Annotated in this window: 53 protein-coding genes and 1 riboswitch (1 of these 54 cut by a window edge); of the genes, 23 read left to right on the plus strand and 30 right to left on the minus strand. The window is 70.1% G+C overall.

Features of this window, described 5'->3' with window-relative positions; translation table 11 throughout:
* Nucleotides 1–695 precede the first annotated feature (695 nt).
* The 3 genes from ACIBO2_RS07545 to ACIBO2_RS07555 all read right to left on the minus strand — a co-directional run bounded on the left by ACIBO2_RS07545 (nt 696) and on the right by ACIBO2_RS07555 (nt 3,276).
* Nucleotides 696–1,142 carry an SAV_6107 family HEPN domain-containing protein gene (locus tag ACIBO2_RS07545; protein WP_358538370.1) on the minus strand — a complete coding sequence of 149 codons (447 nt, stop codon included), beginning with the start codon at nt 1,140–1,142 and terminating at the stop codon, nt 696–698.
* Between the two features lie 744 nt (nt 1,143–1,886).
* Entirely contained in the window at nt 1,887–2,081 is a 195-nt protein-coding gene (locus ACIBO2_RS07550; RefSeq protein ID WP_393472053.1) for a ferredoxin, read from the minus strand.
* Between the two features lie 4 nt (nt 2,082–2,085).
* On the minus strand, nt 2,086–3,276 hold the full coding sequence (locus ACIBO2_RS07555; protein ID WP_358538373.1) for a cytochrome P450: 1,191 nt from the start codon (nt 3,274–3,276) through the stop codon (nt 2,086–2,088).
* Nucleotides 3,277–3,376: 100 nt separating this feature from the next.
* On the opposite strand from ACIBO2_RS07555, the gene ACIBO2_RS07560 reads away from it, so the two are divergent.
* A complete protein-coding gene (locus ACIBO2_RS07560; RefSeq protein ID WP_397295872.1) occupies nt 3,377–3,979 on the plus strand; it encodes a TetR/AcrR family transcriptional regulator in 603 nt (200 codons plus the stop codon).
* Nucleotides 3,980–4,022: 43 nt separating this feature from the next.
* Here ACIBO2_RS07560 and ACIBO2_RS07565 read toward each other — a convergent pair whose 3' ends face one another.
* A complete protein-coding gene (locus tag ACIBO2_RS07565; RefSeq protein WP_397295874.1) occupies nt 4,023–6,083 on the minus strand; it encodes an alpha-galactosidase in 2,061 nt (686 codons plus the stop codon).
* A gap of 72 nt (nt 6,084–6,155) precedes the next feature.
* Between ACIBO2_RS07565 and ACIBO2_RS07570 the strand changes: the two genes are divergently transcribed.
* Entirely contained in the window at nt 6,156–7,322 is a 1,167-nt protein-coding gene (locus tag ACIBO2_RS07570) for an ROK family transcriptional regulator (protein WP_358538382.1), read from the plus strand.
* A 13-nt stretch (nt 7,323–7,335) separates the two neighbouring features.
* On the plus strand, nt 7,336–9,165 hold the full coding sequence (locus ACIBO2_RS07575) for a glycoside hydrolase family 36 protein (RefSeq protein ID WP_397295876.1): 1,830 nt from the start codon (nt 7,336–7,338) through the stop codon (nt 9,163–9,165).
* A gap of 499 nt (nt 9,166–9,664) precedes the next feature.
* Here the strand turns inward: ACIBO2_RS07575 and ACIBO2_RS07580 are convergent, their stop codons facing one another.
* The 3 genes from ACIBO2_RS07580 to ACIBO2_RS07590 are packed head-to-tail and all read right to left on the minus strand — an operon-like array spanning nt 9,665 to nt 13,463.
* Nucleotides 9,665–10,906, minus strand: a complete 1,242-nt coding sequence (locus tag ACIBO2_RS07580; protein WP_397295878.1) for a hypothetical protein — start codon at nt 10,904–10,906, stop codon at nt 9,665–9,667.
* A complete protein-coding gene (locus tag ACIBO2_RS07585; RefSeq protein WP_358538391.1) occupies nt 10,903–11,721 on the minus strand; it encodes a hypothetical protein in 819 nt (272 codons plus the stop codon). Before ACIBO2_RS07585 ends, ACIBO2_RS07580 begins: the two co-directional genes overlap by 4 nt.
* On the minus strand, nt 11,718–13,463 hold the full coding sequence (locus tag ACIBO2_RS07590) for a glycoside hydrolase family 97 catalytic domain-containing protein (protein ID WP_397295881.1): 1,746 nt from the start codon (nt 13,461–13,463) through the stop codon (nt 11,718–11,720). The genes ACIBO2_RS07585 and ACIBO2_RS07590 overlap by 4 nt, the downstream gene beginning before the upstream one ends.
* 307 nt (nt 13,464–13,770) lie before the next feature.
* Here ACIBO2_RS07590 and ACIBO2_RS07595 point away from each other — a divergent pair, with 307 nt between their 5' ends.
* The 5 genes from ACIBO2_RS07595 to ACIBO2_RS07615 are packed head-to-tail and all read left to right on the plus strand — an operon-like array spanning nt 13,771 to nt 18,910.
* Nucleotides 13,771–15,198 carry a sugar ABC transporter substrate-binding protein gene (locus ACIBO2_RS07595; RefSeq protein WP_358538395.1) on the plus strand — a complete coding sequence of 476 codons (1,428 nt, stop codon included), beginning with the start codon at nt 13,771–13,773 and terminating at the stop codon, nt 15,196–15,198.
* A complete protein-coding gene (locus tag ACIBO2_RS07600; protein ID WP_358538397.1) occupies nt 15,195–16,094 on the plus strand; it encodes a sugar ABC transporter permease in 900 nt (299 codons plus the stop codon). Before ACIBO2_RS07595 ends, ACIBO2_RS07600 begins: the two co-directional genes overlap by 4 nt.
* A 9-nt stretch (nt 16,095–16,103) precedes the next feature.
* Nucleotides 16,104–17,015 carry a carbohydrate ABC transporter permease gene (locus ACIBO2_RS07605; RefSeq protein ID WP_358538400.1) on the plus strand — a complete coding sequence of 304 codons (912 nt, stop codon included), beginning with the start codon at nt 16,104–16,106 and terminating at the stop codon, nt 17,013–17,015.
* 5 nt (nt 17,016–17,020) lie between these two features.
* Entirely contained in the window at nt 17,021–18,004 is a 984-nt protein-coding gene (locus tag ACIBO2_RS07610) for an aldo/keto reductase (RefSeq protein ID WP_358538402.1), read from the plus strand.
* A 21-nt stretch (nt 18,005–18,025) separates the two neighbouring features.
* Entirely contained in the window at nt 18,026–18,910 is an 885-nt protein-coding gene (locus ACIBO2_RS07615) for an aldo/keto reductase (protein ID WP_358538405.1), read from the plus strand.
* On the opposite strand, the gene ACIBO2_RS07620 is transcribed toward ACIBO2_RS07615, so the two are convergent.
* From ACIBO2_RS07620 to ACIBO2_RS07630, 3 genes are all read right to left on the minus strand, one after another.
* A complete protein-coding gene (locus tag ACIBO2_RS07620) occupies nt 18,903–19,499 on the minus strand; it encodes a class I SAM-dependent methyltransferase (protein ID WP_397295884.1) in 597 nt (198 codons plus the stop codon). The two genes, ACIBO2_RS07615 and ACIBO2_RS07620, sit on opposite strands and share 8 nt — an antisense overlap.
* An 11-nt stretch (nt 19,500–19,510) precedes the next feature.
* Nucleotides 19,511–21,856 (minus strand): penicillin acylase family protein, encoded by a 2,346-nt coding sequence (locus tag ACIBO2_RS07625; protein WP_397295886.1) that lies wholly within the window; start codon nt 21,854–21,856, stop codon nt 19,511–19,513.
* A gap of 140 nt (nt 21,857–21,996) precedes the next feature.
* Complete coding sequence (locus ACIBO2_RS07630) at nt 21,997–23,247, minus strand: alpha/beta hydrolase (protein ID WP_358538411.1); 1,251 nt, start codon at nt 23,245–23,247, stop codon at nt 21,997–21,999.
* Nucleotides 23,248–23,483: 236 nt separating this feature from the next.
* Between ACIBO2_RS07630 and ACIBO2_RS07635 the strand changes: the two genes are divergently transcribed.
* Nucleotides 23,484–24,788, plus strand: a complete 1,305-nt coding sequence (locus ACIBO2_RS07635) for a histidine kinase (protein ID WP_358538413.1) — start codon at nt 23,484–23,486, stop codon at nt 24,786–24,788.
* On the plus strand, nt 24,779–25,489 hold the full coding sequence (locus ACIBO2_RS07640) for a response regulator transcription factor (RefSeq protein WP_358538416.1): 711 nt from the start codon (nt 24,779–24,781) through the stop codon (nt 25,487–25,489). The genes ACIBO2_RS07635 and ACIBO2_RS07640 overlap by 10 nt, the downstream gene beginning before the upstream one ends.
* 127 nt (nt 25,490–25,616) lie before the next feature.
* Here ACIBO2_RS07640 and ACIBO2_RS07645 read toward each other — a convergent pair whose 3' ends face one another.
* A complete protein-coding gene (locus ACIBO2_RS07645) occupies nt 25,617–26,297 on the minus strand; it encodes a L,D-transpeptidase family protein (protein WP_358538419.1) in 681 nt (226 codons plus the stop codon).
* Between the two features lie 240 nt (nt 26,298–26,537).
* On the opposite strand from ACIBO2_RS07645, the gene ACIBO2_RS07650 reads away from it, so the two are divergent.
* The 3 genes from ACIBO2_RS07650 to ACIBO2_RS07660 all read left to right on the plus strand — a co-directional run bounded on the left by ACIBO2_RS07650 (nt 26,538) and on the right by ACIBO2_RS07660 (nt 28,302).
* Nucleotides 26,538–27,014, plus strand: coding sequence for a YbaK/EbsC family protein (locus tag ACIBO2_RS07650; RefSeq protein WP_358538422.1), 477 nt, complete (start codon nt 26,538–26,540; stop codon nt 27,012–27,014).
* A 10-nt stretch (nt 27,015–27,024) separates the two neighbouring features.
* Nucleotides 27,025–27,576 carry a GNAT family N-acetyltransferase gene (locus ACIBO2_RS07655; RefSeq protein ID WP_397295890.1) on the plus strand — a complete coding sequence of 184 codons (552 nt, stop codon included), beginning with the start codon at nt 27,025–27,027 and terminating at the stop codon, nt 27,574–27,576.
* Between the two features lie 213 nt (nt 27,577–27,789).
* Nucleotides 27,790–28,302: a hypothetical protein gene (locus tag ACIBO2_RS07660; protein WP_397295892.1), complete on the plus strand. Its 513-nt coding sequence runs from the start codon at nt 27,790–27,792 to the stop codon at nt 28,300–28,302.
* Between the two features lie 364 nt (nt 28,303–28,666).
* On the opposite strand, the gene metF is transcribed toward ACIBO2_RS07660, so the two are convergent.
* Complete coding sequence (gene metF, locus ACIBO2_RS07665; protein WP_358538431.1) at nt 28,667–29,590, minus strand: methylenetetrahydrofolate reductase [NAD(P)H]; 924 nt, start codon at nt 29,588–29,590, stop codon at nt 28,667–28,669.
* 104 nt (nt 29,591–29,694) lie between these two features.
* Between metF and ACIBO2_RS07670 the strand changes: the two genes are divergently transcribed.
* Nucleotides 29,695–30,762: a polyprenyl synthetase family protein gene (locus ACIBO2_RS07670; RefSeq protein WP_358538434.1), complete on the plus strand. Its 1,068-nt coding sequence runs from the start codon at nt 29,695–29,697 to the stop codon at nt 30,760–30,762.
* Between the two features lie 106 nt (nt 30,763–30,868).
* Here ACIBO2_RS07670 and thiE read toward each other — a convergent pair whose 3' ends face one another.
* The 3 genes from thiE to ACIBO2_RS07685 are packed head-to-tail and all read right to left on the minus strand — an operon-like array spanning nt 30,869 to nt 33,050.
* Nucleotides 30,869–31,504, minus strand: a complete 636-nt coding sequence (gene thiE, locus ACIBO2_RS07675) for a thiamine phosphate synthase (RefSeq protein ID WP_358538438.1) — start codon at nt 31,502–31,504, stop codon at nt 30,869–30,871.
* A complete protein-coding gene (locus ACIBO2_RS07680; RefSeq protein ID WP_225298599.1) occupies nt 31,482–31,856 on the minus strand; it encodes an Rv2175c family DNA-binding protein in 375 nt (124 codons plus the stop codon). Before ACIBO2_RS07680 ends, thiE begins: the two co-directional genes overlap by 23 nt.
* Nucleotides 31,857–31,886: 30 nt before the next feature.
* Nucleotides 31,887–33,050 carry an NAD(P)/FAD-dependent oxidoreductase gene (locus ACIBO2_RS07685; RefSeq protein ID WP_397295895.1) on the minus strand — a complete coding sequence of 388 codons (1,164 nt, stop codon included), beginning with the start codon at nt 33,048–33,050 and terminating at the stop codon, nt 31,887–31,889.
* Between the two features lie 58 nt (nt 33,051–33,108).
* A riboswitch (TPP riboswitch) is annotated at nt 33,109–33,225 on the plus strand.
* Between ACIBO2_RS07685 and ACIBO2_RS07690 the strand changes: the two genes are divergently transcribed.
* From ACIBO2_RS07690 to pknB, 4 genes are all read left to right on the plus strand, one after another.
* Nucleotides 33,215–34,435 carry an FAD-dependent oxidoreductase gene (locus ACIBO2_RS07690; RefSeq protein ID WP_358538444.1) on the plus strand — a complete coding sequence of 407 codons (1,221 nt, stop codon included), beginning with the start codon at nt 33,215–33,217 and terminating at the stop codon, nt 34,433–34,435. (Overlaps the previous riboswitch by 11 nt.)
* Entirely contained in the window at nt 34,432–34,632 is a 201-nt protein-coding gene (gene thiS / locus ACIBO2_RS07695) for a sulfur carrier protein ThiS (protein ID WP_225298594.1), read from the plus strand. Before ACIBO2_RS07690 ends, thiS begins: the two co-directional genes overlap by 4 nt.
* Nucleotides 34,625–35,380, plus strand: coding sequence for a thiazole synthase (locus ACIBO2_RS07700; protein WP_357945153.1), 756 nt, complete (start codon nt 34,625–34,627; stop codon nt 35,378–35,380). The genes thiS and ACIBO2_RS07700 overlap by 8 nt, the downstream gene beginning before the upstream one ends.
* A 255-nt stretch (nt 35,381–35,635) precedes the next feature.
* Entirely contained in the window at nt 35,636–37,567 is a 1,932-nt protein-coding gene (gene pknB, locus ACIBO2_RS07705; RefSeq protein ID WP_397295898.1) for a Stk1 family PASTA domain-containing Ser/Thr kinase, read from the plus strand.
* A 58-nt stretch (nt 37,568–37,625) separates the two neighbouring features.
* On the opposite strand, the gene alc is transcribed toward pknB, so the two are convergent.
* The 9 genes from alc to uraD form a co-directional block, all read right to left on the minus strand.
* Nucleotides 37,626–38,570 carry an allantoicase gene (alc, locus tag ACIBO2_RS07710; RefSeq protein WP_397295900.1) on the minus strand — a complete coding sequence of 315 codons (945 nt, stop codon included), beginning with the start codon at nt 38,568–38,570 and terminating at the stop codon, nt 37,626–37,628.
* Complete coding sequence (allB, locus tag ACIBO2_RS07715) at nt 38,571–39,881, minus strand: allantoinase AllB (RefSeq protein ID WP_397295902.1); 1,311 nt, start codon at nt 39,879–39,881, stop codon at nt 38,571–38,573. It lies immediately after the preceding gene.
* A gap of 11 nt (nt 39,882–39,892) precedes the next feature.
* Nucleotides 39,893–41,032 carry a glycerate kinase gene (locus ACIBO2_RS07720; RefSeq protein WP_358538453.1) on the minus strand — a complete coding sequence of 380 codons (1,140 nt, stop codon included), beginning with the start codon at nt 41,030–41,032 and terminating at the stop codon, nt 39,893–39,895.
* A 131-nt stretch (nt 41,033–41,163) separates the two neighbouring features.
* Entirely contained in the window at nt 41,164–42,573 is a 1,410-nt protein-coding gene (locus tag ACIBO2_RS07725; RefSeq protein WP_358538455.1) for an 8-oxoguanine deaminase, read from the minus strand.
* Complete coding sequence (locus ACIBO2_RS07730; protein WP_358538458.1) at nt 42,570–43,043, minus strand: (2Fe-2S)-binding protein; 474 nt, start codon at nt 43,041–43,043, stop codon at nt 42,570–42,572. Before ACIBO2_RS07730 ends, ACIBO2_RS07725 begins: the two co-directional genes overlap by 4 nt.
* Nucleotides 43,043–43,903, minus strand: a complete 861-nt coding sequence (locus tag ACIBO2_RS07735; protein ID WP_397295905.1) for an FAD binding domain-containing protein — start codon at nt 43,901–43,903, stop codon at nt 43,043–43,045. Before ACIBO2_RS07735 ends, ACIBO2_RS07730 begins: the two co-directional genes overlap by 1 nt.
* Nucleotides 43,904–43,907: 4 nt before the next feature.
* Nucleotides 43,908–44,780 carry a factor-independent urate hydroxylase gene (gene pucL, locus ACIBO2_RS07740; RefSeq protein ID WP_358538464.1) on the minus strand — a complete coding sequence of 291 codons (873 nt, stop codon included), beginning with the start codon at nt 44,778–44,780 and terminating at the stop codon, nt 43,908–43,910.
* 3 nt (nt 44,781–44,783) lie between these two features.
* Nucleotides 44,784–45,086, minus strand: coding sequence for a hydroxyisourate hydrolase (gene uraH / locus ACIBO2_RS07745; RefSeq protein ID WP_358538853.1), 303 nt, complete (start codon nt 45,084–45,086; stop codon nt 44,784–44,786).
* Nucleotides 45,083–45,568 (minus strand): 2-oxo-4-hydroxy-4-carboxy-5-ureidoimidazoline decarboxylase, encoded by a 486-nt coding sequence (uraD, locus tag ACIBO2_RS07750; RefSeq protein ID WP_397295907.1) that lies wholly within the window; start codon nt 45,566–45,568, stop codon nt 45,083–45,085. Before uraD ends, uraH begins: the two co-directional genes overlap by 4 nt.
* 155 nt (nt 45,569–45,723) lie before the next feature.
* Between uraD and ACIBO2_RS07755 the strand changes: the two genes are divergently transcribed.
* Entirely contained in the window at nt 45,724–46,566 is an 843-nt protein-coding gene (locus ACIBO2_RS07755; RefSeq protein WP_397295909.1) for a deoxyribonuclease IV, read from the plus strand.
* A gap of 615 nt (nt 46,567–47,181) precedes the next feature.
* Here ACIBO2_RS07755 and ACIBO2_RS07760 read toward each other — a convergent pair.
* The 3 genes from ACIBO2_RS07760 to ACIBO2_RS07770 form a co-directional block, all read right to left on the minus strand.
* On the minus strand, nt 47,182–47,922 hold the full coding sequence (locus tag ACIBO2_RS07760; protein ID WP_357946337.1) for a LytTR family DNA-binding domain-containing protein: 741 nt from the start codon (nt 47,920–47,922) through the stop codon (nt 47,182–47,184).
* Between the two features lie 66 nt (nt 47,923–47,988).
* Nucleotides 47,989–49,152: a histidine kinase gene (locus ACIBO2_RS07765; RefSeq protein WP_358538472.1), complete on the minus strand. Its 1,164-nt coding sequence runs from the start codon at nt 49,150–49,152 to the stop codon at nt 47,989–47,991.
* 44 nt (nt 49,153–49,196) lie between these two features.
* A complete protein-coding gene (locus ACIBO2_RS07770; RefSeq protein WP_358538475.1) occupies nt 49,197–49,793 on the minus strand; it encodes a sulfite oxidase-like oxidoreductase in 597 nt (198 codons plus the stop codon).
* A gap of 257 nt (nt 49,794–50,050) precedes the next feature.
* On the opposite strand from ACIBO2_RS07770, the gene aroF reads away from it, so the two are divergent.
* On the plus strand, nt 50,051–51,082 hold the full coding sequence (aroF, locus tag ACIBO2_RS07775; RefSeq protein ID WP_358538477.1) for a 3-deoxy-7-phosphoheptulonate synthase: 1,032 nt from the start codon (nt 50,051–50,053) through the stop codon (nt 51,080–51,082).
* Between the two features lie 112 nt (nt 51,083–51,194).
* The gene (locus ACIBO2_RS07780) at nt 51,195–51,485 is read left to right on the plus strand and encodes a YiaA/YiaB family inner membrane protein (RefSeq protein WP_357945114.1); all 291 of its coding nucleotides are present in this window, start codon (nt 51,195–51,197) and stop codon (nt 51,483–51,485) included.
* A gap of 155 nt (nt 51,486–51,640) precedes the next feature.
* On the opposite strand, the gene thiI is transcribed toward ACIBO2_RS07780, so the two are convergent.
* The 3 genes from thiI to macS form a co-directional block, all read right to left on the minus strand.
* A complete protein-coding gene (gene thiI / locus ACIBO2_RS07785) occupies nt 51,641–52,837 on the minus strand; it encodes a tRNA uracil 4-sulfurtransferase ThiI (protein WP_358538480.1) in 1,197 nt (398 codons plus the stop codon).
* Between the two features lie 58 nt (nt 52,838–52,895).
* The gene (locus ACIBO2_RS07790; RefSeq protein WP_358538482.1) at nt 52,896–53,537 is read right to left on the minus strand and encodes a response regulator transcription factor; all 642 of its coding nucleotides are present in this window, start codon (nt 53,535–53,537) and stop codon (nt 52,896–52,898) included.
* A 176-nt stretch (nt 53,538–53,713) separates the two neighbouring features.
* Nucleotides 53,714–54,817, minus strand: a complete 1,104-nt coding sequence (gene macS, locus ACIBO2_RS07795; protein WP_397295914.1) for a MacS family sensor histidine kinase — start codon at nt 54,815–54,817, stop codon at nt 53,714–53,716.
* A gap of 113 nt (nt 54,818–54,930) precedes the next feature.
* On the opposite strand from macS, the gene ACIBO2_RS07800 reads away from it, so the two are divergent.
* Entirely contained in the window at nt 54,931–55,986 is a 1,056-nt protein-coding gene (locus ACIBO2_RS07800) for an MHYT domain-containing protein (RefSeq protein WP_397295916.1), read from the plus strand.
* A 62-nt stretch (nt 55,987–56,048) separates the two neighbouring features.
* Nucleotides 56,049–56,424, plus strand: the start of a protein-coding gene (locus tag ACIBO2_RS07805; protein WP_397295918.1) for an MHYT domain-containing protein. 479 nt of this gene lie beyond the right edge of the window; 376 of the gene's 855 nt are visible here — the first part of the coding sequence; it begins with the start codon at nt 56,049–56,051; its stop codon lies beyond the right edge, outside the window.

The following is a 56,424-nucleotide window of genomic DNA, read 5'->3' on the forward strand; positions in this document are numbered from 1 at the left end:
CTCGGGACGAGCAGATCGCGCGGCGACGAAAGGCGGAACACCACTCGCCTTCGTCGCCGCGCGGTTGCGTCCGGCGCGTCCCCGCTGCAAGCCGCCGACATGGTCACACGTCCAGACGGTGCCGGTCGGCTCGGGGGCCGTGTGCCGGTCAGTTCGGGGGCCGTGTGCCGGTCAGCGCGAGGATCGTTCATGCCGTGGTGGGCACGGCGATGTTCTGCTCGTAAGCGGTGCCGCCGGGAAGGCGGAAGGCTTCATCGGGGCCGGGACTTCGCGTGTTTTCGGGGCGGGCCGTCTCGGCGGAGTCAGTCGTGAAAGGCTGTCAGCACCTGGCCTGGCTGTTGAGGAGAGCGACCAGAGGCAGCAGCGGAGTGGCGCTGGCCCAGGCCAGCAGCAGGGCGATCACCGTTGAGAGCTGGACGGCCTGACGTTCCCCTGCCGAGGGACCACATTGGCTTACCGTTCAATTCTGCGGAGATCCTCCTCGACCCCCTGTCCGCCCAAGTCCGTGGCGTTCGATCGCCTGCATGCGGCGTCTTCGGGCATGCTTCAGGCGTCGCGCTCCGCTTCCACCGGCTTGGCGGGGTCGTCCTTGGTCGGGATGGTCTGCTGGCCCTCGCCTGGGTCGGTGTGTTCGCTCGTGTTCGCGTTGTCCGGCTGCCCACTCGCCGCCGACGTCGGCGGCGCGAGCGGTGTGGTCAGCCGGCCAGGGGGACCTCGACCGGGAGTTGGGGTTGAGCGGGGACGCCCAGGATCTCCTGGACTACGGCGACGAAGGTGTCGGCCTCGGCCAGGAGCTCGTCCGCGTCGGCCGCGCTGACGCCACGGACCATGCCGGCCTCGGCGGCGGCGCGCTTGGCCGCGCTCACCGAGAAGTAGGCGGCCCATTCCGCGAGCTTGGGCTCCGCCTCCGGGAGCAGCTCCCAGGCGCTGCGCAGGCGGCGCCTGCGGCCTTCCATGGGGCGTGGGCGGGCGGCCAGGATCGCCGCCGCCGCTCGTAGGGCTGCCAGGTGCGCTGCCACGTATCGGGATGCCGGGGTGCGAGCGGCTGTCGCCTCCGCCAGGCAGGAATGTGAATCCGTCAGGTGCGCCCTAACTGCGGGCGACAGCCGGGGCCCCTGCGTATCGCTGAGCCTTGGTGCCATCTTGCGCGCCTCCTTGGAGTCATGGCGGCTCCCGGCGTCTCCGCCGGTGAAGCCAGGTTCGCAGACTCCACCGACAATTCCGCCGGGCTGGCCGGACGAGGAGCTTCCCCGCACCCCGTCCGGCCAGGACGCGCCCACTCGTCTCCGCCGACGACGAGGACACGCCCTTCGCCCTGGAGCCTGATCGCGGGTCTCGCTTGGGGGAAGCGAACGGCCCGCGACCAGGTCCTACGACGTGAGCCGCGAGCCTCACGTCACTAGGTCGAACATAATTTCGATCACGCTCGGTGTCAACCTGTTCTACGAACATAGATTCGATCAGCGTGGGAGAGGTGGACGACACACCCATTGACGTGCGGCGGGACGAGATTGGGGACCAAGGTTGAGGGACCAAGGTTGAGGGACGGGCAAAGGCGTGCAGAGGACATGCGAGAGGCATGCGAACGCGCAAGGGCCGGTCCGCGACCAACTGGTCGGCGCCTCAGCAGGTCCGCGAAACTGACGCATCCGCGCCGGGCGTCCGCAACCGAGGCCCGATAGCCAGGTGTCCGCAACCGAGGCCCGATGGATGGTCGGCCGATAGGCGGTCGGCCCAGTAGAGGGTCAGCCCGATGGACGCGCGTCCCAGAAGACGGTCGCGGCGACGGCGGGGAAGGTTCGGGCTGGGCGAGCCGTAAGACGGCCGGCCAGACCGGTACGACAGAAGGCACCCGCCGTCGACGCGAAGGACCCAGCAAATCGAAATCAGACCACCGAGATGGCGCCTGACGGGCACAGCGTCACGGCGCGGCGGACGGCTTCTTCCAGTTCGGCCGGTGGGGTGGAGTCAAGGACCACCACGGTCCCCTCCTCCTCGCTCTGGTCGAATATCGCCGGCACCGTCAGCGCGCACATGCCCGCACCGATGCACACCGTCGTGTCTGCCTTGATCTCCATCATTGACCTACCAGGTGACAGGGAGGCGGTGCACACCATAGATGCTCATGTCCGAGCGCATCGGCACCTCCTCCGGTGATATGGCCAAGCGTAGGCCGGGGAAGCGCCGCAGGAGCGCCGGGTAGGCGATGCGCATCTCGGCCCGGGCCAGTTGCTGGCCGAGGCACTGGTGGATGCCGTGGCCGAACGTGAGGTGGCCCGTGGCGGGCCGGGTCAGGTCGAGGGCGTCGCCGTCCGGGAAGCGGGAGGAGTCGCGGTTGGCCACCGGGAGGTGGATCGTGACCGAGTCGCCGGCCTTGATGAGCCGGCCCTCGATCTCGACGTCCTCCAGCGCGCTCCTGACCGGACCGAGGTGGATGATCGTGAGGTAGCGCAGGAGCTCTTCGACACCGTTCTCGACCGCGGACGGGTCATCGCGCATGAGGGCGAGCTGGGCGGGGTTGGTGAGCAGCGCGTACGTGCCGAGGCCGAGCATGTTCGCGGTCGTCTCGTGGCCGGCCACCAGCAGCAGGAACGCGACGCCCGTGAGCTCCTCGTCGTTCAGTTCGCCGTTCTCGATGAGCCCGCTGAGCAGGTCGTCCTCCGGCTGCGCGCGCTTGCGCTGGATCAGCCCGTACAGGTACGCGGAGATGCGCGTCACCGCGGCCACGGCGTCCTCGGCCTTGATCTCCAGGTTGACGAGCACCTTGGTGTCTTCCTGGAACTGCGCCCGGTCCTCGTACGGCACCCCCAGCAGCTCGCAGATCACCAGCGACGGGATCGGCAGCGCGAACTCCTGCACCAGGTCCACCGGCTTGGCCGCGGCCTCCATGGCGTCCAGGCAGGCGTCGGTGATCTCGGCGATCCTCGGCTCCAGCTCCTTCATCCTGCGCACGGTGAACTGGCCGGTGAGGAGCTTGCGGTAGCGGGTGTGCTCGGGGGCGTCCATGCGCAGGAAGAACCCGGGCGGCACCCGGAAACCCTGTTCCTTCGCGAGCTGCAGCCGGGCCGGGATCGGCGGGTGGATGAGCTCGGGGCGGTTGCTGAAGCGCGCGTCGGCGAGCACGGCGCGGGCGGCGGAGTAGCCGGTCACGATCCAGCCGAGGTGCCCGTCGGCGTAGGTCATGCGGTGGATCGGCGTTTGTTCTCGCAGCTCGGCGATTTCGTCAGGTGGATCGAAGGGGCGCTGGCGGGTGGTGGTGAGGGTCAGATCCGACATGGTGCGACTCCTTTCGCTTGGTCAACTCCACCAGAAAACCTCATTCGCTGCAAAACTTCAATGGATGAAAATCCCTAAGTTTGGCGGTACAGTTCCCGGCATGGTGGGACTACGAGAGCGCAAGAAGCAGCGCACACGCCGGGCGCTGATCGAGGCCGCGCTCCGGCTGTTCGACGAGAAAGGCTTCGAGGAGACCACGCTGGCCGAGATCGCGGCCGAGGCCGAGGTGTCGACGCGGACGTTCTTCAGCTACTTCGCCAGTAAGGAGGACGTGCTGTTCTTCGACAGCGCGGCGCGCGTGTCGCTGGCCGTGGAGATGATCTCGTCCAGAACGCCCGGCGAGCACGTGGCCGACCTGCTGCTGCGGCTCATACGGACGAGCCTGCGGTGGGCGAGCGACGACGACTTCCGAGTGATGGACGCGCCCCTGCGGATGCGGCTCATCATGACCGTCCCCTCCTTGCAGGCACGGGCGCTGCATCTGCTGTTCGACAGCCAGCTCCAGCTGACGCGAGCGCTGGAGGACGCCTTTCCCGACGAGCTCGACCACGTGGACGCGGCGGCGGCCGTGGGCGCGCTGATCGGCGCCACCAAGCTCGCGGTCATCTCCACCATCAACCGGGGCGGGTCGATGGAGCAGGCGGAGGAGTCGGCCATGCGCGCCGCCCAGATCGCCCTGCGCGGCCTTTCATCAATCGGATAAGCCCCCGTCGCCAATTGGATAAGTCGGATACCACCAGGGCCGACTAAACCGAGCGCAGGCGGATCAGTGCGCTGGCGTAGTCGCCCGGAGGCAGGTCCGGTCGCAGGCCCGCCGACATCAGCAAGGCTCCGTGATGCAGCTGCCCGGTGTCCTCGTCCAGGTAGCGGCCCAGCGGGTCGAGCCCGGCCAGGCGGAGCGGCACGAGCGGCGTCCCGTGCGCGACGGGCCCCCGCCAGGCGAGTACGACCGTCCGGTCGCCGTAGGTGTACTGCACGCCGTACTCGAGCCTGTCCTGCCGCCCGAGCTGGACGACGGGCCTGATGTCCTTGTAGACGGCGACCAGCGCGGCGGCCTCGGCCAGCTCGGCCGGGCTCCACTTCAGCAGGTCGCCGCCGAGGCCGAGCGCGCCGGCCATGGCGACGTGGAAGCGGAAGCTGAGCGGGGTGAGGCGGCGGGTGAGCGGGTTCGGGCTGTCGGTGACCCAGGCGGCCATCACGCGGGCCGGGTAGATCTGGCTGAAGCCGTGCTGGATGGCGATGCGGTCGTGGGCGTCGGTGTTGTCGGAGGTCCACACCTGGTCGGTGCGGGCCAGGATGCCCAGGTCGGTACGGCCGCCGCCACCCGCGCACGCCTCGATGCGCAGGTGCGGATGGTCGGCGCGCAGGCGATCCATGATCGAGTAGACGGCTCGCACGTGGTCGATCCAGAGCCGGTCCTGGTCGGCGACGCCGGGCCAGCCCGCCTCGGTGAAGGCCCGGTTGAAGTCCCATTTCAGGAAGTCCACGCCGTGTTCGCCGACCAGCCGGTGCAGCCACTTGTGCGCCCAGTCCGCGACGTCGGGCCGGGCGAAGTTGAGGACGAGCTGATTGCGCAGCAACGTACGCGGGCGGCCGGGCATGTGCAGCACCCAGTCGGGGTGGGCGCGGTAGAGGTCGCTGTCGGGATTGACCATCTCGGGCTCGACCCAGAGGCCGAACCGCATGCCCAGCCCGTGTACCTCGTCGATCAGCGGAGCCAGCCCGGAGGGGAAGCGGTCCGGGTTCGGCCACCAGTCGCCGAGCCCGGCGCTGTCGCCGGTGCGCCCGCCGAACCAGGCATCGTCCATGACGAACAGCTCCACCCCGGCGCGGGCGGCGAGCGCGGCCAGCTCCTTCTGGTTCGACTCGGCCACCTCGAACCCGACGGCCTCCCAGGCGTTGTAGACCACCGGGCGCAGCTCGTCCGGCTCGGGCAGCACGTACCCGGTGACGTGCTCGTGCCAGCGGCGGCTGGCCCCGCCGAACCCGTCGGGCGCGTACACGCCGGCGAACACCGGCGTCACCCACTCCTCCCCCGGCTCCAGCCGCCAGGTGAGGCCCTCGTGGCCGAACCCGCCCGTCCACCCCGCGCTCCCCGAGGGGTCGCGGGTGACCGTGATGCGCCAGCTGCCGCTCCAGGCCAGCGCGCAGCTCCACACCTCGCCGTGGCGCTCGCCCGCGTCGCCGCCGTCGACGGTGAGCCACGGGTTGGCGTGGTGGCTGCTCAGCCCCCGCCTGCTGGTCAGCGTCGTCTCGCCCACGGTGAGGTCGGTACGGCGCAGCCCGTGCTCGGCGCTCCACCCGCCGACGGCGTGGCTGAGCCGGTACCCGGAAAGCCGCGGAACGCTCCACGCGGCCGAGTCGCACCGCAGGATCGTCACGGGCACCTCGGAGCGCAGCGCGGTCCACCGTTCCACGACGTCGCCGCGCACCCGGTAGTGCAGGTCCACCTCGAACGGCTGGACGGCGTCCCGGAAGTGGACCGTCAGGTGTCCCCTGTCGATCGTGTGGCCGAGATGGCGCCAGTCGACGCCCCGGGCCCCGTCGGGGAAGGCGATCTGCAGCGACGGAGTGCCGAAGCGCGCGCCCGCCTCGGTGCCGAGCTCCTCGGCCGGTCCTGCGCCGTCGAAACTGCTCGCGGCGGGTGCCGCCGGGCGGGGCAGCGACGCCGCCTGCTCCTGGGTCAGAAGGGGTCCCCAGTGCAGGTGGACGGGGGTATCGTCGGCGTCGAGCCCGAGGACGTAGCTGGCGGTTGAGGTGGGCAGCAGATACGTACGGCTGGCCGCGTCGAAGGTCACCGAAGGCATGTCCCGGAGCCTAGATCGATGGGCCCTTCGAATCAATTCTTAACGAAGTTAATTAGTGTTACGATGCCCATCATGCCTGCACCGCTCACCACTCCCGCGGCGGCCACCGTGTTCACCATGGTCCTGACGCAGGGGCCGGTCTCCCGGGTGGAGATCGCCAGGCGGACGGGGCTGTCGTCCGCCGCCGTCACCAAGGCGGCACGCCCGTTCATCGAGGCGGGCTATCTGGAAGAGCTGGAGGCCACGGACCGGCCGGGGCCCGGCGCGGGCCGGCCGGCCAGCCCGCTGGCCATCAAGCCGGACCGGGAGTTCTTCACCGGTGTGAAGATCACCGACGACGAGCTCATCGGCGTCGTCACCGACCTGCGCGCCCAGGTGCTCGTCGGCGCGCACCGCCCCCTGACGGCGTCCTCGCCCGAGGACGTGGTGGCGACGCTGGCCGACCTCGTGTCCGAGCTGCTCGCCGCCGACCCGGCCTACCGGCAGCGCTGCCACGCCCTGGGCCTGGCCGTGTCGGGCGATGTGGACAAGGCGCATGGCATGGTGCGCTACTCCCCCTTCCTCAACTGGCGGCAGGTGCCGCTGGCCCGGCTGGCCGCCGAGGCGACGGGGCTGCGGGTCACCGTCGAGAACGACGTCAAGTCCCTCACCGTGGCCGAGCAGTGGTTCGGCGAGGGCATCGGCGCGTCGTCGTTCGCGGTGGTCACGGTGGGGGTGGGCATCGGCTGCGGGCTGGTGGTGAACGACCGGATCGTGGCCGGCTCGCACGGCGTCGCCGGGGAGATCGGGCACGTCCCGGTCGGCGGCGAGGAGCCCGCGTGCCACTGCGGAGGGCGCGGCTGCGTCGAGGCGATCGCCGGGACCGCGCCCATCGTGGCCGCGATCCGCGCGGCCACCGGCGACACGTCGCTGACCATCGACGCGGCCATCGACGCCGCCCACGCGGGCGACGTGGCGGCGCGCGAGGTGTTCGCCAGGGCGGGGCACGCGATCGGGCTCGCCATGGCGGCCATGGCGAACCTCATCGGGCCCGAGCGCATCATCGTGACCGGCGACGTACAGGGGCTGGCGGCCTACGACCTGTTCGAGGAGCAGATCAGCCGGTCGTTCGCGAGCCAGGCATTCGGGGCGGCGGCCGACTGCCAGATCTTCCTGCGCCCCCGGCCCTTCGAGCAGTGGGCGCGCGGCGCGGCCTCGGTCGCCATCCAGACCTTCTTCACCCTCCAGGAGCGACAGTGACTCAGGGGTGGCAGTGACCGCGACGACCGGGATCTGGCAGCCGCACGACCGCGCTCCGGGCGAGACCCGCGAGGTGCGCCTCCGCGCGGGCACGACGGAGCTGACGGCGACGGCGGCGGCCGAGCTGACGTGGACCGTCACCGAGGACGCCGAGGGCGTTCACGAGGTGCGGATCACCCCGGACCGGCCCGCGGCCGTCCGCGTGGCGTGGCGGGTGCCGTGCCTGGCCGCCACGGCCTTCTGGGCGCCCGACGGCGGCGAGAACAGAGGGCTGCCGCCGTTCTGGCGCAAGCCCCGGGTGGCCGCCCTGGAGAAGAACGCCCCTGTGGGCTGCCTGGTGGGTGGCGGTGACGTGTCGCTGTGCACGTACGCCGTCGGCGAGGTGGTCCGGCCGGTGCACATCCGTACGGGGGTGGTGGAGGAGACCGGCGACTTCGGCTTCTGGGCCGAGCACGACGCCGAGCCCGGCGCCGGCCTGGTGCTGCGACTCGACCTCACCGGACGGCCCTTCGCCCGCACGCTCGCGGACGTGGCCGAGTGGTGGCGGGGCAACGTCCACGAGAACGAGTGGGCGCGGGGCGACGCCCGCGAGCCTGCGGACGCGGCCGAGGGGTGGCGCGGCCCGGCGGGAGAGGTGCCCGACGTGGCACGGATGCCCGCCTACTCGACCTGGTACGCCATGCAGCAGCACGTCGACGCCGTGAGCGTGGAGCGGCAGGCGGGCCCGGCGGCCGAGCTGGGCTGCGCGGCGATCATCGTGGACGACGGCTGGCACAGCGACGACCGCGGGCGCGGTTACGGGCACGTCGGCGAGTGGGAGCCCTCCGCCACGTCTTTTCCCGATATTTCAGGACACGTGGCGGCGGTCAAGCAGGCGGGGCTCGCCTACCTGCTCTGGTACGCCCTGCCGTTCGTCGGCCGCCACACCGCGCTCTGGGACCGCGTACAGCCCTACTCGCTGGCCTACAAGGAGCACATGAACGCGGTCATCGTCGACCCGCGTTACCCCTACATCCGCGAACTCCTCGCCGGCCACCTGACCCGCGCGGTCCAGGAGTGGGGCATGGACGGCCTGAAGATCGACTTCATCGACCAGTTCGCCGTGGAGGACCCGCCCGAGCCTGGGCCCGAGGCCGACTGCGCGACGGTCAACGAGGGCGTGCGCAGGCTGCTGGCCATGCTCCCCCGCGACTGCCTGGTGGAGCTGCGCCAGCCGTACGTGAGCCCGGGGCTGTGGCCGTACGCGACGATGGTCCGCGCCTCGGACTGCCCGCTCAGCCCCGCGCACAACCGCCAGCGCACGGTGGACCTGCGCCTGATCGCCGGGCCGCTGGCCGTGCACGCCGACATGCTGATGTGGCACCCGGACGAGACCCCGGAGCGGGTCGCGGCGCAGCTGGTCAACGTGCTGTTCGCGGTCCCGCAGATCTCGGTGGACCTCACCACGCAGACGCCGGAGCAGCTGGAGGTGCTGCGGTTCTGGCTGGGCTTCGTCAAGGAGCACGCCGATGTGCTGCAGCGCGGCGCGTTCGAACCGGCCCGTCCCGATCTGGTCTACCCGCAGGTCACGGCCCGCGCAGCGGACACGATGATCACCGCCCGCTACGCGCCGCTGCCGGTAACGGTCCCGGCAGCGGGCACGTTCTGGCTGGCCAACGCCGACGACTCGGCCGACGTGCTGCTCCAGGTCGGCCACTCCGGTACGGCCCGCGCCAGGGTCCAGACCTGCCGGGGCCGTACGGTGGACGACACGACGCTGGAGCTGTCCCCCGGCATGCACGCGATCACCGTGCCCACCGGCGGGCTGCTCCGGCTGGACCTGGGTTCAGAAGCCGCCTTGTAGGCGCTGGACCCGGGCCCAGAAGCCGCACCGTGCTGTGCCCGTTGGAGACGAAGGAGTGTCGCGATTTGTAGGCGTAGCAACTGCTGAAGAGCACCTGCTGGGATTGACGCGCTCCTCGCGCTGAAGAGGCGAGGATTCCTGTGCTGCTTACGCAGCAGTCCATGCCGCGTTAGCAGCACGAGCTGTGGAACAGGATGCTTGACGCTTCACCGACCCGCCTACCGGCAAGTCTCCACGTCCTGTCACCGCCCGGCGGCCTCGTCGTACCGATGAATCCAGAAAGTGATCTCACGGCCAGCTTGGTTATCGCTTGTACGTTCGATCACGAGAACCTTACCGTACGTGATCGAGACATCGCAAGCAGTTCCGGTGCCGCGAGGGCCAGCGCGCCGCCCGCCACGAGTAAACCGCGTCTGCTGAGGTCGTGTGCCATGTGGCCTGACTCCGTCCTTAGGGGGTGCTACGGCCCACGCCCCAGCAGGGCGTGGGCCGTACGGGCTCAGCTGATGACGATCTTGTCCAGCTCGGGACCCCTGGCCGTCAGGCTGAAGAACCGGATCGTGTTGACCCCGGCCACCAGGTCCACCGGCACGGTCGTGGTCGTCACGGTGTCCTTGGTCCCGGTCATCGGCACCTGGATGGAGTCGGCCCCGTTGACGCTGACCGCGAACGTCTGCGCGCCGTCCACCAGCGCGTGCACGGTCATCCGCCGGGTGCCGGTGGTCTCCGACAGCACGCCCTTGACCACGGCGTAGTCGTAGACGTTGCCGCCGATGAGGATCACCTTCCGGCCGCCCGAGCAGACCGCGCAGTAGGCGGGCTCGGCCGCGCCCTCCCACACGTTGCCCACTCGCTCGGCCTCGTAGGCGCCCGGACTCCGGTCCGGCGCCGGGAGCTTGACCGGCGGCGTCGCCGGGCCGAGCTGCCACGCCTTGAGGTCCTTGACCAGCAGGTACGTCTCCTGCAGCCCGGCGCTCTTGATGCTGCGGTAGATGCCCCACTTGGGCCGGTTGTACTGCTCCTGGGTCCACCACAGGTCGATGTGCTCGATCTTCTGGTCGGCGATCGTCCGGCGGCCGTCCGACAGGGTCCAGCGCATGTAACCGTCGTCGCTCGACTTGAACTCCAGCGTGGTGGTGACCCACTTGTTCTGGATGGGTTCCAGGTCGGCGGTGGCGAAGTCGTGCGAGGTGTTGTCCGGGAGCGTCCAGTAGCGGGCCGCGATCTTCTGCACGCCCCCGATGACCGGCAGCGAGATCTGCGCGATGGGGGTGCCGACGTCGGAGTTCTTGAGCTGCCAGATGTGGGTGAAGGAGGTGGTCGCGTCGAGCGTGTCCGGGATGTACATGCGGTAGCTGATCCGCCAGGTCTCGTCCTTGCGGATCTCCAGCGGGGCGCCCTTGCCATCGCGCATGCCGCGTACCTCGTTGCGCATGCGGTCGGAGCCGTCGCGGTCCTCCAGGTGGGCGGTGAAGCGCCAGGCGTCCTTGTCGGTGGAGACGTGCGGCAAGCCCTCGGGATGGGAGCCGCGCCGGTCGTCCTCCAGCGCCTCGAACGCCTGGACACCGTCCTTCTTGACGCTCGGATCCCAGCGCAGTTCCCAGCGCGGCGGCCGGGCCGCCTGGGTCTGCGACGGCCCCTCCGACGGGGTGGGGGTGCGCGCCGCCACCGCGGGGGTGGCGGTCGCGATCAGGGCGAGCGTGGCGAGCGCACCCGCGAGGCGGATGCCGTACTTCTTCACGGGTTGGCTACCTCGTCGGTGTCGGCCGCGCCGGCGGTCTGCTGTTCGGCGCGCAGGTTTCTGACCAGCAGGTACGTGTTCTGCAGGCCGGAGCTGTTGATGCTGCGGTAGATGCCCCACTTGGGGCGGAGGTAGTCGGTGTCGGCGCGCCAGAGGTCGGTGTTGTCCAGGCGCTTGTCGACCAGCGTCGTCGAGCCGTCCTTGAGCGTCCAGCGCAGGTAGCCGTTGTCGGCGGCCTTGAACTCGAAGGTGGTGTCGAGCCACTTGCCCTGGATCGGGTTCAGGTTGGTGTTGCCGACCTCGTGCGTCTGCTCGTCCTCGTCCCAGTAGCGGACGTTGATCTTCGGGGTGCCGCCCGAGATGGGCAGCGACATCGTGTAGAGGGGCGCGCCGGAGCCGGGCACCTTCATCTGCGCGATGTGGGTGAAGGAGGTGGTCGCGTCGAGCGAGGTCGGGATGTACAGCTGGTAGGAGATGCGCCAGACCTGGTTCTTGAGGATCTTGATATACGAGCTGCTGCTCGTCCGCATGCCCTTGACCTCGTTGCGCTGCCGGTCGTCGCCGTCGCGGTCCTGGGTGTGCATGTCGAAGCGGTAGGCGTCGCCGGAGACGTAGATGTGGGTGACGCCGGAGTGGGAGTCGGAGCGGTCGTCCTCGATGCCCTCGAATGCCTGGGCGACTGTCTGACTGGCGGGGTTCGGGTTCCAGCGCTGCGTCCAGACGGCCGCGGCGGTGGAGGTCGAGGCGGAGGCGGGTATCGCCGATAACGAGACGAGGGTGACGGCGGCGAGGGTGCCGCTCAGGCGCTTGATCATGAGGTCTCTCTCCTCAGATGGAGGGTGAACCCGCCGTTGGGGGATACGGCGAGGTCGAGCTTGCCCCCGGCCGACACCGTCGCCGTCTCGGCGAGGATGCCGTCGTCGGGGGCGTCCCGGTAGATCTCGGCCGTCCACTCCCCTTCGTCCAGGAAGTCGAGCGGCACGGTGAGCGTGCGGGCCTCGCCCGACACGCCCGCGCCGACGTACCATTCGCCGCCGCTCCTCCTGGCCAGCAGGATGTGGTCGGCGGGGTCGCCGGACAGCAGCCGCGTGTCGTCCCATGCGGTGGGGACGCCGGACAGCAGCCGCAGCGCCTCGGGCCTGGCCTCGTAGGCCTCGATGCCGTCGGCGAAGTGCTGGACGCCCGATTCGAAGATCACGGACAGCGCGAGCTCGAATCCGGCGGAGATGGTGCGGACCGCGGTGAAGGTGCACGGGGTGAAGTCCATCGGGCCCTGCACGTTGCGGGTGAACGCGAGCGACAGGTAGTGCGCGGGCGGGTAGAGCGGCAGCTTGCCGGGCTTCGGCTTGATCCACTCGGCGCCCTTGACCGCCTCGGCGGTCATGAACTGCGGCCAGGTGCGCTCGGTGCCGCGCGGGATCGTGCCGCCGTGGAAGACGACCATGAGCTTCAGCCGGGCGGTGGCGGCCAGGATGGAGTCGAACCAGCGCATCCGGTCCTGGCCGTCGGACTCGGTGAAGTCGATCTTGACACCGACGGCGCCCCACTCCTTCCAGAGCGCGAGCTTCTCGCGGTGTTCCAGCTCGGTGTCGACGTGCTGCCAGTGCGACCAGAGCCAGACGCCGACGTTCCTGGCCGCGGCGTAGGCGATCAGCTCGGGCATCCACTGCTTGTTCCATCCGGCGTCGGCCAGCATGTACGGCCAGCCGTGCGCGGCGGCGAAGTCGACCCAGCGCTTCTGCTCGTCCAGGTCACGGGTGGAGGGGCCGTCGGACCACCACGACCAGGCCGCCGCGCCGGGCCGGATCCACGAGGTGTCGTCCACCGCCGAGGGCGCGGCCAGGCTGGTCACCAGGTCGCTGGCGACGATGGTGGCCAGCTCGCCGATGATCATCGTGCGCCACGGGGTGACGAGCGGGCTGGCCGCCGTCACGTACGGGTCGGGCAGGTCGAGGCGGAAGGCGTGGCCGTCGAAGCGCAGCCGGGTGCCCGCGTAGCCGCTGTCCAGGTTCGACTCGGTGACCAGCAGCCAGGTGTCGCCGATCTGGAAGAGCGACGGGTAGCCGTACAGGATGGGCTCGGCGTCGGCGACCTGGCCATGCCGGTGGATCTCCTCGTAGTCGCAGCGCCCGTTCTCGTACGGCAGGAGAACCGCACGGGCCTCCCCCGGCACCACATACTCCGAAATTTCATCAGTTATGGTCACCGGTCCGGTCCACGGCACCACGTACCGATACGCCACGCCGTGGCCGCCTATCCGCACCTCCAGGTAGAGCCGGTGCGCGCCCTTGGTGAACGACAGCGTCCACTCCTTGGCCGCGTACTGGTGCTCTCGCCGCTTGCCGGTGACCGTCTCATAGGACTCCGTCACCTGCCGGGACGACATCCCGTCGAAGACCAGGCCGGTGCTCAGGTCCTCGTGCGCGGACCGCAGGCCCAGCCTGGACGGCCGCACCACCACCCGGCCGTCGCGCCGCACCTCCAGGGTCGGCTCGCCATCGGCCGAGAGCTCGATCGCGACTTCCAGGTCTTCGTCACTGAGCGTCCATTGCGACACAGGGCCTCCAAACAGAGATAGGAGGAGTGAGCCGAACTCATCGGCAACCCACTCGGGCCCGCCGGCTCGGGCAGGGCAGCCGACGCCAACCCCACTGAGCTCCTCACAACGTGCCTGAGCCTAGGTTGCAAGCGCTTGCAATTCAATTCTTGACGAAGTTAATTACCAGGTCTACGGTACGGGCCATGCCTCGCGCATCGGACGATGACGGATCCACACATCGGATCTCTCCCGCTCGGCTGGCCGAATTCCAGCGCCGGACGTGGCGATGGCAGTGATCGAGCTCTTTCTCTGAAAGGCCCACCCCATGGAGATGAACCGTCGGCAGATGCTGGCCCTGGCAGTGGCGGCCGCGGCCATGCCCGCGCTGTCGGCCTGCGGCGACAGCCGTCAGTCGAAGCAGGCCGCAGCCCCGGTCAAGTCGGGCGCGCAAGTGATCGACCCGAACCGGCCGGCCAGCGATGACTGGCCGTTCGAGGAGGCCGAGCAGCTCAACAACTCGCTGACCTGGCCGAAGACGGACGTTCCCGACCCGGCGTCCAAGGTCGTGATCACGCTGGGGTTCACCACGGACGCCGTCACCGAGGTACGCAACGCGCAGTTCGACTTCTTCTTCAAAAAGCGCCACCCGAACATCGAGATCAAGCGCGAGTCGGCGCCGTTCGACCAGTTCCTCACCAAGTACATGGCGCAGGCCGCCGGCGGCTCACTGCCTGACGTGCTCTACAACCACTACTCCTGGACGCAGAACCTCATCGCCAACAAGATCCTGCAGCCGCTGGACGACTACATCGCCAAGACGCCCGAGTTCGACATGAACGACATCCCGCAGCGCGGGCTCGGCTACTTCAAGCGGGACGGCGCGCTGTACGGGCTGCCCACCGACATGGCGCCCAAGCTGCTCTTCTACAACAAGGACCTGTTCGACAAGGCCGGGCTGGACTACCCGGACGAGAGCTGGACGTGGGACAAGCTCTTCGAGACGGCCAAGAAGATGACCAGCGGGTCGGGGGCGGAGAAGATCTACGGCGTCTCGCCGATGCCCAAACCCGCGCCGGACCTGAGCTCCGTCTACCTGATGCCGTACGGCGGGCGGTTCCTGGACGCGGCCGAGTCCAAGGTGCTCATCACCGATCCGAAGGCCAGGGACGTCATGGCCCGCTGGATGGACCTGCTGCTCAAGGACAAGGCGGTGCCCAGCCTGGCCGAGCTGCAACTGCTGGAGAAGGTCGATCCGTTCAAGTCCGGGCACGCGGCCCTGTTCCTCAACGGCGCGTGGGTCATGCTGGAACTGTCCAAGCAGAAGGCGTTCAAGTGGGGCGCCACGCAGGTGCCCAAGGGGCCGGAGGGCCGCACCACTCCGGCCGTGGGCAGCGCGCTGGTGATGGCGGCCTCGTCGCAGAACAAGGACGCCGCCTGGATCTACATGCACGAGTTCCTGTCCGCCTCCGGCTACAAGTTCCGCCGGATCGCCGCGCCGGCCCGCCAGTCCGCGTGGGAGGACACCGCCAAGGCGCTCGACATCCCGGCGGAGCAGGCGGACCTGGTCAAGAAGATCATGGCCGACTACGCCTCGGACGACGGCGTGCTGCGGCTGCCGGCCAACAAGAAGGTCGTGGACACCGCCATACCGATCTGGGAGCGGGCGCAGCTCGGCAAGATCGGCGTGGACGACGCGCTGAAGGAGATCGCCGACAAGGTCACACCGGTCCTGGCTGAGAACAAAGTCGCATGACCGCGGTGAGCGCCCGCGGCACTCTGGCCCGCAGGGAGGCGCGGCGCTTCTACCTGTTCACCTCGCCGTGGACGATCGGCTTCGTGCTCTTCAGCGTGGGCCCGATCCTGGCCGCGATAGTGCTCAGCTTCATGAAGTGGAACCTGCTCCAGTCGCCGACATGGGTGGGCCTGGCCAACTACGAGCGCATGTTCAACGACCCCGAGTTCTGGGAGTCGATCGGGAACACCGTGGAGTACGGCGTGGGCGCGGTGACGCTCGGCGTGACGTTCACGTTCCTGCTGGCGTTGCTGCTCAACCAGCCGCTGCGCTTCCAGGGCCTGTTCCGTACCGTGATGTACCTGCCCTCGGTGGTGTCGGGCCTGGCCACCGCGCTGCTGTGGCTGAACATCCTGCACCCCGACTACGGGCTGATCAACAAGGTGCTGGCCTCGATCGGCATCGAGGGGCCCGGGTGGCTGGCCTCGCAGGAGTGGGCCATCCCCGGGCTCGTGCTGATGAGCGTGTGGGGCGCGGGCAACACGATCGTCATCTACCTGGCCGGTCTGCAGGGCATCCCGAAGACGCTCTACGAGGCGGCCGAGATCGACGGCGCCGGGTGGTGGCGGCGCTTCTGGAGCGTGACGGTGCCGATGATGTCGCCGGTCATCTTCTTCAACGTGGTGACCGGGTTCATCGCCGCCCTGCAGAGCTACGTGCTCATCCTCGTCATGACCGAGGGCGGCCCCGGCAACGCCACGATGGTGCTGGGCCTCTACATCTACCGGCACGCCTTCGTCTATTTCGACATGGGCTACGCGGCCACGCTGTCGTGGGCGATGTTCGTGCTGGTCATCGCCGTGACCGCGATCCAGTTCAGCCTGGCCAGGCGCTGGGTGCACTACGAATTCAAGTGAGGTACGCCGATGCTCGTCGAGACCGCGGCGCATGATCGGGCGCCCGCGCGCACCAGGCCGGGGCCGCCCCTGTCCGTGGAGCAGGCCGAACGGATCAGGCGGATCCGGCGCACCGGCGCCTACGTCCTGCTCATCGTCAGCTCGGCGGTGTTCCTGCTGCCGTTCCTGTGGATGTTGACGACCTCGCTGAAGTCCGACGCGGACAACCTGGCCTTCCCGCCGCAGTGGCTACCTGACTCCTTCCACTTCGAGAATTACGTCAAGGGCTGGTCGGGCTCGCTGCCGTTCACGAAGTTCCTGATGAACACCATCGTGATCACCGCGCTGTCCATGGCCGGCAACCTCCTCTCCTGCGTGCTGCCCGCCTACGCCTTCGCCAGGATGCGGGCGCCGGCGGCCGGCATCATGTTCGGCGCGCTGATGGCGACCATGATGATCCCCCGTGAGATCACCCTGGTGCCGAAGTTCATCATGTTCTCCAAGCTCGGCTGGGTGGACACGTATCTGCCGCTGATCGTGCCGGAGTTCTTCGGCGTGGCGCTCTACATCTTCCTGCTGCGGCAGTTCTTCACCACGATCCCGCAGGAGCTCATCGACGCCGCCCGCATCGACGGCGCCTCGGAACTGCGCATCCTGTGGAGCGTCATGCTGCCGCTGGCCAGGCCGGCGATCGCGGCGATCTGCCTGTTCTCCTTCGTCGGGAACTGGAACCAGTATCTGGAGAACTCCATCTACCTCCGGTCGGTGGATAAGATCACCCTCGCACAAGGGCTGGGCATGTTCAGCGGCCAGTACGTTACTCAGTACAACCAGATGATGGCCGTCTCGATCATCTCCATGATGCCCATCCTTATCGTCTTTTTCCTGGCCCAGAAAACGTTCATCCGGGGCGTGACGCTGACCGGAATCGCAGGAAGGTGAGCTGTTTGAACTACGAACGCCAGCCGTACAGGAGATGTGGCCGCAGCGGTCTGCGACTGCCCGCGGTCTCGCTTGGCCTGTGGCACAACTTCGGCGGCGGCAAGCCGCTGGACAGCCAGCGGGCGATCCTGCACAAGGCGCTCGACCTTGGCATCACCCATTTCGACATCGCCGACAGATACGGTCCACCGCTCGGGGCCGCCGAGTCGACGTTCGGCACGATCTTCCGTCAGGACCTGCGCGGTCACCGCGACGAGATCGTGGTCACCACCAAGGGCAGCAACCCCATGTGGGACGGCCCTTACGGCAAGGGCAACTCGCGCAAGCACCTGCTGGCCACGCTGGACCGCTCGCTGGACCGGCTCGGCCTGGACTTCGTGGACATCTTCTACCTGCACCGCGACGACGAGGAGACGCCGCTGGAAGAGCAGGTGAGCACGCTCGACCACATGGTGCGCACCGGCCGTGTCCTCTACGCCGGGGTCTCCAACTTCTCCCCCGAGCGTACGGCGGCGGCCGCCCGGCTGATGCGCGAGCTCGGCACCCCGCTGGTGGTGCACCAGCCGGTGTACTCGATGGTCAGGCGGGGCATCGAGGAGTCGCTGCTGGGCGTGCTGGAGCAGGAGGGCATGGGCTGCGTCGTCTACTCGCCGCTGGCGCAGGGCCTGCTGACCGACCGCTATCTGAACGGCATCCCCGCGGACTCGCGGGCGGCCGAGGGCCGCTTCCTCACGGCCGACCGGGTCACGCCGGAGATGCTGGCCTTCGTCCGCGCCCTGGGCGAGCTCGCCTCGGCCCGCGGGCAGTCGGTGGCCCAGCTGGCGCTGGCCTGGGCCCTGCGGGACCCGCGTATCACGTCGGTCCTGGTGGGCGCGTCGAGCCCCGAGCAACTGGAGGCGAACGTCGCGGCCGTCGACCGGCTCGACTTCACCGGCGACGAACTGTCCCAGATCGACCGGGCCGCCAAGGAAGCGGGTGTCGATGCGTAGCAAGCTTCATCTGGCGCCGACGTGATAGCCCTCCCCAGGGTGGGCCTGGGCGGCGGACCCCTCGGGAACTACCTCCATCCCATCTCCGACGCCCAGGCCCAGGCCGTCATCGACACGGCCTGGGCGGACGGGGTCCGTTACTTCGACACGGCCCCGTTCTACGGCTTCGGCTTGGCCGAGCAGCGCCTGGGCGAGGCGCTGCGCGGCCGCCCCCGGTCGGAGTACCTCCTGTCGACCAAGGTCGGCCGCCTGGTCCGGCCCGGCGCCAACGGGTCGCCCGGGGCGGGCATCTTCGCGGTGCCCGACGATCGGCACGTCGTGTGGGACTTCACCCGCGACGGCGTCCTGCGCAGCGTCTCGGACTCCCTGGAGCGCCTCGGCCTGGACCGGATCGACATCCTGCTCATCCACGACCCCGACCACCACTGGCCGCAGGCCCTGGACGAGGCCTACCCCGCCCTGGCCGACCTGCGCGCCCAGGGTGTGGTGCGGGCGATCGGCGTTGGCATGAACCAGTCGCGGATGCTCGTCGACTTCGTCAAGCGCGCCGACCCGGACCTCCTGCTCGCCGCCAACCAGTGCACGCTGCTGCGCCGGTCGGCGTTCGAGGAGCTGTTGCCCCTGTGCCAGGAGCGCGCCATCCCCGTCGTCGCGGCCAGCCTGTTGCACCGCGGCGAGCTGGCCGGGCCATCGGCCGACGCCTCCGAGGAGGTGCGGCGGGTCGCGGCAGCCTGCCGGGAGCACGAGGTCCCGATCACGGCCGCGGCCCTGCAGTTCCCGTTCCGGCATCCCGCGGTGCACTCGATCCTGGTCGGTGCCCACGAACCAGAGCAGGTCACCGCCAACCTGGCCGCCCTGCGCCACCCCGTACCCGACGCCCTGTGGCAGGACCTGGGACCTAGCTGATCGGCTCCTTGTAGACGAGCAGGTAGCGCCAGAACAGCAGGCGGCGGATCGAGGCTCCGGGCAGCAGCGTCGCCGCCTCGGCGGCGATCTCCGGCAGCGTCATCATGGCCTTGGCGACCACCATCTCGGTGGGAGCCTCCGCCTCCTGCGGCCGGGCCGCCGAAAGAAGGCGCGCGGCCGCGTTCACCGGCACCGCGCACAGGCTGACCGCGTAGTCCGCGGGCACGCTCTCCCGATAGCAGCCCAGGATCGCGAGCACCCCGCCGGGAGCGAGCGATCCGCGTAACCGGCTGACCGTCTCGAAGGGCACATGGTGGATGCTGGCCAGGCACGAGACGAAGTCGTACTTGCCTCGCGGCAACTCGGCCACCGCGATGTCGGCGTGCTCGTACTGTACGGGACCCGGGATCGAGCGGGCCGCCTCGACGGCCTCGGCGGAGGAGTCGATCGCGTCGACCACCAGCCCCCGCGCGGCCAGCCGCCGCGTGAACAGCCCGGTCCCGCAGCCCACGTCCAGGGCGGTCCCGGCGCCCTCGGGGATCTGCTTGAGCAGAAGCGGATGATAGTGGTCATTGTGACTGAACGACATGACACGCAAAGCTACCGCTGCGGAAGCAGCTTGATCGTGCTTTCGGCGTGCCGTTCCACCTGGGCGCGGCTGTACAGGAGCGGGAAGTAGTCGCCCGTCCGCCAGCGCTCCGCCAGATCCCGGTAATGCGGGCTGCGCGGATCGCCGGACTGGCCGGGGGCGTTGACCGCGCGGGAGTCGTCCCATTTGCCGACGTCGAGCACCATCTTGAACGACGCTCCGGACGACTGCTGGTAGGTGGCGGCGTTGTAGGAGGAGGCGTCCACCGTGTACGCCGAACCGCCCCGGGGAAAGGGACCCACGTTCGCGCCGACGGGGCTGGTGAACTCCGTGTACTGCAGCGCGCCCCACTTCCACAGCCGCGGGTCGGCACCGAGCCGCCCGGCGACCTCACGGTAGGCGGCGGCCAGCGTCGTGGCCAGCAGGTCGTCCCGCACGGTCTTACCGTCGGTCCCGAACCAGCGTTCTGGGTTCTCCAGCGCGTCGATCAGCACGCGGACGTCGAGGACGGGGATGGCGTCCGCCACCGCCGGCGGCAGCACGGCGCGGCGGAAGGCGGGCACCAGGTGACGCGAGAGCCACGGCTCGAACAGGGCCGCCTCGGGCGAGTCCGCGTCCGTCGCCCCGCCCCAGGGCCGGAGCAGCGCCAGCGCCCGCTGAGTGTCCGGATCCGCGCTCGTCAGGCCGGCGAGCACGCGCACGCTCCGCTGGGCGGGCTTGGACACCTTGTCGGCCTGCAGACGGATCGAGTCCTCGACCGAACTCCGTGGCCTCGCCGCGAGCACCTCGTCGATCCGCTGCTTGCGGTAGGGAGGATCCCACTCGAACCCCACCTGGATCGGGTGGTTCGCGGGCAGGTCGAACTCGTTCGCCGAAGAGATCAGCCCTCGCGGCGGATTGTAGGAGCGAGGCAGCCGGGCCCCGTCGTAGAAGCCCTTCCATTCGTAGCGGCCGTCGCCCGGCACGGGCAGCAGGCCGTCATAGCCGTTGCGCCGGGGGGTGAGACCGCCGGGCACCCAGCCGATGTTGCCGGAGGTGTCGGCGTACACCTGGTTCTCGGGCGGACCGCCCCACGTGCTCATGGCCGCGGCGAACTGCTTGAAGTCGCGGGCGCCCATGTACGTCAGGCTGCCGAAGTAAGGGGACGTGCCGGGCTCCAGCCAGGTGGTGCGCAGGGCGTACGCGAGGTTGCGCGGCTTGTCGATCTTGAGCACGGGACCGTGCCTGGTGAAGGGCAACTCCACGTCGACCGGCGAGCCGCCCGCGACCGGCACCTTCTCGGTGATCGTCGTGAAGCGCTCCCAGCCGTCGCCGTACCGGTACCTGCCCGGGTCGGCGGGATCGAGCTGGTAGACGTAGAGATCTTCCTGGTCGGTGCCGAAGATGGTCAGGCCGAAGGCGACCGTGCCGTTGTGGCCGATCGAGATCCCCGGAAGCGCGGGTTCACCGGCCCCGATGACGTCGATCCCGGGCGCCGACAGATGGGCCATGTAGCGCAGGGAGGGCGCCGTCAGCGACCGGTGCGGGTCGCTGGCCAGGATGGGACGGCCCGTCGCGGAGCGGCCCGGCGAGACCGCCCAGCTGTTGCTGCCTTCACTGGCCGCAGGGTCGGCAGGGGCCAGGCGTAGCGCGCCGTTCTGGAAGACCACGCCCCGCGTGGCCAGATCGTAGGTCCGCAGCACGTCCACGGGCACGGAGCAGGGATCGAGCCCTTTGGGCAGAGTCGTGGTGTGTTCGGGTTCCAGCTGCCACAGGGCTCCGGCGGCCTCGATTCCGCCCGCGCAGGCGATGAGCGAGCGGAGCACCTCGCTGAAGACGTTCTTGGAGATGCCGTGGCTTCTGATCCGCACCACGTCCTCCGGCCGCCAGAGCGCGGGCGTGTATCCCAGCTGCCGGAACTCGGGCGGCATGCGGTCCGGATTCCGTTCGAGCCACCGTACGTAGGCGTTGACACCCTCGGTGAAGCGGGTCGCCGCCTGCTTGGCTCCGGGGCCGTAGCTCGCCCATTCCCGGTCCATGTTCCCGCGATACAGGAACATCCTCGTCGCCTTGTCCTGCTCCACGTACGCGGAGCCGAACACCGCGGAGAGCTCTCCCAAACCGCGGCGGCGCCAGAGGTCGATCTGGAACAGCCGGTCCCTGGCGGCGTTGAACCCCTGGGCGAGGAAGAGGTCGTCGGTGTTTCGGGCGTAGATGTGCGGCACACCCCACTCGTCCACCACCAGCTCGACCGGCTGCCTGAGCCCCGGGACGACCTGCTCCGTGGCCTGCCGTGACTGCGCCACGACGGGCGGCGCCGTCAGGCTCAGCACAAGGACGGCGGCCAGCACCGCTCCGGCACGCAGGCGTCTCCGCATGGCACAGCACCTCTCGGTGGGGTCCGGGACTCCATGACAGGACGCCTGCGGTGATTTCGGCCAGGGAAGTCGGGATATTTAGGGGGCACAGCGGCGGAAAAAGCCCTCCGCCCCTCATCTGTAGGGGTTGAGTAGGGGTTCTAGGCGCATGTCTTCTGCTCGACGTCACACAGCTTGACTTCGGGGAAACGAGGTGACCGTTCGTCGAACAGCGGCTGCGGCTTCGCGCGCAGGTGAAGGTCGAAGAACGCCGCCACGTACGTGCGGGTGATCGCCATGGAACGGGCAGGGGGCAGGCCGGTGTTGCGGTAGATGCCGATCTGTTCGCCCAGCACGGCGATGTCGGTGAACGAGACGTGCTCCGCCCCCGCCACCACGAGCCAGCGCTTCCATCCCGTCAGGTTCTGCCAGAGGCCGTCCCACGAGACGTCCTTTCCGCCCGGGCTGTGTTTCGCCTGCGTGCCCAGGAAGAGGAACGGCCGCGACAACCCGCCCTTCGGAACCGGGACGAACGCGGTGCCGTCGATGTCGATCCCGGCGCGTACCCTCGGGTCCTTGAGCATGGCGCCCACGGCACTCGCGCCGCCCGCCGAGTGACCGGCCATCGCGATTCTGGACGGGTCGATCAGCGCGGCGCTCTTCCATTTGGGGTGTGCGCGTGTCAGTGCGTCCAGCACGAAGGAGACGTCAGCCGCTCTAGTCGCGCCAACCTTGTCCCAGAATGTCTGGTCCTTCTCCTTGACCTCGCAGGCCACGCAGGTGGTGATCCGGCCGCCGGGGAAACTCGTCGCGGTCTCGTACGTGTGGCCGATGGAGACCACCGCGTACCCGCTGCTCGCCAGGTCCTCGGCCAGTGCGGTGAGCGAGCTCCGTGGCTCGGTGAAGCCGGTGGAGAGCACCACCAGCGGCAGCCCGCGCCGACGACCCGCGGGTTCGGCGTCGGTGGTCGCGTTCGTCCGTGTCTTGCTGAGCAGGTCGAGCGGCAGATCGGTTATCTCCCCGTCTTTCATGAGAAGTTCGGATTCCTTGGGCGTCATGTACGGGGCCGGCTTCCGGCCGCGGGACTTCGCCGGGTACCACAGGGAGACCATGAGCTCCCTCGCCTTCACGCTGGGCACCCACGGGTCGGCGCGGGAGGTGTCCTTGAGGTACAAGGACGTGGTGCCGACCGGCTGGGACCCGGTCGGCTTGGGGAGGTACGGCGTGCCGCTCCGGACAGACGCCAGACCAGCGGAGGCGGGCCTGGCGGGGTTCGGCGACGTCGTGCGCGCGGGGCCGTCGGATCGGACCGGCCCGGCCACGGAAGCGCAGGAGGTGACGGCCGCGAAGGCGAGCAGCGCCGCGATGGCGATGACGCCTCGGCGCGGCGCCGGATTCATCACGTGACCCATGAACTGTTGTCCTTCCGGATGGGAGCGGCAGCCGCGATGGAGTCTCCACGGGCGGCCGATGGCAGCAAGCAAGCTATGCGCGCGGGAGATCCGCCCGCGTCGTCTGTCATGCCGATATCGGCCACTACTTGGGGATGACTCCCAGCCGTGTCATCCCTGCGATGTACTCCTGGAGGATGTCGGGCCCGGTCACCGAGGCTGACGCGGACGTACCTCGCAGTCGGGACAATGCATCAGTGACAGTGAGCGAACGACGTGGATGGTGGCAGCTCGGGCTGGATGTGCTGCGTCCTGAGCAGAAACCCGCCCGGCCCTCGCGCCGGTCACTCCTCGCCGACCTGCTGCTCGCGATCCTCCTGACCGTTGTCGCGGTGGCCGCGACGGCCAGCACGACCGACGGTGATCTCCACCGCGTCGACGTGCGGCAACACTCCCTGATGGAGCCCTTGCGACTGCGGCCCGCTCCTCCGCCACGAAGCGGCGATGTCCGGCCCGACACTCTGGTACGGCCCGCCGATGACCGGTCGGGCCCGCTTCCCCTCCTGGTGGTTCTGACGGCGTTGCCGCTGGCGATACGGCGGCTGTATCCGCTGACCACCTTCGGGGTGGTGCTGGTCGCGGCATTGGCCACGGCCGACGACGCGACCTGGATCACCGTGCTGACGTTCGCCATCGCCGCCTATGGCGCCGTGGCCCACAGTCGTTACCGGGTGCCGGCGATGGGCGGCATCGTCCTCGCGACCGTCCTGGCCGGCGCGGCCTTCAAGGACTCCGTACCGCCGTTGCCGAGCTGGCTGGGCCCGTTCGTGGTACTGCTCAGCGCCGGAGTCGCCGCGAGTTTCGGCCGGTTCTGGAGGCGGCGGATCGACGCACTGCGGCAGGCTCAGGAGGAGGACACGCGCCGGGCCGTCGAGGTGGAGCGCTCCCGGATCGCCGGCGAACTCCACGACGTCGTCACCCACAATGTGAACGTGATGGTCATCCAGGCCGGAGCGGCGCGCAAGGTCATGGACACCGCCCCGGATCGGTCGAAGCAGGCCATGCTGGCGGTCGAAGCCGGCGGCCGGGCCGCCATGGCCGAACTCCGCCACGTCATGGGCCTGCTCGCCGGTCCGGAAAACGCGCGGGCGGTGAGCGGCGGCGACGGGCTCGAACCACAACCGGGACTCGACCAGCTGGACTCCTTGATCAAACGGGTCCGCGAAGCCGGGATACCGGTCAGCGTCGAGGTCTCTCCACCGCCCGGCCCGCTGCCGCCGGGGGTGGAGCTGGCCGCGTACCGCGTCGTACAGGAGGCCTTGACCAACACCATCAAGCACGCGGCCGGCGCCGCGGCGTCCGTCACGATCGGCCACAACGGCGACTGGCTGGAGATCGAGGTCACCGACACCGGCGGCAGGCAGGCGACACGCGCCACGGACGGCCAGGGCAGGGGCCTGATCGGGCTACGCGAACGGCTCGCGCTCTACGACGGCGCCCTGGAGGCCGGACCAAGGAGTGGCGGCGGCTACCAGATCAAGGCGAGGCTTCCATGGACGTGACCAAGCCTCTGCGCGTGGTCATCGCCGACGACCAGGCACTGGTACGCAGCGGATTCGGAATGATTCTCGCCGCCGACGGCATCGAGGTGGCGGCCGAGGCGGCCAACGGCGCCGAAGCCGTCGCCGCGGTCCGGCGCACCCGACCCGACGTCGTGCTGATGGACATCCGGATGCCGGAGATGGACGGCCTCGAAGCCACCCGGCAGATCATGGCAGGCGCCGCGGACGAGACCCGCGTCCTCATCCTGACGACCTACGACCTCGATCACTATGTCTACGCGGCGCTCACCATGGGGGCCAGCGCGTTCCTGCTCAAGGACGTCACACCCGAGCACCTGGTGGCCGCGGTGCGCCTGGTCCGCGCGGGTGACGCCCTGCTCGCCCCGTCGATCACCCGCCGCCTGGTCGAACGCTTCGCCCGCCGTGACGAGGCCAGGGCGGCCGTTCACCGCGACCTGTCGGAGCTGACGCCCCGGGAACTGGAGGTGCTGCGCCTGCTCGCCACCGGGCTGAGCAACGCCGAGCTCGCCGACCGGCTGAGCCTCAGCCCGACGACGGTGAAGACCCACGTGGCGCGCATCCTGTCCAAGCTCGGCCTCAGGGACCGGGTCCAGGCGGTCGTGCTCGCGTACGAGACGGGGCTGATCACCCCCGGCTCCCCCGCCGACGGGCCGCCAGGGAGCGCGCGGGGGCCGTCGTAAGCGCCGGACCCGGTCCTCTCACGCCGAGACCGTCCTACAACGATCATCCGCAGGGCCCGGGATGCCGAAAGGTCCGCGAACTTCGGGCGAGAACTTCCCGAAGCTCACGGACCTGTCACCGGCGAGGCTAGCGGCGCACGTGCACCGGCACGCCCTTGCCCAGCAGTCCGGGCAGCTCGACGGCCACGTTCATCGGCATCCGCACGCACCCGTGCGACGCCGGGTAGAGCGGCACCGACAGCGCGCCGTGGAAGGCGATGCCGCCGTTGAAGAAGATCGGGTTGTACAGCTGCCCCAGGTACGACCTGTGCCAGCCCTTGGCCCGCCACGTCGTCTTGAAGTCACCCGTGGGCGTCCTGGCCGAGCCGCAGAAGCGCTGGCTCTTGCCCTGCCACTTCGCCGTCTCGCAGTACGGGACGCCGCTGCCGGAGGAGATGTGAGTGATCAGCTTCACCTGGCCGTCGACGTACAGGACCATGATCTGCTTGGTCAGGTTGACCTCGGCGCGGGTCGGCTTGCCGTTCTTGACCAGGACCTTGGGGGTCCTGGGGTTCTCCAGCGCGGTCCACGTGCGCTTGGCGATCGTACTGGTGGGCCGGATGCCGTTCACCTTCTGGAAGGCCCACACGGCGGTCATCGTGGACCCGCCGTAGCTGCCGTCGGCCCGGCCCGGCCGGTAGCCGAGCTCTTTGAGGCGCGTCTGCAGCCAGGTGACCGCTTTGCCCTTGGCGCCCAGCTTGAGGGTCTTCTTGGGCGCGGCGACGGTCGTGGTGGGCCCGGCCTCGGAGGCCGCCAGAGTCGGCGGCACCGCTGTGGGTGTCGCCGCTGTGGGTGTCGTTGTGATGGAAACGATCGCGGGCGCGGCCGCCGACCGCGCATGGGTGACGGTCGTACCGCACCCCGTCAGGACTAGGGCGCCAGCCGTCAAGAGAGCAGCCACGCCGGGCAGCCGTCGGTCCCCCACCCGTACCACCTCTCAAACCATGAACATTCTGATCAAAGGACCATGTCAGGTTAATGCAATGGTCAACCTGTTTAGAGTGTGCCCATGCCTGAGAAGTTGCCTGCCAACGCCGTTCTGGTGGAATCCGCCCTCCGCGCGCTAGGCGCTGAGGGAGAAATCATCGTATTGCCGGAAAAAGCGCCCACTGCGGCCACCGCCGCCGCGCAGGTCGGCTGTGAGGTCGGCGCCATCGCCAACAGCCTCATCTTCGACGCGGACGGTGCGCCGCTCCTCGTGATGACCAGCGGCGCACACCGCGTCGACGTCGAGCTGATCGCCCGCACGGCGGGGGTCGAGAAGGTACGGCGGGCGACACCGGAGTTCGTCAGGGCGGCGACGGGCCAGCCGATCGGCGGCGTCGCGCCCGTCGGGCATCCGGCCCCGGTGCGGACCCTGGTGGACAACTGGCTGAGCAAGCACGAGGTCGTGTGGGCCGCCGGCGGGCATCCGCTCACGGTCTTTCCCACCACATTCGATGAGCTGGTGCGGATCACCGGTGGTACCCCCGTCGACGTCGAGTAGTGTGCGACGCGTGATCGAGTTTCGTGGGGCGGGACAAGCGGAGTTCACCGAGCACCTGGACACGGTGATCGGCATCTACGCCGCCGCCATGCGCCCGCCCGCGGACCAGATCACCGGCCGCAAGGCCATCATGCGGAATCACGGGACATACCCATATTTCCAGTGCTATTTCGCTGAATTGCGTGGGGAGCCGGACTCGAAGATCGTCGGCTTCGCCTACGGCTTCCGGGGCGCGCCGGGCCAGTGGTGGCACGACGTCGTGTTCCGCGCGCTGGAGAACCAGGCGGGCAGGGAGGTCGCCGACGCCTGGCTGGGCAACGCGTTCGAACTGGCCGAGATCCACATGCACCCCGACTACCAGGGCAAGGGCATCGGCCGCGCCATGATCTCCACTCTGTGCGCGGGCCGCCGCGAGCGTTCGGCGGTCCTGTCCACCCACGACCGCCCCACCACGGCTCGCCACCTGTACGCCAGCATGGGCTTCACCGACCTGCTGAGCCCGTTCCTCTTCCCGGGCGGCTACGAGCAGTACGCGATCGTGGGCAGACCTCTCCCCCTGTGACCACGACGGCTTTTGACCACAACGGCTTTTGACCCCAGCGCGGCCCTGACCCGGTTCGTTCCAGGTTCGTACCAGCGCGGCTCCGCCCTGTTCGCCACGCCACCGACATAATAAAGACGATCAACCTGGCGCCCCCATCCGCGTCAATCCCGGGCACCTCCCCCTGCACCGACGCCCACGTCACACCACCCGGACGTCCGGCAGGAGGAACCTATGCGTCTCGTCACACGAATCGGAGTGGCCGCCACTCTCCTGGTGAGCCAGGGCACCCCACCCGAGCCGACCCCCACCCCCACCCCCACACCCACACCCACGTCGACCGCGAGCAGCAGCAAGAAGAGCTCCAAGACCGCCATCCCCCCGGAGCTGAAGAACGTCCCGTCGCTCCGCGTCCTCCCCTGGGATCCCCGCCAGGCCAGCCACGTCCGGATCTTCGTGCACTGCCCGCCGAAGGCGAATCACGCGCTCATCGGCTCCACCGCGTTCGCCCTGAAGGGTTCGAGGCGCCTCTATCGGGAGGTGGGGCTGGGACTCTCCGACCGTGGCCTGGCGCACCGCGCCGTGTCCATCTCCTACTCCGCCCTGCCTGGGTTCCATGGCGCGCACCTGAAGTGCGTGAAGGTCAAGATGAGCCAGAAGACCCGCATCAGGCGCATCCGAGTGCTCGGCCGGGATGCCACGCCTCTCTACGTGCGTAGGTTCAGCATCTGGCAGTTCTTCGACTAGGCCGGAGAACGAACCGGCGTGTCGTTGGCCGTCTCGTGACTTGTGGTTTGCCACCCGTCACTCTGGGCAATCTTCACTACGTAGGGCAACCGGCCATCCGCCCGATCCCCCTGCGGGCGGAGCACCGGCACGGACCGCGACAGTCGTGTGACGAACCACCCGGGAACCATTGTGGTCACACCAAAGGACCTGGATGGCCAAGGGACGAGTCGTGACGGCGGCAAGCCGGGGAACCTCGTAAGCGTATCCCTGGACAGACCTCAGCCCCGGTCGGCGGTTGGCGGCCCACCGGGCCGGCCGTACAAAAGACCGCTTGTCACCCGCACGAACGGCCAGATCAAGAAAAACCCCGGGATGCGCCGGGTTACGCGGTCAGTGCCTCGACCGGAGCGAGCCGCTCGAACACCTCTCGCGTCGCGCTGGAGCGGTTGAAGGTGATGAAGTGGATGCCTGGGGCGCCCTCATCGAGCAGCCGCTGGCAGAGCTCCACCCCGTGGTCGATGCCCAGCCGCCGCACGGCCGCCGGGTCGTCGGCCACCGCCTCGAAGCGGGCCGCCAGGTCCGCCGGGAACGGCGCCCCCGACAGCTGCTCCGACCTGGCGATCGTGCTCATCTGCGTGACCGGCATGATGCACGGGATGATCGGCGTGTCACACCCCTGCTCCGCCACGCGGTCGCGCAGCCGCAGGTAGTCGTCGGCCTGGAAGAACATCTGGGTGATCGCGTAGTCGGCGCCGGCCCGGCACTTCTGTACGAAGAAGTCGGTGTCGGACTCGATCGACGGCGAACGCGGGTGTTTGTACGGGAACGCCGCCACGCCCACGCAGAAGTCGCCCACCTGCCGGATCAGCCGCACGAGCTCCTCGGCGTACAGGACGCCTTCCGGGTGCTGGACCCACTCGCCCGTCGGGTCACCGGGAGGGTCACCACGCACGGCGAGGATGTTGCGCACCCCCGCGTCCGCGAAGCGGCCGATCAGGTGGCGCAGCTCGCGCATCGAGTGGTTGACCGCGGTGAAATGCGCCACAGGGGTGAGCGTGGTGTCGTGGGCCAGCCGTTCGACGATGTCGACGGTGCGGTCACGGCTGGAGCCGCCCGCGCCGTAGGTCACGGACACGAACGTCGGCCGCAGCGACTCGAGCTCTCTGATCGCCCGCCACAGCTGCCGTTCCCCCTCGTCCGTCTTCGGCGGGAAGAATTCGAAGGAGAACGACCGGCCACCGGACGCGAGAAGCTCACGGACGGTGGGAACACGATCGGGCAGGATGGAGGGTCGACCAAGCGCCATGTGACCCAGGCTACCGCCACAAGCCCCGTCCCTGGAGATCCGGCCTGGTGGCCAAGTCGTCCCTGGAGATCCGGCTCGGCCTCCCGGCCACTAGTCTCAGATGCATGACCACTGACGCCGCGAGCCTGGACGCCCTGCGTGCCAAGGTGGACGCCGCGCTGCGGACGTTCGTCCGACGGCAGTTGCCCGTCCCCGGCGACACCGAGCTCGAGCCGCTCCGCTCGGCCGCCGAAGACCTGCTGTCCGGCGGCAAGCGGCTGCGCCCGGCCTTCTGCTACTGGGGATGGCGGGGCGCGGGCGGCACCGACGTGCCCGGGATCTTCACCGCCGCCGCCTCGCTGGAGCTGCTCCAGGCCAGCGCGCTGGTGCACGACGACGTGATGGACAAGAGCGACCTGCGCAGGGGCATGCCGTCCGCGCACCGCCGCTTCGAGGCCATCCACGAGAAGTCGGGCTGGCACGGCTCGGCGGAGCAGTTCGGCGAGGGCGCGGCGATCCTGCTGGGCAACCTGCTGCTGATCTGGTCCGGCGAGATGTGGCGCAGCAGCGGCCTGCCGCCCGAGTCCCTGTCGGCGGCCCAGCCGGTGCACGACCACATGCGCACCGAGCTGATGTGTGGCCAATATCTCGACCTGCTGGAGCAGGCGCACGGCGAGAACACCTTCGAGTCCGCCCTGCGTGTCGCTCTCTACAAGAGCGGCAAATACTCCGTCGAACAACCGCTCCGCCTCGGCCTGGTGCTCGCCGCCGGCCGCCTGGAGCCGTGGATGGACGAGCTCTGCATGGAGTACGGCCGGCGGGTCGGCATCGCCTTCCAGCTGCGCGACGACATCCTGGGCGTGTTCGGCGACCCGGCGCAGACCGGCAAACCGGCGGGCGACGACCTGCGCGAGGGCAAGCGGACGATGCTCGTCGCCCGGACGCTGGCCGCGGCCGCACCCGGCGACGCCGAGACCGTGCGCGCCCTGCTCGGCGACCCCGGACTCGACGAGGACGGGGTGGCCGTGCTGCGGGGCATCATCGAGGGCACCGGGGCGCTGCGCCAGTGCGAGGACATGATCGGCGACTACCTCGGCGAGGCGCTGACGTTCCTCGGCAAGGCGCCCATCACACCGGAGGCCCGCGCGGCCCTGTCCGACCTGGCCGTGGCCGCCACCTCACGCACGACCTGAGTCACCACACTGCCCCTCAGGCACGCCTGAGAGGCCGCGCGTACGCACCGCCGCCTCACGCATGAGCTGAGTGCGGCGGGCGCCAGGCGGCGCTCGCGCGCGTCTGTCAGCCGGCCAGGCGCTTGGCGAACTCCGCTGCCGCGGCGCCCGGATCGTCGGCCTCCGTGATGGCGCGTACCACCACGACCCGTTCGACCCCGTACGACCGGACCTGGTCGAGATTGCCCAGGTCGATGCCGCCGATGCCGAACCACGGCCGCCCGGTGCCGAGCGAGGCCGCGTGCCGGAGCAGCGATGGCCCCGGCGCGTGGCGGCCCGGCTTGGTCGGCGTCGGCCAGACGGGACCGCAGCAGAAGTAGTCGACGCCCTCCTCCACAGCCGCGGCGGACGCCTCGGCGATGGAGTGGGTGGACCGTCCGATGAAGACGTCGTCGCCGAGTATCTCTCGCGCGACCTTCACCGGAAGATCGTCCTGCCCCAGGTGGAGCACGTCGGGCCGGGCGGCGTAGGCGATGTCGGCCCGGTCGTTGACCGCCAGCAGCCGGCCGTGCCGGTCGCAGGCGTCGCGGAAGACCTCAAGGAGCGCGAGCTCTTCGCGCGCCTCCAGGCCCTTCTCCCGCAACTGGACGATGTCCACGCCCGCGGCCAGCACCGCGTCGAGGAATTCGGCCAGGTCACCGCGTTCGCGACGGCCGTCCGTGCAGAGGTAGAGACGGGCGTCAGAAAGCGAGAGCTTGGGCACGCCGCTTGACCTCGGTATGGCGACCGGCCCTGATGGCGTCGACGGGCGAGCCGGGCAGGGAGTCGTCGGGAGTGAAGAGCCAGCGCAGCGACTCGATGTCGTCGTAACCGGAGTCGCGCAGCACGGAGAGTGTGCCGGGCAGACCCTTCATCACGTCCTTTCCGTCAAGGAACACCGCGGGCACTTGTGGCCCACCACCACCCCGGCGCACACCGAGCAGTTTCCGATCCTTGAGGAGTTGCTTGGCCCGCCCTATCGAAAGGTCTAGGCGCGCGGCCACTTCGGGGAGAGTGAGCCACTCGGCGACGAGTTGGTCGGTCTCCCGGTCGATCTGCGCAACAGAAAGCGTCACGAAACCACAACTACCACATGGCGTGCTTGCTCAAACAACACAGTCCCGTAGGGAGAGGTCGGGATCTACCAGGCGTTCGGCGTCTACGCGGTGTCCGGCTTCGATGATTCTGCGGCCCTGGACGAGGTCTCGGGGCCGGTCCACGGCGAGTACCGCGGCCAGGGTGTCGTCCGAGGTGAGCCAGCAGGCCGACCATTTTCCGCCGAGTTCGCCTCGGTAGAGGAGACGATCTCCGGCCGGGTGGTGGCCCGCGTACTGGACCATGTGGCCGAACTGCTCGGACCAGAAATAGGGCACCGGGTCGTAGGCGGCCTCGACACCCAGCAGCGTGGCGGCGGCCACCTCGGGCGAGTTGAGCGCGGCGTCCCAGTGCTCGACCCTCAGCCTGGTCTCGAACCGGCGCGACCACCAGGCGGCGCAGTCGCCCACGGCCACGACGTTCGGCAGGGAGGTGCGCAGGTGTTCGTCGGTGACGACGCCGTTGTCCAGGTCGACGCCGGAGCCCGCGAGCCAGCCGACGGTCGGGCGCACTCCGACGCCGGTGACGACCACGTGCGCCTCGATGAGGCTTCCGTCCGCGAGTGTGACGCCGCCGTCGTCCACGGAGCCGACCAGGGTGTTCAGCCGCAGGTCGATGCCCTCGTACCAGCCCTGGGTGCGGGCGCCGATCTCAGGGCCGACCGCCTGGGCGAGCGGGGCGGGGCCCGCCTCGATCACGGTCACCTCGCAGCCGGCTCGGCGGGCGGCGGTGGCCACCTCGGCGCCGATCCAACCGGCGCCGATGATCACCACGTGGGCGCCCTTGACGAGCCGGGCGCGCAGCTCAAGCGCGTCGTCGAGGGTGCGCAGCACATGCTGACGGCCGTCGCCGGGCAGCGTGATCGGCTCGGCGCCGGTGGCGATCACCAGGCCGTCGTAGCCGAGCTCGCCCTCGGTGGTCTCCACGACGCCGGGACGCAGCGCCTTGGCCGAGACGCCCGGCCAGAAGTCCACCTCCAGCACGGCGAGGTCGGCGTCGACGAAGCTGGAGTCGCTGCTGCCGGACAGGACCGCCTTCGACAAGGGTGGCCGGTCGTACGGCCGGTGCCGCTCTTGCCCGATCAGCGTGATCCTGCCGTCGAACCCTTTCGCGCGCAGCGCCTCGACACTCCGTACACCGGCCAGACCGGCGCCTGCCACCACCACATGATTCACGTTCAAGACCATAACGGGGCCCGTGCCGGGACGTCGCGCCGAGGCCGTAGGGTGGAGACGTAAGACGCGCGGGAGTCCGGCCGTTACCGGGCTGAGAGGAAGGCTGCACCGGGCCTTCGACCGCAAGACACCTGATCCGGATCATGCCGGCGAAGGGAGCGGACGTGGACATCGTCGTAGGCGGCGGGATCATCGGGCTGTCCATCGCCTGGCGCCTGTCCCGCTCGGGGCGGCCGGTCACCGTGGTCGATCCGGCTCCGGCCACTGGGGCCTCGCACGCGGCGGCGGGCATGCTGGCGCCGGTGAGCGAGGTCACCTACACGGAGGAGCCGCTGCTCCGACTGGGCCTCGCCGCACTGCGCCGCTGGCCGTCCTTCGCCTCCGAACTCGCCACCGACGCCGGCCTCGACGCCGGTACGAAACCCGCCGCCAACCGCCTTGACGAGGCCGGGGCGTCTGAAGCGGTCGTGAGCGGGCTCAGTGAGGCCGCGCGGGCCGGGCTGGACTTCCGGGTCGACGGGACGCTGGCCGTGGCGTTCGGGGCCGACGATCTGGCGGCGCTCGGTGAGCTGGCCGCGTTCATGGAGAAGCTGGGGCTACCGGTCGAGCGGCTGACCGGGCGCGAGTGCCGTCGGCTGGAGCCCATGCTGGCGCCGTCCGTACGCGGTGGGCTGCTGGCCCGTGGAGACGCCTGGGTGGACCCGCGCCGGGTCACCGCCGCGCTCCTGGCCGCACTCGACCGCCTGGGCGTCCCCCTCGTCCGGGCTCGCGTCAGCGAACTGCTCCAGGACGGCGACGTCCAGGACGATGACAAGGTGGTGGGCGTACGCCTCGCACCCCCGGACCAGAGCCGCCCGCAGGCGGACATTCCCGATGAGATCCGGGGCGAGCGGGTCGTGCTGGCGGCCGGGGCGTGGAGTGCCGGGCTGGTCGATGTCCCGGTACGGCCGGTCAAGGGGCAGATCATGCGGCTGCGTTCCCCCCAGCCCCTGCTCGGCAGGTGCGTACGCGGGACGGTCCACGGGAAATCCGTGTACCTGGTGCCGAGGGGTGACGGTGAGCTGGTGGTCGGGGCGACCCAGGAGGAGCTGGGGTTCGACACGAGGGTGACGGCGGGCGGACTGTACGAGCTGCTGCGGGACGCCCACGAGCTGGTGCCGGGCGTCACCGAGCTGGAGATCGTCGACGTGGTGGCGGGGCTGCGGCCGGGCACACCGGACAACGTCCCGCTCATCGGGCCCAGCGGGACGCCAGGGCTGGTGCTGGCCACTGGGCATCATCGGGGCGGGGTGCTGCTGGCTCCGCTCACGGCGGCCATTCTGCTGGGCGAGGAGAGCGAGCTCGCGGAGCTGTGCTCGCCGCTGAGGTATCGGGATATTTCATGAATGTGACCATCAATGGGGCCCCGCACGAGGTGCCCGACGGCACCACCGTGGCGCAGGCCGTACTCACGCTCACCACGGCCACGACCGGCGTGGCCGTGGCCGTGAACGACGAGGTGGTGACGCGGAGCGCCTGGGAGACGACGGCGCTCGGCGACAGCGACCGGATGGAAGTGCTGACGGCGGTGCAAGGTGGATGATCTCCTCATAGCCGGAGAGAAGTTCTCCTCCCGGCTCATCATGGGCACCGGTGGCGCCCCGTCGCTGGAGGTGCTCGACCAGGCGCTGGTCGCGTCCGGCACCGAGCTGACGACCGTCGCCATGCGGCGGCTCGACCCCAGTGCGCCCGGCTCGGTGCTCGACGTGCTGCGCGAACGCGGCATCAAGGTCCTGCCCAACACCGCTGGTTGTTTCACCGCGGGCGACGCCGTGCTGACCGCCCGGCTGGCCAGGGAGGCGCTCGGCACGAACTGGGTCAAGCTCGAGGTCATCGCCGACGAGCGGACGCTGCTGCCGGACCCGATCGAGACGTTCGACGCGGCCGAACGGCTGGTGGCCGACGGGTTCGTGGTGCTGCCGTACATCGGGGACGACCCGGCGCTGGCGCGTCGCCTGGAGCTGGCCGGATGTGCGGCGGTGATGCCGCTCGGCGCGCCGATCGGCTCGGGCCTCGGCATCCGCAACCCGCACAACATCGAGCTCATCGTGGAGGCGGCCTCGGTGCCGGTCATCCTCGACGCGGGCATCGGTACGGCCAGCGACGCCGCTCTGGCGATGGAGCTGGGCTGCGACGCCGTACTCCTGGCCACGGCCGTCACCAGGGCGCAGCGGCCGGAGCTGATGGCGACGGCCATGAGAGCGGCCGTCCAGGCGGGCCGGCTCGCCCACCAGGCGGGCCGCATCCCCCGCCGCCGCTACGCGGAGGCATCCTCCCCGACGGGCCCATAGCCACGCGAAAACCCCGGACGGCTCCGTAGCCACGCGGAGACCCCCGACGGGTCCGTAGCCACGCGGAGACCCCCGACGGGTCCGTAGCCACGCGGGGGCCCCGGACAGACCCGTAGTCACCGACATCACGCGGAACCGGCGAAACAGGATATGTCCGGTTATGTTCCAGATAGGCGCGTTCCAACGAGCACGGCTCGGCATCGGTTTCGGATGGTCAGGCCTTGCCAGTGGCAAAACGCCCGTAAACTCAGCGGGGTGGACACGACGACAGCGGACCCTCTCGTCGGACGGCTGCTCGATGGGCGTTATCGCATCGAGTCCCGGATCGCGCGGGGCGGTATGGCGACCGTCTACCTGGCGCTCGACGTCCGGCTTGATCGCACGGTCGCGCTGAAGGTCATGCATCGCTCGCTCGCCGAGGACCCGGCGTTCGTGCGGCGGTTCATCGGCGAGGCCAAGTCTGTGGCCAGCCTCTCGCACCCCAACGTGGTGCACGTCTTCGACCAGGGCACCGACGGTGACGTGGTCTATCTGTCGATGGAGTACGTCCCCGGCAAGACGCTCCGCGACACCCTGCGCGACCGGGGCAGGCTGCCCGCCCGCGAGGCGCTGGAGATCATGATACCGGTGCTCGCGGCCTTGGGCGCGGCCCATCAGGCCGGCATGGTGCACCGCGACGTCAAGCCCGAGAACGTCCTGCTCACCGACGACGGCCGGGTCAAGGTGGTGGACTTCGGCCTGGCCCGAGCGATCGAGGCGACCAACCAGACCCGCACCGGCGTGATGATCGGCACGATCGGCTACATGTCGCCCGAGCAGGTCATGACCGGCGGCGCCGACGTGCGCAGCGACGTCTATGCGGCGGGCATCATGCTGTTCGAGCTGGTGACCGGCGAGCAGCCCTACGACGGCGAGACGCCGATGTCGGTGGCCTACCGCCACGTCCATGACACCGTGCCGCCGCCGTCCTCCGTGGTGCCGGAGGTGCCACCGCTGATCGACACGCTGGTGACGCACGCCACGGCCCGCTCCCCCGACGACCGTCCCGCCGACGCGACCGCGATGCTGGTGGCCGCCGTCGACGCGCACCGCATGCTGCCCCGTACGACGACGCCGCCCACGCACGCGGGGGCGTCCGGCGTGCGCCCCATGCCCTACTCGATGCCGAGCGCCGGCCCCGCCACCGCGCCGCACGCGATGACGCAGGTGGTGCCGAACCACACGATGATCCAGCCGCGCGAGGAGCTGCCCGCGCGGCGCGCCGGTTTCAAGCCCAACTGGTTCCTGGTCGCGCTCGCCGCGGTCATGGTGGTGGCGGTGGCGCTGACGGGCTGGTACTTCTCGCAGACCACGTATGTGCCGGTGCCCGACCTGGTCGGCAGTGACCTGGCGGTTGCCCAGAAGGCCGCCTCCGCCCAGGGCTTCCAGGTGAAGACGGCGCCCGGCCAGCACGACGAGAAGGTGGCCGAGGGCCTCGTACTGAGGACCGACCCGGGACGCAACGTCGAGGTCGAACGGGGCGCGGCCCTCACGCTGGTGCCCTCGCTGGGCCCGAAGCGGGTGCTGGTGCCCAACGTCGAGGGCATGACCGAGCCCGAGGCCCGCACCGCGATCGGCAAGGCCGGGCTCGACGTCAACCGCGTCAGCCGGCAGGCCAACCAGGAGATCGACCGCGGCAAGGTGATCCGCACCTCGCCCGACGTGGGCGAGAAGGTCAAGGAGAACTCGAAGGTCAACCTCTACGTCAGCGCGGGGCTCGTGATGCCCGACGTCAGCGGCATGCCCAAGGACGAGGCGGCCAGCTACCTCGGCACCCAGGGCTTCCAGGTGCAGGTCAACGAGGTCGACGACCGGGCCGAGCCGTGCACGGTGATCGCGCAGGCGCCCAAGGCCAAGGCCGAGGTCAACAAGGGCGCGCAGGCCATGATCACGGTGGCCCGGTGCCAGACCGACTTCTGGGACTGGTTCGGCGGTGACAACGAGGACAACGAGGCGCGTGACGACCAGGAGTTCCAGCTCGTCCCGTCGGTGGTGGGCAAGAACGTCAACGACGCCAGGAACGAGTTACAGGGGCTCGGCTTCAAGGTGCAGATCCGCAAGCTCACGAAGGATGGAGTCGTACGGTTCCAGCGCCCGGCGGGCAACAGCGAGCGGCCGCCCGGCGCGGTGGTCGTCCTCTGGCAGTAACCCGGCAATCGTCCTCTGGCAGTGACCCGACGGCCGGGCGGCGGCCAGGCGAGGGCCGTCAGGCGAGGTTGCCGTGTAGCCGGACCCTTGCCAGCCCCCCGTCGGGATAGATGTCGACGCGCACCCGCGTGACCGGCCCGGCGTGCTCCAGACGGAACCGGTGCGGGGTGTCGGGCTGCAGCCGCGTCCTGGCCAGCAGTTCGACCTCACGGTCACCGTCGTAGCCGGTCAGTGACACCCAGCCGGGCGCGTTGAACAGCAGGTTCGTGGTGTCGATCTCGGCCAGCCGGATGACGCCGCGCGCGGCGAGCCGGATGACCAGCCATTCGTTCCCGGCCTCGCGCCGCCGCGCGGTCTCCCAGCCCTCCGCCTGGTGGCGGGCCAGGCCGGGGGCCAGGACGTTGTCGGGCGCCGAGTAGAACTCGTTGGAGCAGGCGATGACCCGCCCCCCGTTCGCCAGGGCGGCCAGGTCGAGGCTGAGCCCGTCGTAGAGGGACAGGTCCGGCCGTACCTCGCCGTGCACGCGCAGCCGGGCGATCCCGCCGTCGGGATACATGTTCAGCCGGACGTGCGTGTAACGGGAGTCGTCGGTCACCTCGAAAGCGTGCTCGGCGTCCCCCTTGAGGTCGCTCCTCGGCACGATCTCCACCCAGTCAGCGTCGGCGAGCTCGGCGGGCGACGGGTAGCCGTCCACGGCTACGGCCTCGACCGAGGCGTGGGGCGGGTAGTTGCCCTTGAACCAGGCCGTGTCGATCACCACGCCGCGGACGACCCCCGGCAGGCCGAGCCGGACGATCGCCCAGTCGTGGCCGGGCTCGCGCCGGCGCCGGGTCTCCCAGCCGTCGTAGACCTGGCCCTTGCTGCCGAACGTCTCCGCCTGGAAGCCGGGGCGTCCCGGCCGGATCAGGCTCTCCTTCTCGGCGAAGGACTCGTCGCTGGCGGCGACCACCGAGCCGCCGAGGCTGCGCAGGGCGAGGTCGGGCAGGTCGGTGAAGCCGGGCATCTACTGCTCTCCCAACAGGAAGGCTCCGTGCGGTACGCCGTCGGTGGGCCGGCCGCGGAGCCAGGTGGTAAGGACGGCGCCCTTGAGGAGGTGGCCGTGGTAGGGCGTCACCGGGTTCTTGTGGTGGAGCCGGGCCGCGTCGACCGGGTTGACGGCCGTGGCATCGAAAGCCACCAGATCAGCATCGTTGCCCACCTTTATCGCGCCTTTCCCAGAAATATGGGCCATAGCGGCTGGTTGGGTGGACATCCAGCGCACCACGTCGGCCAGCCCGTGACCGCGGCGCGACGCCTCGGTCCACACGGCCGGCAGGCCGAGCTGGAGCGAGGCGATGCCGCCCCAGGCCGCCGCGAACGAGGGCACCTTGAGGTCGGCCGGTGCGGGCGAGTGGTCGGAGACGACGCAGCTCAGCACGCCGCTCGCCAGCCCGCCCCAGAGCCGGTCGCGGTTGGCGGCGGAGCGGATCGGCGGGCAGCACTTGTAGGCGGTCTCGCCCTCGGGCACCTGTTCGGCGGCCAGGGTCAGGTAGTGGGGACAGGTCTCGGCGGTGACGCGTACCCCCTCGGCCTGGGCGGCGGCCAGCGGCTCCAGGCAGTCGGCGCTGGAGACGTGCAGGATATGCGCCCGGGCGCCGGTCTCCCTGGCCAGCCGGATCACCTGCTCGACCGCGCTGCGCTCGGCCGCGCCCGGCCGGGAGTCCACGAACTCGCGGTACGTCGGGCCCGCCGGCTCGGCCAGCAACGCCGGGTCCTCGGCGTGTACGACCATGAGGCCGTCGAACCCGGCGAGCTCCGTGAGCGCCTGGCGTACCTCCGAAGGGCTGAGCGGCGGGAACTCCTCCACGCCCGACGGCGACAGGAAGCACTTGAAACCGTGGACCCCGCGGTCGTGCAGGGGGCGCAGGTCCTTGACGTTGCCGGGGATCGCGCCGCCCCAGAAGCCGACGTCCACGTGACACTGCCCGTCGGCGGCGCGCAGCTTGGCGTCGAGCGCGTCCACGGTGACGGTGGGCGGGAGCGAGTTGAGCGGCATGTCCACGATCGTGGTGACCCCGCCGGCGGCGGCCGCCCTGGTGGCCGAGGCGAACCCCTCCCAGTGCGTACGGCCCGGCTCGTTGACGTGCACGTGGGTGTCGACCAGGCCGGGCAGCAGCGCGAGGTCACGCAGGTCGATGTCCTCGGCCGCCTCGATGGCCTCACCGTACGAGCCGACCGCGGCGATCCGGCCGTCACGGACGGCCACCGAGGCGGCCCGCTCACCGTCGGGCGTGACGGTCCTGCGCGATCGAACCACGAGGTCATAGCCGCTCATATCAACTCCGGTCAGAGGCGGTCGGCGGCGAGCTTGGCGGCCAGGCGTTCGAGGAGCGCGGCGGCGTCGGCCATGCAGCGGGCCGGGTCGGGCTCCAGGTCGGTGAGGGCGTAGGCGGCCTCGATGCCGGCCGCCCGGAGCTCGGCGTCGGACAGGGTACGGCGACCGCACACGGCGACCACCGGCACGCCCGCCCGGGCGGCCGCCTGGGCGACGCCGACAGGGGCCTTGCCGCGCAGCGACTGCTCATCCAGCGAGCCCTCGCCGGTGATCACCAGACGGGCTCCCTTGACGTGCTCACCGAACCCGAGCAGGTCGAGCAGGTAGTCGATGCCCGGCTGAACCTCGGCGTGCAGGAACGCCAGCGCCGCGAACCCCACGCCACCCGCGGCCCCCGCGCCCGGAGCCCCGGCGACGCCCATCGGGCGGGGCATGTCGTCGTGCTCGACGGCGCCCGCGAGACCGTGTGTACGAGTGGCGACGGCGGCGAGGCGGCCGAGCGCCCGGTCCAGGACCGGCACGTCCTCCAGGGTCGCGCCCTTCTGCGGACCGTAGACCGCCGCGGCGCCGTGCGGACCGAGGAGCGGGTTGTCGACGTCGCTGGCCACCACTACCTCAATGCCCGACATATCCGTGAAACCGGAGATGTCGATGCGGTCGAGCCTGCCCAGGGCGGCTCCGCCGTACTCGAGCTCGTCGCCCTGAGCGTCGAGGAAGCGGGCGCCGAGCGCCTGCGCCATGCCCGCGCCCCCGTCGGTGCAGGCGCTGCCGCCCAGGCCCAGCACGACGCGCTTGGCGCCCTGGCGGATCGCGTCGGCGATGAGCTCGCCGGTGCCGTAGCTCGTGGCGGTGAGCGGCTCGAGCCCGCCGGGAAGGCGGCGCAGGCCGGACGCCTCGGCGAGCTCGACGACGGCGGTGTCTCCGCGCCGCGCGTACGAAGCCTGGACGGGCTCGCCCGTGGGCCCGGTGACCTGGCGGGAGACGCGCGTGAAGCCACAGGCCACGACCGCGTCCACGGTGCCGTCTCCCCCGTCGGCCACCGGCAGCTCTATCGCCGGAACGCCCAGCCCCGCCGACACATGGGCCGCCACCTCGGCGGCGGTCAGCGACCCCTTGAACTTGTCGGGGGCAACGAGCACATGCTCAACCACTACGAACTCCCACACGGTGACGAACGGCGAACGGCCCCGCCTCCGGGGAGACGCGACGATTCATCATCACATCCCGGCGGATGACGCCTCGAACTGGCGTCCGGTGCGTGATTCTCGACAGACGGGCATGGTCACCGGTGGATCTCCTTGGCGGCGGTGATGCCATGCTTCTCGGCCAGCCTGATCAGGCGGCGGTGGGCCTCAACCCCCGCGCGGCCGACGGCGTCATGGGCGACTGTCCTGAGCTCGTCGTCCTCGACGACCGTCTCGCCGCCGACCAGCAGCCGGGCCAGCGGCGGCTGGCGGGTGGCGAAGACCAGGCGGCAGACCGGGTCGGTCACCGCCGAGGCGAACGGCCCGTCCACCCGCCACAGCGCGATGTCCGCGAGCTTGCCCGCCTCCAGCGTGCCCAGTTCGCCCTCACGGCCGAGGTTGCGGGCTCCGCCGAGCGTGGCGAGTTCGAGGGCCTGCCGGGCGGTCAGTGCGCCCGAACCGTACACGGCTCGCTGGAACAGCAGTGCCTGCCGCATCTCGCCGGACAGCGTGGTCAGCTCCGAGGAGGCGCTGCCGTCCACGCCGAGGCCGACGTTCGCGCCGCGGCGGAGCATCTCCGAGACCCTGGCGATCCCGGCGCCGAGCCGGCCGTTCGAGGAGGGGCAGTGCGCGGAGCCGGTGCCGGTGGCGGCGAGCTTGCCGATGTCGGAGTCGCTGAGGTGCACCGCGTGCGCGAACCAGACGTCGGGGCCGAGCCAGCCGAGCTTGTCCATGTACTCGACGGGCCGCATGCCGAACTGCGCGCGGCAGTGCTCCTCCTCGTCCAGCGTCTCGGCCAGGTGGGTGTGCAGGCGGACTCCCCGGTCGCGGGCGAGGGCGGCGGCCTCGGTCATCAGCTCACCGCTCACCGAGAACGGCGAGCAGGGCGCCACCGCGATCCGCAGCTTCGAGGAGAACGACGGGTCGTGGTAGACGTCGACGGCCTCGGCGGTGGCGGCGAGGATCTCGTCGAGCCGCTCGACGACGACGTCCGGGGGCAGGCCGCCCTGCGACTCGCCCCTGTCCATGGAGCCGCGTGCCGGGTGGAAGCGGATGCCCAGCTCGCGCGCCGCCTCGATCTCGGCGGCGAGCAGGTCGCCGCGGCCCTTGGGGAAGACGTAGTGGTGGTCGCTGGAGGTGGTGCAGCCGGACAGGGCCAGGTGGCCGAGCCCCGCCCCGGCCGCGCCCCTGACGACCTCGGCGTCCATGGCGGCCCACACGGGGTAGAGGGTCACCAGCCACTCGAACAGGGTCGCGTCCTGGGCCAGGCCCTGCGAGGCCCACTGGTAGAGGTGGTGGTGGGTGTTGACCAGGCCGGGCGTGGCCAGGCAGCCGGTGCCGTCGATCCGGGTGGCCGGCGGGGTGGCGGGCGCATCGGCCATGGGGCCGAGGCCGGTGATCAGATCACCCTCGATACGGATATATCCGGACTCGACCTCCGGCCCGGCAACAGGCGCGATGTAGACGTTGTCGATCTGCACAGAGCCGGGCTGCGTCGGAGAGGTCACCTGGTCACCGCCTTTCGCTCCGCCGCCAGCCGTACCGCGTCCAGGATCTTCTCGTAGCCGGTGCAGCGGCACAGGTTCCCCGCGAGGGCCTCGCGGATCTCCGCGTCTGACGGCCGGTCGACGCGCTCGAGCAGGTCGTGCGTCTGCACGATCAGACCGGGCGTGCAGAAGCCGCACTGTACGGCGCCGCTCTCGACGAACGCCTCCTGCACGGGGTCGAGCCGGTCGCCGTCGGCCAGGCCCTCGACGGTACGCACCTGGCGGCCCTCGGCCTGCCCGGCGGCGACCAGGCAGGCGCAGACCGGCGTACCGTCGAGGTAGACCGTGCACGATCCGCATTCGCCCTGCTCGCAGGCGTTCTTGGAGCCGGGCAGGCCGACCCGTTCGCGCAGCACGTACAGGAGGCTCTCGCCCTCCCACACGTCGTCGGCGCACTCCTCGCGGCCGTTGACGGTGAAGGTGACGCGCATCAGGCGGCCCTCCTTCCTCGGTAGTCGTTCCAGGCCCAGGTCAGCGTGCGGCGGGCCATCACGCCGATGGCGTGCCTGCGGTAGTCGGCGGTGCCGCGCACGTCGTCGATCGGCGAGGCGGCCTGAGCGCACAGCTCGCCGAACCGCTTCAGCACGGCGGGGTCGAGCCGGGCGTTCCAGTCGAGCTCGCGGCGCAGGAACTCCTCGGCCTCCAGCGCCCTGCGCGGCGTGGGCGCGGCCGATCCGAGGCCGGTGCCGACCCGCCTCTCCCCGGGATGCAGCGCGACCGCGAACGAGCACACCGCGATGACCATGGCGTTGCGGGTGCCGACCTTGGAGAAGTATTGGGGGCCGGTGGCGGGTTCGAGGTGGACGGCCCTGATCAGCTCATCCGGCCGCAGCGCGGACCGCTTGACGCCACGGTAGAACTCGTGCGCGGGGATCATCCTGACGCCGCCGTCGCGCGACTCCACCTCGATCACCGCCCCGGCGGCCAGCAGCGGCGGGTGGCTGTCCCCGGCGGGCGAGGCCGCGCCGAGGTTCCCGCCGACCGAGCCGCGGTTGCGGATCTGCGGCGAGCCGACCGTCCGCGACGCCTGCGCCAGTCCCGGCAGCGGGCCGCCGAGCTCCTCGATGATCGTGGTGTACGGCACGGCGGCCCCCACCCGGTAGCGGCCGTCCTCCAGGGACCAGGTACGCAACTCGGGCACGCGGGTCAGGTCCAGCAGCGCCTCCGGCCGTCGCGCGTCGAAGTTGATCTCGACCATCACGTCGGTGCCACCCTGGATGGGCACGGCCCCGGGCCGGTCCGCCTTGGCGGCCAGCGCCTCGTCCCATGTCGTGGGGCGCAGGAATTCCATCGTTCTACTCCCAGGCGAATGCGGCGTCAGGGGCGTCCTCGCGCAGTACGCCGCCCTCGATCAGGCCATAGGGGCGGTCGGCCGCGAAGTAGACCTCGTTGTCGTTGTCCAGGCCGAACGGCGAGAGATCCACCAGGAAGTGGTGCTTGTTCGGCATCGCGAACCTGATCTCGCAGACCTCGCCTCGGGTGTCCAGTACCCGTTTTCCCATCGCGTACAGCGTCTGCTGCAGCGACAGGCTGTGCGTGTCGGCGAACGTCTCAAGCAGGCAGCGCCGGACCTCCTCGTACGACTTGCCGTACGCGGACCCTTCTGAAGCGTGGCGCCACCGGGCGGCGACGGCGGTGGCGAGGACGCGGTCGGTGGTCGGCGGCAGCGTGGTGTACTCGTCCTGGATGTAGCCGTGGAACTCCGAGCCCGTCGAGTTGAGCACGACCAGGTCCTTCAGGCCGGAGACCACGGTGGTGCGGCCGTCCCGGTCATGGTGGACGACACAGGTGCGCACCTCGCCGCCCTTGCGCGCGAACGAGTGCGGCCGGTCGCCGCCGATCCGCTCCCAGGCGTACTCCTCGATCTCCACCCTGGCGTGGTCGATCGACGGCTGCGACGCGACGTAGTGCCTGGCCAGCAGCAGCGCGAAGTCCTCGATCTGGTCGACGCCGTGCTTCTTGGCGAAGGCGTAGACGGTGTTCTTCTGCGAGTCGGTCGGCAGCACGGTGGCGTTGTCGCCGGTCAGGTGGACTGCCGTCATGTCGCCGGAGAGTGAGGAGCTGACGCTCAGGTCCTTGAGGTGGTGGACGTCGCCCTCCCGGACGACACGGACGAGCCTGGTCTCCGCCTTGCCGTAGCGGTTGGGCCCCAGGATGACGTCGGGCACGTTCTAGCTCCCTCGGTAGGTGGAGTAGGCGAACGGGCTGAGCAGCAGCGGCACGTGATAGTGCGCGGCCGGGTCCGTCACGGTGAAGGTGATGACGACCTCGGGGTAGAACGTGTCGGCCAGGTAGGCGCCGGTGTCGAAGACCACCCGGTGGACGCCGGCGCCGGGGTTCCAGCCCTTGATCCGGCCGTCGGCGTCGGTGCGGCCGTCGGCCACGACCTGGCCCTCGTACTCCAGCCGTACGGCCACTCCCGCCGCGGGGCGGCCGGTGACGGCGTTCAGGACGTGCGTGGAGAAGCTCATCAGGACCCCTCCAGCAGCTTGACCAGCCGCAGCCTGGTGATCTTGGCCAGCTCGTCGCGAACGGTGGCGCGTTCGGTCTCCTCGTCGTGGAGCAGGCGTTCGCGCAGCCTGGCCAGCATCTCCACGCCCGTCAGGCCGGTGGCGCAGATCAGGTAGACGTGGCCGAAACGGTCCTCGTAGGCCCGGTTGCCCTCGGCCAGCTCGGCGCGCGTGTCGTCCTCCACGCCCGACTGCTCCTGCCTGGACCAGGCGCTCTCGGCGCGCTCCCCGATCCTGGGGTGGGCGCTGAGCGCTTCGAGTACGTCGGGCCAGGCCAGGTCGCGTACGGCCGCGTCCGCGGCGGCGGCGAGGCGGTCCGGGTCACTGTAGGGGCGCCGGGTCGCGACGGACCTGGCGAAGGCGCGGGAGGCGCAGCAGGCGAGCAGCTCCGCCTCGATGTCCTCCCGGGCGTTGAACCCGGCCAGACCGGTGAGCGTGTTGGGCATAGCAGCAGTACACACACCCGCCTGGTGCCCGGTCCATCCGCAAGAACTCTCAAGTGGCCCAGCGGTTGGCTAGGACTTTTCGTGTCATGCTCCAAGCTCGCCGCATATCCCGTCCGGCCGGCCCGCTCCGCCGCCCGCCTAAACTGTTAGGCATCATGACCCCAACCTCTCTCATCGGCGGGCACGTCTCCGTCGCGGGCGGCCTGGCGACGGGCGGTCTCGCGTACATGGCCGAGATCGGCGCCGAGATGATCCAGGTGTTCGTCACCAACCCGCGCGCCTGGGCGCTCACGCCGGGCAAGCCCGAAGAGGACGCCGCGCTGGCCGCCTCGGGTGTCGATACCTTCGTGCATGTGCCCTACCTGGCCAACTTCGGCTCCCCCAACCCCGAGACGGTGGCCGGCACCATCGCGCTCGTCCGCTACACGCTGCGCCGCGGCGCCGAGGTCGGCGCCAAGGGAGTCGTGGTGCACACGGGCTCGGCGGTGACGCAGCCGCGCGACGACGCGATGCGCCAGCTGCGCGAGCACCTGTTGCCGCTGCTCGACGAGATCCCCGAGGGCGGCCCCGACCTGCTGCTGGAGCCGATGGCGGGCCAGGGGGCGATGCTCTGCGCCACGGTGCAGGATCTGGAGCCCTACCTGGCGGCGCTCGACTGGCACCCGCGGGCCGGCATCTGCCTCGACACCTGCCACGCGTTCTCGGCCGGGCACGACCTGGTCGCGGCGAGCGGGGTCAAGGAGACGTTCGACGCGCTGCACGCGATCGCGCCGGGGCGGCTGAAGCTGATCCACGCCAACGACTCCAAGGACGTGTGCGGCTCGAAGAAGGACCGCCACGAGAACATCGGCGCGGGGCACATCGGCGCCCAGCCGTTCGCCGACCTGATGCGGCACCCAGCCGTGGCGGGCGTACCGATCTGCATCGAGACGCCGGGGAAGGCCGACAAGCACCGCGAGGACATCGCCACCCTCAAGAAGCTCCGCGACGAGCCGTAGCTCTGCGCCAGGCCCAGCTGAGCGTTGGTGCACGTGAGTCGGCCCTGTTGGGCCTTGGCGCACGTGTCGGGACGCCCGCTCTCGCGATCCGGCCACCCCCGTAAGCCGGATCGCGGTCCTTTCCGCGGCCACAGCGGGCGTCCCACACGTGCTCGGCAGGCGGGCCCTGCCCCCCGGTAGAGGGCCCGACAGCCGTGGTGACCTGCGCGGTCACCGGAGGATCCGACGCATCAGACTAATCAGCGAGCCTTTCGGCTCGTCCCCCCCGATGCGCCGGGTGGCTTCCGATGCGCAAACACTACGGTCGCGATCTTGCGGGCGAACCCCCGTTTACGGACAGCTCGTCGAACGGTCTGTAGTCATCGCCATACGGAGCGTGCTGGTACGACGAACGGCGGTTCCGGCACGACGAACGGTCACTTCCGCGGCCCCGCGATCCCGGACACGACGGCCGTCCGGACGCCACAGAGCCACCCGACCCGGTGTGACCAGGGAACTCGCCACCATCACGGAGAAATCGCCCGGCGCGGCGAACCGCGCGGGCGGCCGTTCACACTCCCCGCGTTCACGCCCACCCCACCCGGGAAACGGGCGGCACAACGGGTCGGTGACGGGCTAGGAAATGGCGCCGCGATGCTGGCGTACCAGCTGCTCGCGCACCTGGCGGCTGTGCCGCCTGCTCACCTGGAGCGTCTGGGTGCCGACGGTCAGCATCACCCTGCCGCCCTCGAACCTGAGCTCGCTCACGTGCCTGGCGGAGACGAGGGTGCTGCGGTGCACCCGGATGAACCCCGCGTCGGCCCAGCGCCGCTCCAGCGCCGCCAGGGACATGCGGACGAGGTAGCTGCCGTCGACCGTGTGCAGGCGTACGTAGTCGCCCTTCGCCTCGGCGTACCAGACCGCCTGCTGCGGGACGAACCTGGTGATCCCGCTCAGCTCAACCGGGATCACGTCGTCGAGGGCCGGCTCGGCGGGCGGCGCCACGGCCACCTCCAGCCTGCGCACCGCCTCGGCCAGCCGCTCGGCCCGGACCGGTTTCAGCAGGTAGTCGACGGCCTCCAGCTCGAACGCCCGCACCGCGCAATCCTCGTGCGCCGTGACGAACACCAGCCTGGGCGGGCTGGGGAATCCGCCGACGAGCTTGGCCAGGTCGAGCCCGTCGATGCCGGGCATCCGGATGTCGAGGAACACCCCGTCGAGCCGCTCGCCGGTCCCGATCATCTGGACCATCTCCTGCAGGGCCGCGACGCCGTCGCTCGCGGTCGTGACCCGTTCCACTCTGGCGTCCTTGCGCAGCAAGTAGGCCAGTTCTTCCAAAGCGGGCACCTCATCGTCGACGGCCAGCACACGCAGCATGACCACCACGCTGCCTTAATAACGCTGAGGTCACAACCCACTTGCGCACGCAGCGCGAATAATTGACTACAGAGAGCTGAGGCGCGACTTGGGCACGCGGAGCCGCACGGTGGTGCCCGAGCCCAGCGCCGTCTCCACCACCAGCCCGTAGCCGTCGCCGTAGATCTGGCGCATCCGCACGTCCACGTTGGCCAGGCCGATGCCGTTGCCCTCGCGCCTCGGGTCGTCGTCGAGCACCCGCCTGACGTGCTCCGGATCCATGCCGGTGCCGTCGTCCTCGACGGTGATGTGCGCCTCCGGCCCGGCGTCGCGGGCCACCACGCGGACCTGCCCGACACCGCCGCGGCTGCCCATGCCGTGCTTGATCGCGTTCTCCACCAGCGGTTGCAGGCACAGGAACGGCACCGGCACCGGCAGCACCTCCGGCGCCACCTGCACGCTGAAGCGCAGCCGGTCGCCGAAACGCGCCCGCTCCAGCAGCAGGTAGCGGTCGACGCAGGTCAGCTCGTCGGCCAGGGTGGTGAAGTCATGCGCCCGGCGCAGCGCGTAACGGGCGAAGTCGGCGAAGTCCAGCAGCAGCTCCCGGGCCCGCGCCGGATCGGTGCGGACGAACGAGGCGATCGTGGTCAGCGCGTTGTAGATGAAGTGCGGCGAGATCTGCGCCCGCAGGGCGCGCATCTCCGCCTCCAGCGCGCGCCGCCGCGAGGTGTCGAGCTCGGCCAGCTCCAGCTGGCCCGACACCCACCGGCCGACCTCGGTGACAGTGCGCACCAGCGCCGCGCTCACCTCCTGGTCGAAGGCCGCCAGCGTGCCGACGAGCTTGCCGTCGACGAGCAGCGGCACCACGACCGCGCCGTACGGCTCCCCGGCGAACACCTGCGGCCGCCCGGACGCCAGCGCGGTGCGCGCGTAGGTGAGCACCTCGTCGGTGCACGGGCCGTCCCAGGCCAGCGCCGCCTCGGTCGAAGTGATCGCGACGGCGTAGGTGCCGAGCAGGGCGTGCAGATGGCGTACCGCCTTGCGAGCCGAGTCGCGGTTCAGCCCGGCGCGCAGCGAGGGTGCCGCCAGGGCCGCGATGTGCAGCGCCGTGTAGGTCGCCTCGTCCCTCCAGTCACCCGCGGGAGGCCCGGACGGCTCGCGCGGCTCCCGGCGTCCCCGCGGCACCAGGGCGACGACGTAGCCGAGGACGAAGGTCAGGCAGGACAGCACCACGCACGCGGTGGTCGACATGCGGGCAACCGTAGCCAACAACGGACCGTGTTCGGGCGGAAACCCTACGGAGGGCCCTCCCCGGGTTCTTCCTGGTAGGAGTAGCGTTGCTCGCGCCAGGGATCGGCCACGTTGTGGTAGCCGCGTTCCTCCCAGAAGCCTCGGCGATCTTCGAGGAGATACTCGATGGCCCGCACCCATTTGACGCTTTTCCAGGCGTACAGATGGGGCACGACGGCGCGTACGGGGAAGCCCCGGTCGGCGCTGATCGGCTTGTCGTCCAGCTCCATGGCGAACAGCGTGTCCGAGGCGATGAAGTCGGACATCCGGAGATTGGCGCTGTAGCCGTACTCGGCCCAGATCATCACGTGCCGCACGCCCGGGTCGGGCGGGGCCGCCGCGACGATCGTCGCCGGGCTGACGCCCCGCCACTCGTTGCCCATGATCGAGAACTTGGTGACGCAGTGGAAATCCGCGATGACGCCGGTGCGGGGCAGGCTCTCGAACTCCGGCCAGGTGAAGCGGTGTTCCTCGCCCGAGGCGGTGGCTCCGAAGACACGGAAGTCCCAGCTCTCGGGCCGGAACTGCGGCACCCTGCCGTAGTGGATCACCGGCCGGCCGCGCGGGACGTACTGGCCCGGAGGCAGCCGCGATTCCTCCACGTACACTCCCCTCGCCGGTTTCCGTGGTCTTGGGCCATCCTGCCATCGGCCTGTGTCTGCCTTGCGCGCGGGTGCGGTGCGCTACGATGGCGACTATGCGTAAAGCGTTCGTGTTTTGGTATGGCGACGGACCCGTGTCCGTTCGCCACCTGACGCTGCGCTAGCAGACAGGCGAACGAAAGGCCCCGGGTCCACATGGACCCGGGGCCTTTCGGCGTTTCCAGGGCTTTTTCCGCGCTTGATCAAAGGAGCAGCAGATGGTGATCGTGATGGGCCAGGAGGCAACCGGGGATGACATCGCGTCGATCGTCGCGGTCGTCCAGGCGGCCGGGGTAGAGGCGTTCGTGAGCAGGGGTGTACGGCGCACGATCGTCGGGCTGGTGGGCGATGTGACCCAGCTCGACGAGGCGAGCCTGCGGGGCATGCCGGGGGTGCGCGAGGTGATGCGGGTGAGCACCCCGTACAAGCTGGTGAGCAGGGAGAACCATCCCGAACGCTCCACGGTCCACGTGGGCGGCGTGCCGATCGGCCCCGGCACCGTGACGCTGATCGCGGGGCCGTGCGCGGTGGAGACGCCCCAGCAGACGCTGGAGGCGGCCAGGATGGCCATGGCGGCGGGCGCGACCCTGCTGCGCGGCGGCGCCTTCAAGCCCCGCACCTCGCCGTACGCCTTCCAGGGGCTGGGCGAGCAGGGCCTGCGCATCCTCGCTGACGTGCGCGAGGAGACGGGGTTGCCGATCGTCACCGAGGTGGTCGACGCGCAGGACGTCGCCCTGGTCGCCTCGTACGCGGACATGCTGCAGGTCGGCACCCGCAACGCGCAGAACTTCGCGCTGCTGCAGGCGGTCGGCGCCGCGGGCCGGCCGGTCATGCTCAAGCGCGGCATGAGCTCGACGATCGAGGAGTGGCTGATGGCCGCCGAGTACATCGCGCGGCGCGGCAACCTCGACATCGTGCTGTGTGAGCGCGGTATCCGGACGTTCGAGACCGCCACGCGCAACACCCTCGACGTCTCGGCGGTGCCGGTGGCGCAGCGGCTGTCGCACCTGCCGGTGATCGTCGACCCGTCGCACTCGGGCGGCCAGCGTGGCCTGGTGCTGCCGCTGACGCGGGCGGCGATCGCCGTGGGCGCCGACGGCGTCATCATCGACGTGCACCCGCATCCCGAGCAGGCGATCGTCGACGGTCCGCAGGCGCTGGTCGACACCGATCTGGGCGAGCTGGCCCAGGTCATGCGGGACTTCCCGCCGCTGCTCGGCAAGAGCGCCGCCGCCGCGCTGACGGTCTGATCCGCCTGGGATGAGTACGGCCGGCACCACGCGCCCGGTCGGCCGTACTCATGAGTAACTTGAGTACGTAACCCCATGTGCCGACATGTCGCCCAGTCTGATGATGGTCGACATGACGAAGCCCATCCAACCCACCCAGACCACCGCCTACTACGTCCAGGCCATCCTGTCGTTCGGGGTCTCCGTGTCGTCCGTGGTGCTCGCCCTGGTCTACCTCCCGGCCTCCGGGTGGATCAGGGCCTTCCTCGCCCTGGGCGTCCTGTACGTCATCACCTCGACCATCACCCTCAGCAAGGTCGTACGCGACCGTCAGGAGCTGTCGGGGGTCAGCACCCGCGTCGACCAGGCCCGCCTGGACAAGCTGCTCGCCGAGCACGACCCGTTCAGGGTGGACGCGTCCTGACCGTGCTTATTTGCCGCACTCCGTGAGGCGGCTCGGTCGCCAAACGCCGCCGCCTTCCCCCGTCGCTCTGGTCGCTACGCTCCCGGCGCTCCTCCTCCAGACGACGGCACTCCCTCGCGGGCTCCTCCTCCAGACGACGGCACTCCCTCGCCGGCTCAGAGCTTGTATTCCTGGATCGAGTCGGCGAGCTGGACGGCCAGCTCTTCGGCGTCCAGCCGCTTCTCGATCTGCTTGAGGTCCTCGATCTTCGCGCGCGTCTCGGCCCGCTTGGGGGCCAGCAGCGTGCAGCAGTCCTCGTCGGGCAGCTCGGAGATCTCCAGCGTGCCGATGCGCCGGGCCTCGGCCATGATCTCCGTCTTGTCCCAGCCCACCAGCGGGCGCAGGATCGGCAGCTCGACCGCGTGGTCCTGGGCCGTGATGTTGGTCAGCGTCTGGGAGGAGACCTGGCCCAGGGCATCACCGGTGATCAGGGCGGCGGCGCGGATGCGGTGCGCGACCTCCTCGGCCGTCTTGAGCATGAGCCGGCGCTGGGCGATCACCGCGAGCCGGTCCTGGCCGGACGTGCGGATCGACTGCTGGGCCTTGCCGAACGGCACCACCCACAGCCGCGACCGGCCCTGGAACCGGTCGAGCTTCCTGACCAGCGCGTACGCCTTGTAGATCGACTCGGACGTGGTGAACGGGATGCCCGAGAAGTGCAGGAAGTCGACGTGCAGGCCGCGGCGCATCATCCGGTAGGCGGCCACCGGCGAGTCGATGCCGCCCGACATGAGCACCAGCGCCCGGCCGCTGCTGCCGACCGGCAGGCCGCCCTGGCCGGGGATGCCGCCGGTGAAGACGAACACCTCGTCCTTGTCGACCTCGATGGAGATCGTCAGCTCCGGGTTCTTCAGGTTGACGGGCAGGCCGTACTCGTCGTTGATGGCGCCGCCGACCAGCCGGTCGAGCTCGTTGGAGCGCAGCGGGAAGCGCTTGTCGCGGCGGCGCGAGCGCACCGCGAACGTCGCTCCGCGCTTGACCTCCTCGCGCTCGGACACCAGCTCCAGGCTCGCCTTGAGCACGGCGTCGGGGTCCTTGGCGACCCGCCAGGCCGAGTGGATCCAGACCAGGCCGGGCACGTCGGCGACGCGCTTGGCCACGGTCTCCGACTGTTCGGCCGTGGCACCGTCGGGCAGGAAGATCGCGATGACGCCGTGCCGCTTGCGCACGTCGAGCTTGAGGCCGAGCTCCTTGACGGCTTCGCGGATGTTGTCGACCAGGCGGCGTTCGAAAATGTCGCGGTTCTTACCTTTGAGGACGATCTCGCCCAGCTTGAGCAGAACGCACGGCTCGCCCAGGGCGGACATCGACATGGCAGAACCTCCGGGAGTGATGGGGACGCGCCGAGGCCAATGCCTCGACCCACCGAGTTTAGTCCGCGTCGAGCCCCTGCTCGATCGCATATCGCACCAGTTCTACCCGGTTGTGGAGCTGGAGCTTCTGGAGCGTGTTCTGGACGTGGTTCTGGACGGTCCGGTGCGAGAGCACGAGCCGGTCGGCGATCTGCCGGTAGGACAGGCCCTTGGCGACCAGCCGCAGCACCTCGGTCTCTCGCTCGGTCAGCCGAGGTCCCTCGGCCGGCGCGGACTGGGCGGCGAGCCGCCGGTACTCCCCCAGTACGAGCCCGGCCAGGCCGGGCGTGAACACCGCGTCGCCGTCCGCGGTCCGCCGTACGGCGTCGAGGAACTCCTCCCGGCTCGCCGACTTCACCAGATATCCGGAAGCGCCCGCCTTGACCGCGTCCAGCACGTCGTCCTGCTCGGCACTGGCCGACAACACCAGCACCCTCGGCGGCACCGCCATCCCGGCCAGCCCTTCGGCCACCTCGGCCCCCGACATGTCGGGCAGCCGCAGATCGAGCACCACCACCTCGGGCAGCACCGCCCCGGCCACGCGTAGCGCCTGACGCCCCTCACCCACGGCGGCGACCACCTCGTAGCCCGCCTCGGCCAGATCCCTGGCAACCCCGTCGCGCCACATCGGATGGTCATCCACCACCATCACCCGCACCATGGCCGCCACTCTAGGGTCGCGACGACGACCCGTCTCCTTCCGCTCCCCGACGTCCCTCCCTGAGGACCCACCGTCCTCTCCCGCTCCCCCGGGGGGGTATCCCCCCCAAAAGGATCCCAGCCACCACGAACCGTCACAGGGGCCCGAGGCAGTCGCGTGACGAACCACCCAGGGTCCTAGGCGGGGACCGTCAGCTCGATCTCTGTGCCCTCCCCCGGAACGCTGGTGATCGAGACCTTCCCGCCAAGCCCCTCGATGCGCCCGCGGATGGACTGGGAGACACCCAGGCGACCGGCCGCCGCGGCCTCCTCTAAACGGCCGACCGGAATCCCCGGTCCCTCGTCGCGGACGCTGACCGTAACCGTGCCGTCCCCCGACTCGGCGAACACCCACGCCCGCGCCGTGGCCCCACAGTGCGCCCGGACGTTGTCCAGGGCCGCCCCGACGGCCGCCGCCGTCTGCTCCGCCACCGGCCCCCGCAACGCCAGTGCCGTCGCCGGGGTCGAGACCGTCACGTACGCCGAGCCGTACCGCATGAGCAGCGCCCGCAGATCCGCCACCCCAGCGGGCCGGGAGGCGGGCCGGATGAACAGCGAGCGCAGGGCCGATTCCTGCTCCCCGGCGAGCCGGCCCAGCTCCGCCGCCTCGCCGCCCAGCTCCTGGCCGCGGCGCCGGACCAGCGCCAGGACCTGCAGGACCGAGTCGTGCACGTCCCGCGCCAGCCGATCGCGTTCGCGCTGCGCCGCCTCCATCTCGACGGCCCGTTGCATCCGCTCCTCCGCCCGCTTGGCCAGCCGCGCCACGTGCCCGACCACCACGCCCGTCATGAACAGCAGCACCGCGCCGTTGATCAGGACGGGCGCGTCGGGCCCGTGGATCCGCAGCCACAGGTCCGCCGCCGCCACGACGGCCGCGGCCACCGTGCCGAGCCGGCGGCCGCCGTGCACCGCCCAGGCCAGCACCGGGCCCGCGATCCAGGTGGCCGGGACCGGCATGGTGCCCTCACCGGGCTGCTGGAGGGCGCCCTGTACGTACGGCGAAGCCATCAGGCAGGCCACGGCCACCAGCAGGTCGAGCACGAGCAGCGGCCACCGGCGCAGCGCCTCGACGGAGTACGCGAAGATCGCCGCGGCCGTCCACAGCCCCATGACGCCGATCACCAGCCACCCCGTGAGCGGCTCCGCGTAGCCGCGGTGCTGCGCCATCAACACCGCCGCGTAGAGCAGCGAGGCGACCCGGAAGACCGCTATCGCGCGCCAGAACGGCCTCTCGATCCCCATGAGCCCTTCTCACGTTCCGACATTACAGGTTGACAGATAGTCGAGATATCTATGTGAATCGGACAGGCCAGCTGGCACAATCCGGTGACCCCTAATGCAAGGAAACTGACTTAATGTCCGCTGTTAACCATTTCACCCACGGCCCGCTCACGCCGCTCCTCGCGTACGTGATGTCGTGCATCGGGTCGATGCTCGGACTGCGGCTGACCGCCCAGGCGCACGCCTCGCGAGGCGCCTCGCGGATTCGGTGGCTCATCGGGGCGGCCATCTCCATCGGCGGCACCGGCATCTGGGTCATGCACTTCATCGGCATGATGGGCTTCGAGGTCGAGGGCACCCAGATCAAGTACGACGTGCCGTTGACCGTCGCCTCCGCCGTGGTGGCCATCGTGGTCGTCGGCACCGGCCTGTTCCTGGTCTCCTACGGCGGCGGCCGGCTGCTCGCCCTGCTCGGCGGCGGCCTGCTGACCGGCCTCGGTGTGGCCAGCATGCACTACCTCGGTATGTACGCGATGAACATGTCGGCGCACGTCTCCTATGACCGAAAAGTGGTGGCCGCCTCCGTCGCGATCGCCGTGATCGCCGCGACCGTGGCCCTGTGGTTCACGATGCGGGTCAAGCGCCCTGTCTGGATCGCCGGCGCGGCGCTGGTCATGGGCGTGGCCGTCTCGGGCATGCACTACACCGGCATGTACGCGATGCTCGTCACGGTCGACGCCGAGCCCAGCGTCGTGCCGGGCGCCGACGCCCTCGACTTCCTCGTGCCGCTCATGACCGTGATCAGCCTGATCACGCTGACCATGCTGCTCATGGTCATCCTGTCGCCGTCGGAGGAGGAACTGCACGAGGACGCCGAGCTGGTCGCCCGGCTGGAGCTGCGCCGGCGTGCCAGCCAGCAGCCGCAGCCCTACCCTGCGCCCATTCCCCTTCACCCGCGGCCCGTCCAACAGCAACCCGCCCAGCGGCAACCCGCCCAGCGGCAACCCGTCCAACAGCAACACAGCCGGCAGCCCGCCCAGCAACGGCCCGTTCAGCCGCAACCCACTCGGCCGCAACCCGTCTTCGGCGCCCCCGTCCCCGAGCCGCAACCGATCTTGGGTGCGCCTACATCCCCGCACCAGCAAGGGTTCCCGGAAAATTCGCCACGTTCCAAACCTCGCCGAAGGTAGTTGCAAAATCACCTGAGCCCTGCTCATACTCCCTTATTCACCTCTGAGGGACGTGTGTGCGTATGTCGCCGATTGACCACTTCTCCTATGGGCCCCTGACCCTCCTTGTCGCCTACGGCATGTCCAGCATCGGGTCCATGCTCGGCCTGCTGCTGACCTCGCGGGCCCGGCTGGTCAGCGCCAGGGAGGCCCGACATTGGCTGGCGGGCGCGGCGGTGGCCATCGGCGGCACCGGCATCTGGACGATGCACTTCATCGCCATGCTGGGCTTCTCGGTGCGGGGCACGGTGATCCGCTACGACATGCCGCTCACCGCGGCCTCGGCGCTGCTCGCGGTGGTGGTGGTCGGCGCCGGGCTGTTCGTGGTCTGGCGCGGCGGCGAGCGCGCCTCGTACCTGCTCGGCGGCGGCGTCCTGACGGGAATCGGCGTGGCCGGCA

This window comes from Nonomuraea sp. NPDC050022, from assembly GCF_044460705.1.
Taxonomy (GTDB): domain Bacteria; phylum Actinomycetota; class Actinomycetes; order Streptosporangiales; family Streptosporangiaceae; genus Nonomuraea.

Bases quoted from the DNA above. Each gene is read 5' to 3' on its own strand.
- ACIBO2_RS07545 (WP_358538370.1), bottom strand. From the start codon at position 1,142: ATGGCACCAAGGCTCAGCGATACGCAGGGGCCCCGGCTGTCGCCCGCA.
- ACIBO2_RS07550 (WP_393472053.1), bottom strand. From the start codon at position 2,081: ATGATGGAGATCAAGGCAGACACGACGGTGTGCATCGGTGCGGGCATG.
- ACIBO2_RS07555 (WP_358538373.1), bottom strand. From the start codon at position 3,276: ATGTCGGATCTGACCCTCACCACCACCCGCCAGCGCCCCTTCGATCCA.
- ACIBO2_RS07560 (WP_397295872.1), top strand. From the start codon at position 3,377: ATGGTGGGACTACGAGAGCGCAAGAAGCAGCGCACACGCCGGGCGCTG.
- ACIBO2_RS07565 (WP_397295874.1), bottom strand. From the start codon at position 6,083: ATGCCTTCGGTGACCTTCGACGCGGCCAGCCGTACGTATCTGCTGCCC.
- ACIBO2_RS07570 (WP_358538382.1), top strand. From the start codon at position 6,156: ATGCCTGCACCGCTCACCACTCCCGCGGCGGCCACCGTGTTCACCATG.
- ACIBO2_RS07585 (WP_358538391.1), bottom strand. From the start codon at position 11,721: ATGATCAAGCGCCTGAGCGGCACCCTCGCCGCCGTCACCCTCGTCTCG.
- ACIBO2_RS07595 (WP_358538395.1), top strand. From the start codon at position 13,771: ATGGAGATGAACCGTCGGCAGATGCTGGCCCTGGCAGTGGCGGCCGCG.
- ACIBO2_RS07600 (WP_358538397.1), top strand. From the start codon at position 15,195: ATGACCGCGGTGAGCGCCCGCGGCACTCTGGCCCGCAGGGAGGCGCGG.
- ACIBO2_RS07605 (WP_358538400.1), top strand. From the start codon at position 16,104: ATGCTCGTCGAGACCGCGGCGCATGATCGGGCGCCCGCGCGCACCAGG.
- ACIBO2_RS07620 (WP_397295884.1), bottom strand. From the start codon at position 19,499: ATGTCGTTCAGTCACAATGACCACTATCATCCGCTTCTGCTCAAGCAG.
- ACIBO2_RS07625 (WP_397295886.1), bottom strand. From the start codon at position 21,856: ATGCGGAGACGCCTGCGTGCCGGAGCGGTGCTGGCCGCCGTCCTTGTG.
- ACIBO2_RS07630 (WP_358538411.1), bottom strand. From the start codon at position 23,247: ATGGGTCACGTGATGAATCCGGCGCCGCGCCGAGGCGTCATCGCCATC.
- ACIBO2_RS07640 (WP_358538416.1), top strand. From the start codon at position 24,779: ATGGACGTGACCAAGCCTCTGCGCGTGGTCATCGCCGACGACCAGGCA.
- ACIBO2_RS07650 (WP_358538422.1), top strand. From the start codon at position 26,538: ATGCCTGAGAAGTTGCCTGCCAACGCCGTTCTGGTGGAATCCGCCCTC.
- ACIBO2_RS07660 (WP_397295892.1), top strand. From the start codon at position 27,790: ATGCGTCTCGTCACACGAATCGGAGTGGCCGCCACTCTCCTGGTGAGC.
- metF (WP_358538431.1), bottom strand. From the start codon at position 29,590: ATGGCGCTTGGTCGACCCTCCATCCTGCCCGATCGTGTTCCCACCGTC.
- ACIBO2_RS07670 (WP_358538434.1), top strand. From the start codon at position 29,695: ATGACCACTGACGCCGCGAGCCTGGACGCCCTGCGTGCCAAGGTGGAC.
- thiS (WP_225298594.1), top strand. From the start codon at position 34,432: ATGAATGTGACCATCAATGGGGCCCCGCACGAGGTGCCCGACGGCACC.
- alc (WP_397295900.1), bottom strand. From the start codon at position 38,570: ATGCCCGGCTTCACCGACCTGCCCGACCTCGCCCTGCGCAGCCTCGGC.
- allB (WP_397295902.1), bottom strand. From the start codon at position 39,881: ATGAGCGGCTATGACCTCGTGGTTCGATCGCGCAGGACCGTCACGCCC.
- ACIBO2_RS07730 (WP_358538458.1), bottom strand. From the start codon at position 43,043: ATGCGCGTCACCTTCACCGTCAACGGCCGCGAGGAGTGCGCCGACGAC.
- ACIBO2_RS07735 (WP_397295905.1), bottom strand. From the start codon at position 43,903: ATGGAATTCCTGCGCCCCACGACATGGGACGAGGCGCTGGCCGCCAAG.
- uraD (WP_397295907.1), bottom strand. From the start codon at position 45,568: ATGCCCAACACGCTCACCGGTCTGGCCGGGTTCAACGCCCGGGAGGAC.
- ACIBO2_RS07755 (WP_397295909.1), top strand. From the start codon at position 45,724: ATGACCCCAACCTCTCTCATCGGCGGGCACGTCTCCGTCGCGGGCGGC.
- ACIBO2_RS07760 (WP_357946337.1), bottom strand. From the start codon at position 47,922: ATGCTGCGTGTGCTGGCCGTCGACGATGAGGTGCCCGCTTTGGAAGAA.
- ACIBO2_RS07765 (WP_358538472.1), bottom strand. From the start codon at position 49,152: ATGTCGACCACCGCGTGCGTGGTGCTGTCCTGCCTGACCTTCGTCCTC.
- aroF (WP_358538477.1), top strand. From the start codon at position 50,051: ATGGTGATCGTGATGGGCCAGGAGGCAACCGGGGATGACATCGCGTCG.
- ACIBO2_RS07780 (WP_357945114.1), top strand. From the start codon at position 51,195: ATGACGAAGCCCATCCAACCCACCCAGACCACCGCCTACTACGTCCAG.
- thiI (WP_358538480.1), bottom strand. From the start codon at position 52,837: ATGTCGATGTCCGCCCTGGGCGAGCCGTGCGTTCTGCTCAAGCTGGGC.
- ACIBO2_RS07790 (WP_358538482.1), bottom strand. From the start codon at position 53,537: ATGGTGCGGGTGATGGTGGTGGATGACCATCCGATGTGGCGCGACGGG.
- macS (WP_397295914.1), bottom strand. From the start codon at position 54,817: ATGGGGATCGAGAGGCCGTTCTGGCGCGCGATAGCGGTCTTCCGGGTC.
- ACIBO2_RS07800 (WP_397295916.1), top strand. From the start codon at position 54,931: ATGTCCGCTGTTAACCATTTCACCCACGGCCCGCTCACGCCGCTCCTC.